The sequence below is a fragment of the Paraburkholderia lycopersici genome (assembly GCF_900096975.1).
Classification (GTDB): Bacteria; Pseudomonadota; Gammaproteobacteria; order Burkholderiales; family Burkholderiaceae; genus Paraburkholderia; species Paraburkholderia lycopersici.
Map to the genome: position 1 here is coordinate 1 of NZ_FMYQ01000004.1, position 56,695 is coordinate 56,695.

Below are 56,695 nucleotides of genomic sequence, written 5' to 3' on the forward strand. Positions count from 1 at the left end.
TGATGAGCGGGAACGCCACGAAGTCCCAGCGATTGGGCAACACGCGCCACGCCGAGGCGTTGGCCGTGCGGTTCAGGTTGAAGCTGAACTCCATTAGCGGCCTCCGTTAGCGGACACAAGCGTGGACACAGGCATGGGCGCGCGCGGCCAGGCCGGCGCAGGCGCGCGCTGCGCGGCGGGACGTTCGCAATGTGTGGTTGAACTGGTTCATATCGAAACACCGGCGATTAGTGATTGCGCGAGGCCCTCGCGCGGCGCATACGGCCCGCCGGGTCGGCTGGACGTACGCGCGGGGATCGTTGCATCGAGACTTGATCAGACCCGAAACACGCGCGCTCGCAGGTCTCGCCAGCGCGCGGCGAGTCGAGATTTCCGGCAGGGCGGCGGGACGGGGGCGCGCTCACGCGCGCCGAGCACATCGGGATGGAGGAAGTGCTGCGATTGCGGCAGGTGCGGCAAAAGAAGGCCGAAGTTCATACTGGTTCTCCTGGCGTCGCGAAGACGCGTTGGGGAGGAAAGCCAGCAGACCCGGCAGCGCGCGTTCAGCGCCAGTTCGGCGCACAGCGGCTCACGTCTGCCTGCTTTCCTCAGTGCAATTCGAAAGGAAGCGGCATAACGGGTAACTGTCACTGTCAGACATCGGAACTCCTTATCGTCACGGCGGCTGCCTGGCGGCCTCGATCGGGCACGCGGCTCGAACGCGAAGCGGCCGCAGGCGGCGCATGTGTCGATCCGCACGCCTCGCCGTCATGGCGAAACGAACGGACCGTGCCGCAAGCGCGCATCGATTGACGGCGAACTTACGGCGCGATGTCGGCCATCCGCGGCGCTTGAAAAGCTCAAGGCGCTGCGGCGTCGGTCGACGCTATTCAAGAGTGCACGAGGATTTACTGCTGGACGCGCACCATCTGCCTGGCTGGCAAGACGGCGGCTGAAAGAAAGGGAGCGCGGACGTCCTGCCGGTCAGGCAGCGAAACTGTTCGAAGATCGACTACTGCTACTGTCCAAGGCGTCAGCCCCTTTTGTTAAGACGGGCGAATTTTAGGCGCGCCACCTGTCCGAAGTCAACACGATTCGCACCCGGCGTCAAATCTCGTGCCAATGCCGCCACAACGCCGGCTGGCGGCCCCGTTTGCGGCTCGACGGACAGCATCGGCAAACCGTCTCTCAAAGAGGAACCGTTCACTGCTTCTCCGTACGGCGCGCCGCCCCGGCCGATTTGCGGCGACGGCTGCCAACAGGTAGGGCGCAACGCAATCCGCATACCCGGCGCGGCCCGCCTCATGCGCTCTTGCGCAACGCCTGCTGACTGGTTTCACCTGCGCCCATGCGCTCGAGCCGCTCGCTCGCCTCCGTGAGCGCCCACAGCGGCGCGCTTTGCAACTGACGGTCGTACACAGTCACGAGTCCGGCGAGCGCCTCGAAGCCGGCTTCGTCGAGTTGCCAGCCGCCGCCCGTGTTGCCGCGCTCGAAGCAGTCGATCAGCGCCACATCCGCTACGCGCACCTGCTCCGGTTCGAGCGCGCCATACCCCGCCTCTGCAATCGATTGCGCGAGCACATGAGCATGAAGCACGGCGCGCGCGTCGTCGCCGGTGCCGCCCCGCCGAAGCGCGGCTAGCGCGAGATGCACTTGCAGCGCGAGCTCGTTGGCGACGGCATGCGGAATCGGCAGCAACATCGACTTGCTGCGACGGGCGCGGCCGGCTGGCGAGCGGTGCGGAAAGGGGATCGTCCTGACCATGGAATCGGGCACGTAAGATTCTGTTCCGTGCAATAACGGCACGCCGCGCCGAAGATTGAGCGTCGTTTCTCAATTCAGGTGTAACGATCGGTGACATCGATGCGGGCCGCATCGCCCGTGCGGCCGTCGGAGAGCGGCGTCAGCGCGCTTCGCCCTCGCCGCGACGCGCGGCCACGAATGCCTCGATGTGACGGATGGCCTGCTCGCACTGTTCGAGCGAGAGGAGGTGGATCGACGGGTTGGGCAGGTCGAAGCCCAGTTCGCCCGCCAGCCAGCGTATTGCCTTGCCGCGCGCCTCGAAGGCGTTGACCTTGTCGCGCCGCATTTTCGCGGCGACCAGCGGTTCGAGCGCGTCGTGCAGGCGGCTCTTGGCGTCGCGCAAGGCGGCATTGGCGAGCCGGCCGAGCGGCACGTTGCGCGTGCTGCGCGCAGGCACGCCGATCCACGCTTCGCAAGGCGCGCAGATCCAGAGCGGGCCATGATCGTCGCGATACGGGTAAGCCTCGTCGGCAAAGCGCGCGAGCACGGCTTTCGCGCCGCAGTAGTCGCACAACGGCTGCGGTAGCGCCTTGACCGGGCGGCCTACGCGCATGCCGCGCTCCTCGGGGCAATGGTCGACTGATGCATGACGGGATGAGCAGGTGAGAAAAACGGTGATCCGTGGCGAGCCGCCGCGTGTCGGAAAGGATAACGGCAAAACCCGGCGGACAGCATCGGAGGACGCGGCCCCGCCGTCGGCATGCGTTTTTGTCGCACGATCCGCGCGCAGCTAACTGGCGCTCGCGGTGGCGCGCGCCTCTTCGCGCTCGAGCGAGCGCGTGTCTCGCAGCGCGGGGAAAAGCCGCATCCATAGCAGCGCGACACAGATCGTCGCCACGCCGCCCACCAGCACGGCGCGCTGCGCGCCCCACCAGCCGGCGGTCAGGCCCGACTCGAACTCGCCAAGCTGATTCGACGTGCCGATGAAGAGCGAATTGACCGCGCTCACGCGGCCGAGCGTCTCGTCGGGCGTGCGCAGCTGCACGAGCGAGGTGCGCACGACCACGCTCACCACGTCCGAGGCGCCGAGCACGGCCAGCGCAATGAGCGACACGACGATGTTGTGCGAGAGCCCGAACGCGATCGTCGCGCAGCCGAATACGATCACCCCGCCGAACATCGCAAGGCCCGGCCGTCGCCGCAGCGGAAAGTGCGCGAGCCAGATCGAGCCCGCCAGCGCGCCTGCGGCCGAGGCGGAACGCAAGAGCCCGAGCGCGACGGGACCCGCGTGGAGGATGTCGCGGGCGAACACGGGCAACAACGCCGTGGCGCCGCCGAACAGCACGGCAAAAAGATCGAGCGACAGCGCGCCGAGAATCACGGGCTGCGAGCGGATGAACGCGATGCCCGAGAACACGGATTCGAGTGTGACGGGCGCGCGCGCTGGCGGTTTCGCGCGCATGGGGATCGTGCCCGAGAGCACGCCCGCCGCCGCGAACGCAAGCGCGCAGGTGACGTAGGCTGGCGTTGCGCCGATGCCGTAGAGCAGGCCGCCCAGCGCAGGGCCGACGATGTTCGCAGTCTGGTTCGCCGAGGTCGCCCAGGCGGTGGCGTTCGGCAACTGCGCACGCGGCACGACGCCCGGCAGCAAGGACGAAATGGCCGGCGACTCGAACGCGCGCGCCGCGCCCACGCAGGCAGCGAGCGCATAGATGAGCGGCGCGCCCAGCCAGCCGCCGAGCGTGCCGGCGGCGAAGGTCAGCGCCGCGGCGCCTTCGACGAACTGGCAGGCGGAAGCGATGCGCCTGCGGTCGTAACGATCCGCCACGTGACCAACCACGAGCGTGAGGCAAAACATCGGCAGGAACTGCGCAAGGCCGACGAGACCGAGCGCGAAAGCGCTATGCGTGAGCGCATAGATGTGCCAGCCCATTGCGACGGCGAGCATCTGGAACGCAAGCGAAGACAGCACGCGCGCGCCATAGAAACGCTGGAAGCCGCGATTGCGCGAAAGACTGGGCGGGTCTTCGGACGCCGCTTCCGGGGCCGGGGAAGATGTGGTCATGAACAGCGGGCGAGCGCGAAAGGCGGGTGCGCGATAGGGCGTAAAAGCGGCAATTCTAGTTCATGCGGCGCAGCGTCACACGACTGCGGCGCGCTGCGCGACGGACGCGCCGCGTCTCCGACCCGTTATATCTTATAGAATACATCGAATGAGACATCCAATAGACGGAGGCTGAGATTGGCAAGCAGCCGGCCCCTCGTGAGCACAACATCGACGTCGCAGGCCACTGGCGCATCGGCGCGAAACGGCGTGGACGGCTTCGCGGCCACGCTCACCACGCTGCGTCCCGCGTCGGGACACGAGCGCGCGGAGCTGATCCGCGACGTGATCGACGCGTTCCGGCGGCTACGCAACAGCATCGAGCGTTTCAACCGCATGCTCGCGAACGGAAGCGGCGGCGGCGCAGCAGCAGCGCCGGTCGGCGCGTCGCTGCAGCCGCTGCTCGCCGCGCTCTCACGACATGTCGACGTTACCCGCTTCGACCGGCTGCGCGAACTCAAGCGCGCGGTTCGCGATGCACGCCGGCTCGACAAAACGCGCGACGCACTCTTCAGCGACGCGTTCAGTCTCGATACCGAAGCGCTGCGCCGGACCGTCGCCGAGCTGGAACGGCTCGACGCCACTTTCGTCGGGCTTGGCGTCGAGCACGTGCTCGAACAGCATGCGCATGCGATGGCCGCACGCTCGCGAAAATCGACCGATGCGCGCCCCATTGGCGCGGTCACCGTTGTCGCCGCCACGCTCGAGCGCGAACCCGCCGCCTGAACCGCGCTGCCGGCTGAGTTCCGGCTTTCGTTATATTCCATGGTATATTTCGATGTCGGCGCGCGGCCACCGCCTTGAGTCGCATATCGAGTCACCGCGCCAGCGACAGGCCGCGCCATGCGCATCGACGTCTGCCGACCGGAGCCGGCGCTTCAGCGCTGACTTCGGCCCATGCAGAGCCCGCGTTCCGCACCGGATCAGAGGTCACCATGCACGCACCGCCGTTCCGCCTCGCCCGCACGCCGGGCAACGCATCCCCGCAAGAATCCCCGCAGCGCGCCTTCGCGAGCGCCGACTGCTGCGGTCCCTCGCAAGCCGAGCTCGCCCGTGCGCGGCAGCGCACGCGGCTGTCGGAACTCGATGCGCATCTGCACTGCTCCATCATCGGCACTTGCCTGAGCACGCACGAGTTGCGCAAGCTGGTCCCGAAATACACTACGCTCGACGCCCAGCGCGCGAGCGACCTCCACATCCATCACGCCGCAGTGGAACTGGCGATCGAAGGCGGCGCGGGCGGCAAGGCATTGCAAAAGGCCCTCGACACGCGTTATGCAGGGGCGGTCCGCCGTTTCTCCGGCGCACGCGACACGCAAGCCGTGCTCGCGCTCTGGAATGAAGCGCTCGCGAACGGCGAGATCCCACCCGCTTACTGGGCGCTGATGACTCATCCGGCCACGACAATGGAGGTGCGTCAGGCCGCATTCGGCGAGCTGCACATGCTCTCGCACCTCGTTGGCGCGGCCAATCGCGCGGACCTGCGGCGCCTCGTGGCGCTGGAGGCGGAAAACGCCGGCTTGCAGGCCAAGGTCGAGCGCCAGCAGGCCCGCTTGCACGAGATGAGCCGGGAGCGCGACGCGGCCCGCGACGCGCTCGAGACACAGACCGCGCAGTCCGCGGCGCAGCGGGTGCCAGGCGAAGCCACGGCGCTTCACGCACGAGTCGAGGCGTTGCAGGAAGCGCTCGCGGCACGCGACGCGCGGCTCGCGCTGCAGACGAGCCGCCGCGAAGCCGCCGAGCAGCGCGCCAATGCCGACGCCGCCACGCTCCAGACGCTACGCGCGCAGCTCGACGAGGCCCACGCGCTGATCGACGCCCTGCGCGCCGAAGTGCACGCGATGGAACAAGCGGCGCAAGTCCACGTAGACGATGCGCCGACCCAGCGCGCGCTCCCTGCGGACGCGCTCAAAGGCCGCCGCATCGTCTACGTGGGCGGCCGACCGGGCTCGAATCACGCACTCAGGCGCTGGGTGGAATCGGCTGGGGGAGAACTGACCGTACACGACGGCGGCGTGGAGGATCGCAAGGGCCTGCTCGCAGTGGCGCTGGCAGGCGCGGATCTCGCGGTGTTCCCCGTGGACTGCATCGATCACGATTCGATGAACACGCTCAAGCGCGTATGCGAGCGGCAGCGGGTGACGTATCACCCGCTACGCACGGCCAGTCTTGCAAGCTTCGTGGAACTGATGGTGCGCCTGCACGCACCTGCGGCGCCCACGCTCGCGGCCGTGCCGGTTTCGCGTTTTTGTCTACGAAACGGCTGACCGACACCCGCTCTGCGTCACGGCGCTAAACCTTCACGAGCTTGACGAGCGCCTCGATCTCGGGCGCGCACACCGTTGCGGCGCGTGCCTCGATGCTGCGGTAGAGGCGAACGATTTCTTCACCGACCGGCGTGAGCATGCTGCCGCCGCCGCTCTGCCCGCCGTGCTCGGACACCGTGGCCGGCGACTCCAGCGCACGGTTCAGTTCGTCCATCAGCAGCCACGCGCGCCGGTACGACATGTTCATGCTGCGTGCCGCCGCCGAGATCGAGCCATGCTCGCGAACGGCTTCGAGCAGCGACACTTTGCCAGGTCCGAGCGCGATCGTGCCATCCTGGATGATACGCATGCGAAAACGCACCTCGGGCTGGGCCCGCTTTTGCGCTTGCGTGGGCACGGGAGCATCGACTCGTGGCCGATCGTCGGGAGGTCTGGTCATGCGCGCAAGCATACACGATGCGTGCTGCGCGCCGCACCCTGGCCGAACGGCTAGCGCCCGGCGGGAAAGCAGAAACCGAAGTCCTCGCAGCCAGGGCAGCCGGGTGCGGGACCGGGCGCGGCGCCTGTCGCCTGCGCGAGTTCGCGCGCGAGCAGTTTCTTCCAGCGCAGGCCTTCGGCGTTGCGCGCCACGACCTCGGGGAAGAAACGCTCCAGCATGCGCGTGACGTCGTCGCGTCCGCGCAGGCCAAGGTCGCGCCATAAATGATCGGGGCGCAGGCACGCGCGAGCGATGATCGCGGCGAGACAACGCACGTCGCCGGGATCGGCCTGCGGCGCGGCCAGGGAAACGAGGAAGCCGTGCATTGCAGCGGCGAACGCGGCATGTTCCGCATTCGCGACGAAGAGCGCGTGCTGCGCGCCCTCGCTCGGCGCGCCCACGAAGTGCCGCGCGCCCAGTGCCTCCAGCTGCGAGCGCGACAAACCGAGCAACGCCAGTTCGCCGCGTACCTCGCGCGCCGCGACGAGCCGCGCGAAGAGCCAGGCATCGGGCGTACGAGGCGCCGAGGGCACACCTGTCAGCGCATCGCAGCGCACGGCGGCAAGCCGCTCGAGATCGCCGGATTCCGGCTGCGAGGCGGTGTCCTGACTCATGGCGCGATCGCGAGTGACGCCAGCAGCCGTTCAGCCATCCACGCCAATAATCACGCTCGACGCCTTGAAAAGCGCCACAGCCTGCTTGCCCGCCGCGAGGCCGAGGCGATCGACGCTGTCGTTGGTCACGATGGCCGCGACCTGCGCGCCGCCCGGCACCGTGAGCACGACGTCGGCGTTGACCGCGCCCTTCGTGACCGACGAGATCGTGCCCGCGAGGGCATTGCGCGTGGACACCTTGCTCGCGTCGCCGTCGACCATGAGGATCACCGACGACGCCTTCACGAGCGCGAAGGCCGGCTTGCCGGCGGCAAGCCCCATCGACGCGACGCTGCCGTGCGTGATGATCGCGACGATCTCGAGGCCGCCGTCGGCCCGCAGCGTGACTTCGTCGTTGACGGCGCCAGCCTTGACTGCGCTGATCTGGCCGGAGAAATGGTTACGGGCGCTCGTACGCATGAAAGTCTCCTCGATCGAGAAAAATGTGCAGGGTGGAACAGGACTCCCAGTTTAGCCGTGTCGGTGTGACGCGCTGGCCATCCATGCACGAATTGGCCATCCGGATAAGTACATGGATACACCAGTCCATCGTAATATATGAGCCTTTATAACGGTACGGGGTGTCGAACATGTTTATCCGCAAACTGGCTGCCTCAGTCGTCGTAATGACCGGTGTGATCGGCGCGATGGGCGCAAGCGCCAGCGCCTTCGCCGACGAATCCGATGTCAACGTGCTCTACGCGGGCTCGCTCGTGAACCTCATGGAAAAGAGCGTGGGCCCCGCGTTCGAAAAGGAAACGGGCCTGCACTTCAAGGGCTATGCGGCGGGCTCCAACAAGATCGCCAATGAAGTAAAGGGCAAGCTGCGCCGCGGCGACGTGTTCATCAGCGCGAGCCCGAAAGTCAACACGAGCCTCATGGGCGAGGCCAACGGCAACCACGTCTCGTGGTACGTCGATTTCGCCGAATCGCCGCTCCTGATCGGCTACAACCCGAAGAGCCGCTTCGCCGGCGACTTCAAGACGAAAAAATGGGATCAGGTGCTGCAGGAGCCGGGCATCCGCCTTGGCCGCACCGATCCGAAGCTCGACCCCAAGGGCGCCTTCACCGTCGAGCTCATGACGAAGGCCGCGCAGGCGTACAACCAGCCTGACCTCGTCGAAAAAACGCTTGGCGCGCCGGAGAATCCCGAACAGGTGCTGCCCGAGGAAACGCTCGTCGGCCGCCTGCAGTCGGGCCAGCTAGACGCGGGCTTCTTCTATTCGACCGAGACTTCGGACCTGAAAATTCCGTCGATCCATCCCGCGCCCGAACTGAAGATCAAGGCGAACTACACGCTCACGATTCTCAACGATGCGCCCAACAGCGCCGGCGCCGTACGCTTCGTGAACTTCCTGCTCTCGGCCGAGGGCCGCAAGCTGCTCGCCGAGCACGGCGTGGACGTGACGAAGCCCGCCGTCAACGGCCAGACCCAGGCGATCCCGCCGTCGGTGCAGGCCGTGATCGACGCAGCGCAGCAATGACGCAACCCGCGCAGCGTGCCTCAAGGCCGCTCTGGTGGCTCGGCGCGCTGCTCGCGGTCTATCTGTGCGCGCCGTTCGTCGCGAGCGTCCCGCAGATCGGCCAGGCGGACTGGGCCAGCGTCGACTGGCACGCCACCTGGTCGGCGGTCGGGGTTTCGGTGGCGAGCGCGAGCGTGGCCTCGCTCGTCATCCTGGTGGGCGGCGTGCCGCTCGGTTACTGGCTCGCGCGTTCGCACGCGCGCGGCGTCGCGCTGCTCGGCTTCGTCGTGCAGTTGCCGCTCGCGCTGCCGCCGCTCACGAGTGGCGTACTGCTGCTCTTCCTGATCGGGCCTTATAGCGGCATCGGCCAGCTCTTTGGCGGCTCGCTGACCGACTCCTTCACAGGCATCGTGCTCGCGGAAACCTTCGTGGCCGCGCCGTTCCTGATCGTCGCGTCGCGCTCCGCCTTCAGCGCCGTCGACCCCGTTTACGACGACGTTGCCGCCACGCTCGGCCATCGCGCCGCGAGCCGCTTCTTTCGCGTCACGCTGCCCATTGCCTGGCCCGCCATCCGCGCGGGGCTCGCGCTCGCCTGGCTGCGCGCGTTCGGCGAGTTCGGCGCGACCGTGATGGTCGCGTATCACCCGTATTCGCTGCCCGTCTATACCTATGTGGTGTTCGGCGGCCAGGGCCTGCCCGCGATGATGCCGCTCCTGCTGCCCACGCTCGCCATCGCGATCGTCTGCGCGGTGCTTTCGGTGTACAGCCGCAGCGCGCGCTCGACGGTCGCAGTGAACCACGACAACGCCGACGAACTCACCGGTTTCACGCCGGCCGCGACGGCTGCGGAGAACGGCGGCCTGCACCTCGCCTTCGCGGCGCAGCGGCGTCTCGGCACGTTCACGCTCGACGTCGCGTGGCGGCCACAAACGCGGCGGCTCGCGATCATCGGGCCGTCGGGCTCGGGCAAATCGCTCGCGCTGCGCATCATCGCCGGGCTCGAGCCCAACGATGCGGGTTCGGTCACGCTCGGCGCGACCGATCTCGGCGCACTGCCGCCCGAGCGCCGCCAGATCGGCTACATGCCGCAAGACTATGGGCTCTTTCCGCACATGACGGTGGCGCAGCAACTCGCGTTTCCCGTCGATGCCGACGCCGCCAGCGCGCGCTATTGGCTGACGCACCTCGGCCTCGACACGCTCACCGAGCGCCTGCCGCAGCAGCTCTCGTTCGGTCAGCGCCAGCGCGTCGCGCTCGCGCGCGCGCTCACGCGCCACACGCAACTGCTGCTGTTCGACGAGCCGTTCGCCGCGCTCGACACGCCGCGCCGCCGCCGTTTGCAGCAGTCGCTGCGCTCGCTGCAACGCGAGATCGGCGCGGTGACGGTGATCGTCACGCACGATCCCGACGAAGCGGCCCTGCTCGCCGACGAAGTGCTCGTAATCGAACAGGGGCGCATGCTTCAGGCCGGCGCCGTGGCCGAGGTGTTCCGGCGGCCCGCCACGCTGCGTGTGGCCGACCTGCTCGGGCTGCACAACGTGGGCGAAGGCATTGTGAATGCCGGCGGCACGATCGAAACGCCGAACGGACTGCGCCTGCCGTGCGCCGACGCGTCGTTCAAGGTCGGCTCGCGCGTCATGTGGCGGGTGTCGCCGCGCGCGCTCGTCGCGACGCGGGACGGCGCGTGGCAGGGGCGCATCGCCGGCATGTCGCTGCGTCACGGCGACCGCTACGTCGCGGTCGAGATCGCTGGAGAAACGTTCGACATTGCAGCCGAAGACGCGCCGTCAACGCCTGCAGGAGACCTGCGCTTCGCGATCGATCCGAACGGCGTGCTCGCGTGGCCCGCGCACGGCTCCTGAAAACTCTCACCTTTCGCGCCGGGGCGCCCGCCCCTGCGTCATGTCTGTGTATGAAAAAGCTCCGTTTTGAGGGGCTTTTCGCGTAAGCGGTTAGCGCTTCGAAGCGCGCTTTCGCACCGTCGCGCATAGATCCCGAAAACGCTCACCTTTGAGCGCATCACGCCCGTACGCGCAAAGTTTTGATTGCTAACACCTGGCACAAGGCAATATTCGCATCCCTTAACCTAGGACTGCCAGGAAATTCTTGCGCGCCGAATTCCTGCTTTCCGCGACTTCCGGAGCACGAAGCATCGGGAAAAGACGGCGTCGACGGTGATTGCCGGACGGTGCCTCGACGAACCGCTACGATGCGCGTTCCCGCCTCCCGAATTTTCTCACCTTTGGCCACGCGGCCGCACTCAAATCATAAAGCGGCTGTCTTCGACGAGCACGCGCGGCAGCGGCTGGAGATCGGCGCGCGCAAAGCGCACCAGCGAGAAGGCGCGCAAACCCTGCGGACTTGCCGGCAAGCGCGCGAGCGGAAAGACGATCGATGCACTGTCGCATGGGCCGCCGCTTTCGAGCACGACATTCATCGGGCTCAAACAGATTTCGCGCATTTCGACGTTCGCGTATTGCGCGGGACTCGCGAGCACGTCGCAGATCACGGCAAGCTCATGCTCCAGCGCTTCGCTCTTGAGGCCGAGTTCGGCGATATCTCGCTCGTTCTCCGCGATCTGCGCCTCGACCTTCGCCACTTCGGCGGCGTTTTGCATTGCCTGCTCGCCCAGCATGCGCTGCGTACCCGCGCCGTGACGCGTAAGCAGTTGCAGACGCGTTCTGAGGAGTGCGCGCTCCTGTTCGAGCGCGTCGCGGCGCGATTCGTCGGCGCCGATCTGCTCGAGTCCGGCCAGCGCGATCTGCTCGACCACGCGCTGCACGATCTGCTCGCGCAAATCACCTTCGGTTTCGCCGCACACGCGCACCTGGTGGTCGTCGAAGCTCAGCGTGGTCTGCATGACGTCCGTATGGACCTCGTCGCCATGCTGCTCGACACCGAAGGCACGCCGCTCGTTCACCGCCATGCCGAGCACCCCATAAGTCTCACGCGCGAGCGGATGGTCATCGAACCAGGCATGCAGTTCGAGCGAGCGGCTCAACACATGCCCGACTTCGTCGGGCGCGGCAAAGAACGCGTGGATGTACGGGTCGCTCAGCCAGGTGGCAGCGCTCGCCTCGCGCGCGGAAGGCATGCGGTCCACCACGTCGCGCACGTACGCGACCGAATGCCCGAGCGCTGGCGCAAGCCGCCCGCGCCATTCGGGCACGAGCTTGAGTGTGGGGCTGAGCACGAGCAACCGCTCGATCAGCGTGGAGATTTGTGGCGATTCCGACGCCTGATTCTCGCGGGCGCGCGGCCGAATCCAGTCGAGGATACTCATGAAAAACTCCGTTGCAGCCCGCCGGAACGTGGCGAACCGCAAACGACTATACCGCGAATCGCGACGTGTCCTCACGGAGGCCGCCGCGGCGCAGCAATGCCGTACGCCATGTGCATGCCCCCGAAAACACTCACCTTTATACGACGTGACATGGGCTGCATGCGCAGGACGCGGGTGCCGGAAATGCGCTATGGTGCGCCGAAAAATCGCGCGTCACCCACCGGCAGTGAGACGACGGTCCCGCAAACGCTCACCTTTTGTTTTACGACGTGTGCCTTCCTGGCGTGGCTGAATCGTATCGCGCCCAGGCGGCGATTCGCCGTCACCCTTCCCGTAAGCACTCACCTTCGGGCCTTGCTGCGCAAGGTCGATCCCGAACATCCTCACCATAAAACGCTCGCGCCATTCACGGCTCGAGGATGAGCTTCATCACTCGAAATTGATACGCAATCCAAATTATCGTCTTCCGCAGATGGAGTCTGCCTGACCAGCTTTCCCCCGCTTTCAATTCGCGCGCAGGCGCAGACGGTTGCGCGCTTCATCGAAGCGCGGGGGCTCGAAGCGCCCGTGCTCGTGGGGCATTCGTTGGGCGGAGCAATCGCGCTGGCCGTGGCGCTCGACCATCCGCACACCGTTTCGCGGCTCGCGCTGATCGCGCCGCTCACCCATGTCCAGGCGGAGGTGCCCACGGCCTTCCGCGCGCTCCTGCTGCGATCGGCTACCGTACGACGCTTCGTGGCGCACACGTTCGCTACGCCAATCGGCCTCGCCACGAGTTCAACCGCCCTCAAGCGGGTATTCGCGCCCGAAGCCGTGCCGCACGATTTCCGCACGCGCGGCGGCGCGCTCCTGAGCCTGCGGCCCGGCGCCTTCTATAACGCATCGGCGGATCTCGTGGCGATCGAAGACGCCAGCGATCTCGCACAGATGGAACAACGCTACGCATTGCTAACCATTCCCGCGAACGTGCTCTTCGGACGACAGGACACTGTCCTCGACTGGCGCCGCCACGGCGACGCACTGTGCCACCGCTCGCCTCGGGCCACGCTCAAGGTGGTGGACGGCGGCCACATGCTGCCCGTCACGGCACCGTCCACGACTTACGACTGGCTGCGTTCCGCAATTGGCGGTACGGTGCGCGAGAGCAGCGCATGCGAGAGCGACTCCTGGAAGTCCTCACCTATGTTTGTATCGGTGAACTGACGACGCTGCGGACACCTCACCGCTGCAAGTGTTCACCGATAGCGTTGCAGTTCGGGGTCGGTGACAGGTTGCGCCGGCAGGTTCAGCATGCCCGGCAGCTGGCTCAGCTTCGGCAAGCCGCCCACATCGGCCCAGCGCCCGCCGGAGCCCTGATAGATGAGCGTAGGCGTGCCTTCGAAGCCGAGGTCCTGAAACAGCTTGATGTTGTTGTCGAGCGTGCTCTGGTCGGCAGCCGTGACGTGCGCCAGCGGCACGATGCCACCCGACTCGTCCTTCTCCGAGTAATGCGTTTCGAGTTGCTTGAGCAACGCGGCGCCATCTTTCGCCTCCAGCAAGGCGGCAGCCTTACCCGCCGAATCGGGCTTCAGAAAGCCCATAGGAATCCAGTGCACCTGCAAACCCGCCGCTTCATACGGTTGCAGCGCTTTCCACACCAGGTGACAGTAAATGCAGTTTGGGTCCATAAAGACATAAAGCGTCGACTTCACGTTCGCGCCGTTCGCACCTTCGACGATGGCGGTCGCATTCTGGAAGCTGGCGGCGGCAGTTGCCGGCAACCAGGTCGCTTCCGGGCTATCGGCGGCCATGGCGGACGTGGCTGCCATAGCCAGCGCGCCTGCGGCGATCAGCATGCATGTGAGCGTCTTCATACTCTTCCTCTGACTTGGTGTGGCGCGCAACGCCGCGCGCACGCCCGCTAACGCGAAGCCCCGTATCTTAGGGTCACGCAGTGGCGCGCCACTGACGCCAATATGGCAAAGCGGTCAGGTTTAGCGGTGAAAGGTGAGGGTTTGCGGGAAGCATGAGCGCTTGCGGACCCGCGCTTCACAGGAAGGGCGCGGTCCCGGTACTGCAGGAGCATGTTTTCGTCCTTTTCCGGAAAAGCGCCCGCGGGCGCTATGGCGGATTTATACAGAACAAAGCCGCGCTTTGGCCTGGCCTCTTCTACCATCGGCTCGGTAACAGTTGAAGCTGCATGATCCCGCAACAGCGGCGGGCTCATCCCGATTAGGTATCCCGACAATCGATTTCGGGTGTGTGTGACGCTCTCACGCCGCCGTCCTGTTGCCCGGAAAAGGCAATTCGGAACCATCGAATTCGATCTCATGCGTGGCCAGGTCGCCGCCGCGCTTCATCTGCTCCGTCCAAATCTGGCTATCGGGAAACCAGAAGGCATTTTCGCGTGGCGGCGCGACAAGTTTCACCGGCAGCGATGGATTGAAAATCTTCGACCAGGCCGAGAGATATGAAGGCGTCTTGATCAGATACCCGCAATTTGCGAGAAGCAGGCTAGCGACCAGTGCTTCGCGGCCGATTGCGAGTCCCGGATGTCCGCTGAAGTGCACAGGTTTTTCTCCCGTCGCGAGCAGTGTGGCGGGCGCGACGTTGACCGGCACGGCGAAGCCCCAGTTCACGAAGAAATCAAGGAAAGCCTGCTCGTCGCTGGAAACGAAGATGTTGGTGAGACGGGGTTCGTCGCGGAGCGTCCTCTCAACCGTACGGCAAAACGTATCCCGTTCGATCGTATGGGCCTCGAACCTCTTGTCGGTGCCGCGAAAATGGACGCCCAGTGTCGTTGCGCCGATACCAAGTCGTTGACGGATGCCGTCGACCTCCTCGCGGATCGATGCGGTTGGCTGGTAGTTCGACAGGAACAACGTACTCGCCCGATCGAGTTCAAGCCCCGATTCGTACCGGCGAAAACCCAGATCACCCAGATCGCTCACGACGGACGTTCGCAAACGCAGGCTCGCGGCTACCGGCGCTGGCGCGAGGTTTTCAAAGCATTCGGCAAGCCAGTCGATCTTGCCCTGCGCGTCACCATAACTGCCGCCGCGCGCGGAAACGACCGGCGTGAGATGCTTCTCATCGCAGTACAGCAAGATGCACAAGACGATTTGCATCACGGAGAAAAAGCCTGAACCTGCGCGGATCTCTATGACGAAGTAGCCACGGTTGAGGCGCTGCACAGCATGCACGGAAAGGCGGGATGGTGTATTAAGCGCATTCTTGAAGCCTTCGCTGCGCCGGACCTGTCTTGCGAACTCGATGAAATCTCCAAACATGAGAAGTCCCTCCTGTCGCCGGCAATATGCGATGGCAGGCCAGCATTAGTCTAAGGATTCAGTTGTCGCGCGCAAAAATTTCATTACCGCCTGCATCAGTTAATTAGTCAAACTTATTAAGAATAAATGGAGAAATTTGTCGAAACTTTCTTCATCCTAGCCGACATCGGCATGCGTTCTCGATCGGAAAAAAATAAGGTTATGTGGGGCACCGTACGAATCCGATGTTCTCTTTTACACACATCCCTATTCAAACCACATCCGGGGCTAATTTTCAAATGGGCTTCAGGTAGCCTGAACTGCCGCCGTCTGCTCCGGCGCAGCCACCGGGCGGGCCGCCAGGTCTGCGCCATCGAGGCGGAATACTTCGACCGCCGAACTCAACCGCTGCGCCTGCTCGTTCAACGACACGGCCGCGGCAGCAGCCTGCTCGACGAGCGCCGCATTCTGCTGCGTAACCTGATCCATCTGCGAGATCGCGAGATTGATCTGCTCGATGCCGACACGCTGCTCGGACGAGGCCATTTCGATATCGTGCATGATCGCACTCACGCGCGTAATCGATTCGACGATCTGCTTCATGGCATCGCCCGATCGTTTCACGATTTCGGCGCCGTTCCCAACTCGCGCTCCCGAATCCTGTATGACGTCCTTGATCTCGCGTGCAGCCGCCGCGCTGCGCTGCGAGAGCGAGCGAACCTCCCCGGCAACCACCGCGAAACCGCGGCCGTGTTCGCCCGCGCGCGCCGACTCCACGGCGGCGTTCAGTGCAAGGATGTTGGTCTGGAATGCGATGCCCTCGATCATCCCGACGATCTCGCCGATGCGACGCGAATCGCCGACGATGCCGTCCATCGCGCTGCTCACCTCGTCGGTCAGTTCGCCCCCCTGGCTTGCGAGCGACGAGGCATTCGCCGCGAGCGAACTCGCGACCTTCGCGTTGTCGGCGGTCTGCGATAGCGTGGTCGTCAGTTCCTCGATGCTCGCGACGGTTTCTTCGAGCGAGGCCGCCTGCTGCTCGGTGCGTTGCGAGAGGTCCGAGTTGCCGGCGGCGATCTCGGACACGCCCGTGTTGATCGTATCGACGCCGCCGCGCACGTCGCGCACGGTGGCGATCAGCGACGCCTGCATCTTCGAGAGCGCGCGCATCAGGCGGCCCATCTCGTTCGAGCTGTCCGCGACGATGTGCGCACCGAGGTCGCCGGCGGCGATACGCTCGAAGTGCTCGACGGCGGCGTCGGCCGGATGCACGATCGCGCGCACGAGCCACAGGCGCATCATCAACGCGACGAGCAAGGTGAACACGAGGCCGATCGCCACCGCGGTCGTCACGAAGGAGAAGCGCTTCTGGGCGTCGTCGTAGCGCTGCGCGCCGCGATCGAGTTGCACTTTCTCCACGGCGATCATGGCCTTCTCGTATGCGCCGTACAGCTTCGGCAACTGGTACGCCTGCAATTTGAGGAACGCGTCCCGGTTGTCGCTCTTCAGGGCCGCCAGCGCAGGCGCGACGCCGTCGTGCAGGAACACGTCGCGCTTCGCCTGCATGTCGCGCACCAGATCGCCTTTGTCGCCGTCGAGTGTCGCGAGAAATGCGGCGAGCTTGTCGTCCGAGATCTTCATATATTGATCAGAACGCCTAAGCACGCCTTGCGCGCCGTCCGCATCATGCAGGTCGTCGAGCGACGCATAGGTGGCAAGCGCAAGACGCAACCGGAGCAACTGGCCCGTACTGCTCTCCAGGTTCGCAACGGCGGGGGTGTCGACGGTGTAGGTTTGCCTGAGCGCTTCGTTGCTCTCACGCAGCGAAAGCAGCCCGACGGCGGCACCCGTTATCAGGGTTATCGCGAAGACAACGACCATCAGGGTAAGACAGGTTCGAATCGACAGATTTTTTGCCATGACTAACGATCAAGCAGGGTGAGCCGGACATGCGCAACGCGCCTTCTGGTTTGCGGCGCGGTGCGGAAGGACCTAAAGGAAATGGAGTGCTGCCAGCCGTCCGGGGCCGGTGGGGGACGCCCGCATCGCCATGCCAGGCGCCGGGCGACATTCGGTTGCGCGGGACGCCTCATCGCGATGCCCGCGATCGCGTCGTCCCGCCCGATGCCTGCACGAAGTGCGCTGGTCATTCGATTCCTTCGCGAACCGCAGACGGCTGCGAAACGCCATCGTCCGTCACGCCAGGCGCCGATCGCTGCGGTGTGCCGCCGAGGCCAGGCGCCGTGCCGTCGAGTCCGCGATCCGGACGCATCACGAACGTCAGCAGCATGCCGGCGGCCATGACGGCCATCGACACCATGAAGGGCAGATTCCAGTTGCCGGTCATGTCGATCAGCCAGCCGCCGACCACCGGACTCACGATCGCGGCTCCCGCGGAACCAGTGTTCATCAGCCCGCTCGCGGTGCCCGCATGTCTCGGCGCAATGTCCATCGGCACCGCCCACATCGGGCCGATCGTCATCTCGTTGAAGAAGAAGCCCGCGCTCAGGCACAGTGCGGCGAGCGTCACCGTCACGTTCTGCATGAGCAGGATCGGCATGAGCGACAACAGCGTGAGCAACATGCACACGCCGACCATGACGTTGCGCGCGAGCCGCAGATTACCGCTGCGCCGCAGAATGCGGTCGGTCAACAGACCCCCGAGCCAGTCGCCGAGCACGCCGGCGAAGAACACGCCCGATGCGAACAGCGCCGACTTGCTGAGCTGCATGTGATAGTTGTGCAGAAAGTATTGCGGAATCCAGCTGAGGAACAGCCACAACACCCACCCGTAGCAGAAGTACACGGCAGTCACCGGCGACATCCGCGCAATCAGCCGCCGCCACGGCACCGGGGTGCGCTCTTTGGCGCCGCTGTAGATTTCGAGGGTGGCACATTCGCTGCCGGTGATCTTCGGATGGTCCCGTGGATCGTCCCGGAAATACAGGACCCAGACAATCGCCCACAGGAAGCTCGCGATGCCGGTTGCAATGAACGCACCGCGCCAGCCGAACGTGAGCATCAGCCACACGATGAGCGGCGGCGCAACCGCGTTGCCGACTCTCGATGCCGCGTGCGTGATGCCCTGCGCGAGGCCGCGACGGTTCGCGGGCGTCCAGTTCGACATCGCGCGCGTTGCGGTCGGGAACGTTGCGCCTTCGCCAAGCCCGAGCAGCAGCCGCGCGACGATCAGCGACACGAAGCCGCCCGCAAGACCGGTAAGCACCGTTGCACCGGCCCAGATCACCGCGCAGGCCGTCAGCGTGCGACGCGGACCGAAGCGGTCGCCGACCCAGCCGCCGATGATCTGGAAGACGAGATACGGATACGCGAATGCGGAGAACACGAAACCCACCTGCGTATGCGACAGTTTCAGCTCGGCGCCAAACGCGCCGGCCGCCGTGCTGACGTTGACGCGATCAACGTAGGTGATCAGATACATCACGCACAGCAACAGCAACACGCGCGTGGTGGCTCGACTGAACATCATCATCTCCAGGAAGAGGATGCACGGACGCGACGATGTTTCCCGTACGCCCGGCAACGTGTACTTCGAAAGACGGCATGCCGCGGAACACGCGCTTTGGCTGGTCGGCCGGAATATCGCGACGCGAGAATGCTGAGTAGCCCGAATCGGTTCATGTTGGCACTGCAGTCTTGCGTGAGATTCGTTGCGTGGTCCGTTCCCATTTTTAACGGCAGTGTTTAGCGCTTCTTTAACGTTTGCGCGACGAAATATGAAGTGAGTATGGTAGGAATCCGAATTAATTGGCGAGCGTCGAACGTACGCTTCGGAGTGGCGTTGCTATCGCGTGCGTATTGCCTGCAATAGCAGCGGACCGGCCGTTGCGCGCTGGCTGATGAACCAGCGAAATCCGGAAAAAGCGAAGGGGGATGAGCGGGCCATCCGGTGCGACGGCGCGATGGAATTGCGCAGCCGTCGCATCAGGTCAGTGCCCGGTCGTTTGCGAGTGCGTCGTTGAGCGTTCGACTGCGCTGGCTCGTACCTGTGTCGCTTTCTCCGGGGGCACGCTCAGACGAGCGTGACCTCGATGGGCGGCAGGCCAGGGATCTCGCCGCGCGCGACACCCGCGGACGACGCGAAGAACAACCCCGTATAGGAACCCGTGGTCAGCACGGTGCCCGGCTCGATCGCGACGCCGCGCGACACCGCGTGATTGACCACCCACGCGAGCAGCCGGCGAGGGTCGCCGGCCGGGTTCGCGGGCGTACCGTCGAACGCGCTCGCGCCGTCGAACGCGAAGCGCATCGCGGGCGCGACGAACGGCCAGGCGGCGTCATAGGCCACCCCTTCGCCGACGACGAGCGCGCCATGATTCTGCAAATCGGCCAGTTGCCACAGCTTGTCGACGTCGGGCCATGCCCGGAAGCGGCTCGACACCACCTCGATCGCCGCGTGCACGGACGCGATGGCCGCGACCACGGTGGCGTCGTCGTACGGCCCGCTGTGCGGTTCGAAGCGGCGGCCGAACGTGAACGCGACTTCCAGCTCGAGGCCCACCTTCGCGAACGATGCACGCCGCAGCGTCACCGGTTGGCGGAACACGCCGGCGGACGGCAGCGGCGCGCCCTGGATCGGACCATCGGGCGACTTCGCGCCCACCTTCCAGCCGCCGATCTTGCCGCCGAGCGCGCGCACCGTTGCCTGCTGCACGTCGTAGGCCTCGTCCTCGGTCGAGGGGCGCAGTGCCGGCGCGATCGTATCGAGCGCGCTCGCGGTGCCATCCGCGGTGCGCGCGGCGACGAACTGCGCGGCAAGCGCCTCGGCCTTTTCCGCCATCGGCGTGCCGTAGTCTGCGGATGCGGCGCTCATGCGGCCACCTTCAGCGCGGGTTTTGCGACGTGGCTCGTCAGGTAGTCCATCGCGGCCGTCACGCCGCTGCCGCGCAGCGCGATGCCGGAGAGCTTCAGCCCCATCTCGCAGCCGCCGAGCGCGGCGAGCAGCGTGAGATCGTTGCAGTCGCCGAGGTGGCCGATGCGGAACATGCGCCCCTTCACCTTGCCGAGGCCGGTGCCGAGCGACAGGTCGAAGTGTTCGTAGATCGTCTTGCGCACGGCGTCGGCATCGACGCCTTCGGGCATCACCACGCCCGTGAGCACCGGCGAGTAGACCGCCGGATCGACGCACTGGATTTCGAGGCCCCAGGCGTTCACCGCCGCCCGGCAGGCTCCCGCGAGCCGCTGGTGACGCGCGAACACACGGTCGAGCCCCTCGCCGAGAATCATGTCGAGCGCTTCCGCGAGTCCGTACAGCAGGTTCGTGTTCGGCGTGTAGGGCCAGTAGCCCAGATGGTTCGCCTCGATGATCTCGGCCCAGCCCCAGAACGCGCGTGGCAGCTTCGCCTGGCGGCTCGCGTCCAGCGCCTTCTGCGACACCGCGTTGAAGCTGATGCCGGGCGGCAGCATCAGGCCCTTCTGCGAGCCGGATACGGTGACGTCGACGCCCCACTCGTCGTGCCGGTAGTCAGCCGACGCGAGGCCCGAGATCGTATCGACGAGCAGCAGCGCGGGATGCCCGGCGGCATCGATCGCGCGGCGCACTGCGGCGATGTCGGACGTGACGCCGGTGGACGTCTCGTTGTGCACGACGCACACGGCCTTGATCGCGTGCCCGCTGTCGGCGCGCAGACGCGCTTCGATCAGGTCCGGCTGCACACCGCGGCGCCACCCCTCCGTGCCGGGCAGGCCGAGAAACTCCGGCTTCAGCCCGAGGTTTTCAGCGAGCTTCTTCCACAACGTCGCGAAGTGGCCGGTTTCGTACATCAGCACGGTATCGCCGGGGCTCAGCGTGTTCGTGAGGGCCGCTTCCCACGCGCCGGTGCCCGACGCCGGATAGATCACCACGGGCTGCGCGGTCTTGAAGATCTTTTTGATGCCATCCAGCACCGTCAGACCGAGCGCGCCGAATTCGGGACCGCGATGGTCGATGGTTGGGTAGCTCATGGCCCGCAAGATGCGGTCGGGGACCGGGCTCGGCCCCGGAATCTGCAGGAAATGACGGCCCGCCGGATGAAAGTCCAGTTTCAGCATGAAGCGCTCCCGATTTTGGCTGAATTGAGCTGAATGGCATTTTGAATGCAAAATACTTTAATGCACGATTGATCAGATGAAAAGCGGAGAATCGTCGGGAGAGATAGGGGTAAACCCTTAAGGGTGTGTGACAATTGTGATGCGCTACCATTGCCGCAAACAGAATGATCGAGGTCCCCGATGCAAAATGCCGATGTTCCCGAGGCGCAACTCGCGCCTGCGTTGCCGAAGGTCGAGCGACAGCATCTGCACGAGACGGTGGTCGATCATCTGCGCAATTTCATCGTCGAAGGGCTGCTCGCGCCGGGCGTGAAGCTGAACGAGCGCAAGCTGTGCGAGATGCTCGGCATCTCGCGTACTCCGCTGCGCGAGGCGCTGAAGGTGCTCGCGGCGGAAGGGCTGATCGATATCTCGCCGAATCGCGGCGCCAGCGTCGCGCAACTGGACAAGGCCGAAATCGACGACATGTTCGAGTTGATGAGCGGCCTCGAAGCGTTCGCGGGCGAACTCGCGTGCGAGCGAATCACCGAGGCCGAGATCGCGGACATCAAGGCGTTGCACGCGGAGATGCTCGCTTGTCGCGAGCAGAACGACCTGTCCGGCTACTACGCGCGCAATCGGACGATCCACGACCTTATCAACATGGCCGCACGCAACGCGGCGCTGCGGCAGACCTATGTGACACTGAACCGGCGGCTGCAGGCGCTGCGATTCCGGTCTAACTTCCAGACCGCGAAGTGGGACAGCGCGATCCGCGACCATGACGCGATGATCCATGCGCTCGAAGCGCGCGACGGGCGACGGCTATCGGCGATCATGCGCTCGCATCTGCTGGCAAAGCGCGCTGCGGTGCTCGCTGAGCGCACGCTAATGACCGTTGATGCAGATTCGTTGGCCGATGTGGCCGTGGGGCGCAAAGGAACGTAGAGGTTGGCTAACGCTGAATGCATGTGCTGGGCGGGCCAGACGGGCTTCACGTTGGCGGAAAAAACAGCCCTTTCATGGCAGGGCGTCCGTCACAACATCGCGTTTCGCGAAAAGGTGGTGCTATGGGACCGGAACCTGATCTACTCATTCCAGACCACTTCCATCTTCGAAGACGACCAGCCTTACGAAAAGGGCCAAAAACCACCTCCTGCTGCTGACCGAGAGGTCACGATCCTGGAACTCGCCAGCGGTTTGGCAAAGATCGGTCAGGCCAACTTTGCGTGGGCTCGTGGACTGCAGAAGCATGTAGACCGTCTTGTCGGTGGATACAGCCCTGCTCACGTCCTCCTCCTGGAAATTCTCACCTGGCCGCAAAGCTTTTAATTTCGCATAGCGAATTAAATATTTCGCCACAGAGGGAAGAATCCGCGGAGTTGCTTGCGTTTGAACTGCGGACACCCAATCGCAGAGGTTCGTGCTGCTAATAAGGCAGAGCAGGCATTTTTCATATGTGAAAAGAGAGATCGCGACTATATTGCCCGTTTTTGGCGGATTCCTAAAAATCGCATCTTCTTTGTACGGCGACAGCGTTGCTAGAACTTCACGCGCAACTGAAACCCGATGGTAAACGGCAGATCGTCGGAAGGTATCGGCGGAATGACGATGAAATTCACGCCTACGCGCTTGTACGCGACCATCACGATCGGCGCAGCCACGGGCCCGATGGTATGGTCGTGTCCGAGACCCCAGTTGCCGTAGTTGTAGCCGGAGATGATGCCGCCCATCGCCGCCAGACGCACGAAGCCCCAATGCAGGAACTCGGGCGCCCACACCGCGCCGCCATAATACGAGGGCCGGCGCAGCGAATTGCGAAAGCCGCCTGCCGTGAGCGCCCATTGATCGCCCGGCCAGCATTCGATACCGAGGCCAGGGTTGAACTGTTCGAAGTCCTTGTCGGGATGGATGTGGTACGAGCCCACCATGGCGTCCACCCAGAGGCCCGAACCGCACCAGTTGGCCGCGTGCGCCGTCTGCGCCACGCCTGATAACAGCAGTGGGGAGAGCAGCAGTGCCGCCGCCGCGCCGCGCCTTGTTTTCTTCGCTTTCGCTTTCGCTTCCGATACCGTTGCCGCGCCACCTGGCATCTGCCAAAACCGCATGGGCTCTCCGTCTTTTATTGCACCGGTCCGCTTCGGGACCGTCTCCTTTCCGGTTGCTGGTTCGAGGTGAATGACGAACTGTACCGCAACCCGATGCGTCCGCAATGGAGGCCAGGCTCGGATCGGGCGACTCGCGCGTCATTGCTCGCTGCGGTAATCATGCCAGCGTAGTGAGTCGTCCCGATGAAAGCGAGTTGTCAAAGGCCGAGATCGGAGAGGCCGGGGTGGTCGTCTGGACGTCGTCCGAGGGGCCAGCGATAAAGGCGGTCCGACTCGCAAATGGGCAAGTCGTTGATGCATGCGTGACGGTGCGCCATGAGACCGTTCGTGTCGAATTCCCAGTTCTCGTTGCCGTACGAGCGGAACCAGTTGCCCGAGTCGTCGTGCCACTCGTAGGCAAAGCGCACGGCGATGCGATTGTCCGTGTACGCCCACAGTTCCTTGATCAGGCGATAGTCCAGTTCGCGTGCCCATTTGCGCGTGAGAAACGCGACGATCGCCTCGCGACCCGTGACGAATTCCGCGCGATTGCGCCACACGCTTTGCGGCGTGTAGGCGAGCGACACGCGCTGCGGATCGCGTGTGTTCCAGCCGTCTTCAGCGGCGCGCACTTTCTGCATGGCGCTTTCGCGCGTGAACGGCGGCAACGGCGGACGCACTTCGGTCGAATCACTCATGGTCTTGCTCCTTGCGTTGGGCGGCGCGCCGCAAGGGCGCGCGCAATGCGGATTCACTTCGGGACTGGCTTCGGGAACCGGAATCACTTCGCGGCGCGAGTGCGTCGAGCAACGCCCGGCCGGCGGCGCGTGCGTCGAGCGCCGCATCGGCGTCACCGCTCACGAGCGCCACGCCGATCGCGCCGTCGATCAGGATCAGCCATTGGCGCGCGAGCCGTGCGGCTACGCGGCGATCCGCACCGGATGCCGCGGCCCAGGCGTCGCTCTGCTCGCGCACGAAATCAAGCAGGCGCGCCTTGTGATCGCGCGCGACCACGCGCACGGGATCGTCGGACGATGCGGTCTCGCCGGCGGCATTGAGAAAGGCGCAGCCGTGAAAGCCTTCCGAGGCGAACCATTCGCGCAACACGTCGAACATGCCGACAAGCCGTGCCTGCGGGGTACGCCCGCACGCAAGCGTGCCGGCGACGAACCAGCGCATCCAGCGCTCGTCGCGCCGCGATAGCGCGGCCGCGACGAGCGCGTCTTTCGATTCGAAATACGTATAGAAACTCTTGCGTGCCGCGCCTGCCGCGCGAACGATCGCATCGACGCCCGTTGCATGGATCCCGCCTGCGTAGATCAGCGCCTCTGCGGCGTCGAGCAGGCGTTCGCGCGTGTCGGCCTGAGGTGCTTCGGGGTTCGGAATGGCGGGCGCGCTCATGGCTTGTCTCGATCCAACGGTATTGGGACGGGCGTCGGGAGAATGATCGTTCTCCAAGCCGCCAGAGTAGAACGTTCATTCTCCCAAGTCAAGGTAGATTGCCATTCCCGCGTTTCTTGTCGTGCAATGAGCAAGTGCGCGAGCGACGTGGCGATCCGGCCCCGGCGCGCTATTCTTTGTCTCGGCGATGGAAGAAACGCGGGCTTGATACGTACTGGAACGTATCAAGCTCCGTTAAAGGAAGAAATCAAGGAGGAGAAAATGAAAAATCAGCCATTCACTCGCCTCGTTCGAGCCTCTCGCCGCGCCTTCTGCATCGCGCTGGGTGCGGCGTGCCTTGCCGCATGCACGCCGCTGCGCGTCGTCACGCACAGCGTGAGCCGCACGGAAGCCGACGTACCACCGGGCCACTACGTGCTCGACGCGCATCACTGGAGCATCGTGTTCGACGTCGATCACTTCCATTACACGCGCTTCGTCATGCGCTTCGACCGCGCACAGGCACAGCTCGACTGGCCCGCGCCCGACGTCGAAGCGGCTTCGGTCTCGGCGACCATCGACGCAACGAGCCTCGACACCAACGTGAGCGCACTCGACGCCATGGTGAAAGGCACGCAGATGCTCGACGTCGAGCGCTATGCGCAGATCCGCTTCGCGAGCACGCATTTCGAGCGCACCGGCGAGGGGCGCGGCATGCTCACGGGCAATCTCACGATACGCGGCGTGACGCAGCCGGTCACGCTCGACGTCACCTTGAACGGCTACGCGCCGAATCCGCTCACGAAGCAGCCCACGCTCGGCTTCACCGCATCGGGGCATTTCAGCCGCGCCGCGTTCGGACTCACGACCTGGTATCCCGCGGTGGGCGATGAGATCGACGTGCGCATCGAGGCCGAATTCGAGCAGCCCGCGCCTGGCGCAGCGCCGTGAAAACGCAGCGCGCTCAGGCAGCCGACCAGTCGAGAATCACCTTGCCGCTCTCGCCCGAAAGCATCGCGGCGAAGCCTTTCTCGTAGTCGTCCACGTCGAACCGGTGCGTGATGATAGGTGAAAGATCGAGCCCGCTTTGCAGCATCGCGACCATCTTGTACCAGGTCTCGAACATTTCGCGGCCGTAAATGCCCTTGATTTCCAGCCCCTTGAAGATCACCTGGTTCCAGTCGATCGCGGTTTGCGCGGGCGGGATGCCGAGCAGCGCGACCTTGCCGCCGTGGTTCATCGACTCGAGCAGCGCCGTGAACGCGCTCGGCACGCCCGACATCTCGAGGCCCACATCGAAGCCTTCGGTCATGTGAAGATCGGCCATCACGTCGTGCAGCGATTCGCGCGAAACGTTCACTGCGCGGGTCGCACCCATCTTGCGCGCGAGTTCGAGGCGGTAGTCGTTGACGTCGGTGATCACGACGTTGCGCGCGCCCACATGCTTCGCAATCGCCACGGCCATGATGCCGATCGGCCCCGCGCCCGTGATGAGCACGTCCTCGCCGACAAGATTGAACGACAGCGCCGTGTGCGTGGCATTGCCGAACGGGTCGAAGATCGCGGCGAGATCGTCGGAAATCTCGGGCGGAATCCTGAACGCATTGAAGGCTGGAATCACGAGATATTCGGCAAACGCGCCTTCGCGGTTCACGCCTACGCCCGTCGTGTTGCGGCACAAATGGCGCCGCCCCGCGCGGCAGTTGCGGCAAAAGCCGCAGGTGATATGCCCTTCGCCCGACACGCGGTCGCCAATCTGAAAGCCGCGCACTTCCTGCCCCATCTCGACGATCTCGCCCACGTATTCGTGGCCCACGTGCATCGGCACCGGAATGGTCTTCTGCGCCCAGTCATCCCATTTCCAGATGTGGATGTCCGTGCCGCAGATCGCCGTCTTGCGGATCTTGATCATCACGTCGTTGTGGCCGACTTCGGGCTTCTTCACACGCGTGAGCGTGAGGCCGGGTGCACGCTCGAGTTTGGCGAGTGCTTTCATTTGATTCGCAATCCTTGTTAAATCACGCCGAGATTCTTGCCGACGCGCTCAAATGCGGCGACGGCGCGCCCGATCTGCTCGGGCGTGTGGGCGGCGCTCATCTGCGTGCGAATGCGCGCGCGACCCTTCGGCACCACCGGATACGAGAAGCCGATCACATAGACGCCGTCGTGGAGCAACGCGTCGGCCATCTTCGTGGCAACCTGCGCGTCGCCGAGCATCACGGGAATGATGGGGTGCTCGCCGGGCACGAGCGTAAAGCCGAGCGAGCTCATCTCTCGGCGGAATTGAACGCCGTTCTCGCGCACGCGGCCGCGCAGTTGCGCGCCTTCGTCGCTGGCAATCAGTGCGAGCACCGCAAGCGACGCGGCCGCAATGCTCGGCGTAAGCGTATTGGAGAACAGGTATGGGCGCGAGCGCTGGCGCAGCAAGTCGACCACTTCCTGCTTCGCCGCGACATAGCCGCCCGAAGCGCCGCCGAGCGCCTTGCCAAGCGTGCCTGTGATGATGTCCACACGACCGGCTACGCCGCAATGCTCGGGCGTACCGCGCCCGTGCTCGCCGATGAAGCCGACCGCATGCGAATCGTCGACCATCACGAGCGCGTCGTAACGGTCGGCGAGATCGCAAATGCCCTTGAGGTCGGCGATGATGCCGTCCATCGAAAACACGCCATCGGTGGCGATGAGCTTGTAGCGCGCGCCGGCTTCGTCGGCTTCCCGCAGCTTTGCTTCGAGGTCCGAAATATCATTGTTCTTGTAGCGGTAGCGGCGCGCCTTCGAAAGGCGCACGCCGTCGATGATGCTCGCGTGATTGAGTTCATCGCTGATGATGGCGTCTTCTTCGCCCAGCAGCGTTTCGAACAAGCCGCCGTTTGCGTCGAAGCAGCTCGAATAAAGTATGCAGTCCTCGGTTTGCAGGAACGCGGCGAGCGCACTTTCGAGCTGCTTGTGCACTGTTTGCGTGCCGCAGATGAAACGCACCGATGCCATGCCGAAACCGTCGCGCTCGAGGCCGTCTTTTGCTGCCGCGACGAGGCGTGCGTCGTTGGCAAGACCAAGGTAATTGTTGGCGCAGAAGTTGAGCACTTCGCTGCCGTCGGCCAGCCGGATCTCCGCCGACTGCGGCGTCGCGATCACGCGCTCGCTCTTGTAGAAGCCGTCGGCGCGGATCTGGTCGAGCGTTGCGCGCAGGTGATCGATATACGGGGTACGCATGAGTCGTGCTCCTGACATAGCCGCGGCCTGCTATAGTCGCCGTCAGCCGTTGGCGAAATTTTCCTTTATTTCGAACTCAAGTTCGATATGTCGAACGAACTCTAAACGATGAGGCCGTGAATGGCAAGCACTCGCAAACCACGCGCCACCCCGGTGGGCGCCCTTTCGGACGCGCCCGCGCCAGCGGCATCGAGCGCCCAGCCGGCATCTACCGTACCGGCTGCGGCCGCGCCGCCGCGCGTGGGCGAACAGATCCAGCGGCTGCGCACCGAGCGCAAGATGACGCTCGACGACCTCTCGCGCGCCGCGGGCGTCTCGAAATCCATGCTATCGGAAATCGAGCGCGACAAGGCGAACCCGACCATCGCCGTAGCCTGGCGGCTCACGAACGCATTGGGCGTCAAGCTCGATTCGCTGTTCGTCGCACCGAAAGCGCCCGAAGCAATCGCGGTCGCCGGGCCGCACGATATCCCAACGCTGCTCGGTCACGAGGCGGGGTACCAGTTGCGCGTGTGGGGTCCGATCGAGCTCGCCGGCCATTTCGAGTGGTACGAGCTGACGCTCAAGCCCGGCGGCGCGCTGGTTTCGGGCGCGCACGAACCCGGCACGCGCGAGCATCTGACGGTGCTGCAGGGAAGCGTGGAAATCGAGGCGGCGGGCGCGACGCAGCGACTTAAGGCTGCGGACACGGCGCGTTACATCGCCGATCAACCGCACGCCGTCCGCAACGCGGGCAAGGGCGAGGCGCGCGCGCTGCTGGTGGTGATCCACGGGTAAGCGCCCGTTTCACCGCTCACGCTGGCCGAACGGACGAGGCTGCGCAATCCGCTCTACTACTGTATATTCATACAGTAAAAGTCCGATCGGAGCCGCTGATGTCCCTCCCAACCGAACTGCCGCGCGAGCACGACTTGGCGGCCCTGCGCTTCCAGGCCGCCGCGCGCGACCTCGAACACATCGTCCGCAACATCGCGCAACGCTACATCGTGCGGCAGGTGCCGCTCACGTGGCGGCTGCTGCACGCGATCGAGGCGGAAGCGCTTGCAGACCTCGGCTTTGCCAGCCGCCACGATGCCCTCATGCTCGGCCTCTTTCAGCGGCCAGGCGACCTTGCCTGGCCCGAAACCGACGACGCCGTCGACTTCGGCCAATCCACCGCGCTGCCCGCCGTATTCGCTTTCGCCGTCTCGGCCTATGAGCGTGCCGCACAGTGCGCCGAAGAGACCCGCCGACAGACAGAACACACGCATGCAGCACGGCGCGCACGAGCTTGGGGTGGCTAACCCCCGGCCCAGCGACGCAATGCGCCGACCGGCCATGCAACGAAACAATCTCGCTATAATGGCCTCGTAACGCAACTAACGGAGTGATAGAGATGGCGCCTTCGACTCCTTCACGCGACCTCTTCGACCAGCAACGTCAAGACTGGCAACGCGATCCCGCTGCTGCGTTCGACGCCTGGCTTGCCTCCCAGGAACTACGGCGGTCTTCGGCCGAGATCTATCGCGTGCAATGGGGGCGTTTTCTCGAATGGCTCGCGCTCAAGCACAAGACGATCATGACCGTCGATACCGGCACGATTGCCGAATTCGTCGCCGGCCTCGATATCAAGAAACCGCAACGGCTTCGCTACCTGCGACTCATCGAGCGCGTACTCGATCACGTGCGCGAAATCGAACTCGCGTCCACGAATCCCGCACGCTTCATCGCCCAGGACGGAGAAGCCGCCTGGCGCAACGCGCGCGAAAACGAGCCGACCGGCTTTCTCACGTCGGCTGAACGCGCCGCGATCGTCGGTCAGCTGTTCTCGCCGCTCGTGGAATCGTCTGCCGCGAGGCGATGGCGGGAACGCCGCGACCGGGCGCTCGTCGCAATCTTTCTTGGCGGAGGACTGAAAACCGGCGACGCCATCGCGCTGACTCTCGACTGTGTGTCCATCGGCTCGGAGTGGGTCACGATCGAAGCAGCCAATCCGGTTTTCACGCGCGCCACGCGGCTCGCACCATTTGCCGTCGATGTACTCGGCGCCTGGCTCGAAGCACGCCGGCTTGCCGGTTTGCCCGGACAACTGGTATTCCCAGGGTCACCCCAAGGGCGCCCGATGCACAAGGCCACAGTGCTACGCGCCATCGACGCCTTGACGGAAGCGGCCGGCGTGGCCGAAACCCGCGCCGAGCGCGCAAGTCCGCAAACCTTGCGCAATACGTTCGCCGCCGACCTGTTCGAGCGCGGTGTGGATACCGATCAGATCGGGCAGTGGCTCGGTTTTTCGCAACCGATATCTGCCGGGCGTCTCTATCGGGCGTGGAAAACATGGGCCGAACGGGAAGCGTCGCAGCACGCCACGGCGGAACACGACAAGGCGTGAAACGCCCCTCTGGGCGGCGGCCGGTTGCAGTCACGCAAAAAGGAACGGCATGCGCCGTCCCCTGTAAAGGCTCACCTCAAGCCTGTTCATGCGAATGCTTGCCTGCCATGAAGCGCGCATACGCCTCCAGTTTCGAGGTTCCCGTTCCAGACGTGTACTCGCACTCGGGGCAAGTGAACTCGAAACCATTGTCCACCTTGGACAACTCCGGCTCGCCTTCGTGACAGTTCGGGCAACGCGCCGGCAACGCGACGTGACCGTCCGCCACCGTACCCAGGCGCGCCAGTTCGGCTTCGTTCAGCCGGCCGGATTCGGCCAGCGAGAAGAGTACGGCCGCCACTGACGCATCGAGTCCCTGTTGGTTGCGTAAGGCCGTCACCTGACGAGTCAGCGCGTCGACTTCGTCGGAACGTTCGCGCAGAAGGCTATCCAGCCGGTCAGCACGAGCCTTGGCGGTCGCGAGTTGCTGGATAAAGTCGAACTCCTTTTTGCCGGCGTCGCGCTGGGCCGCCTGCCAGGTAGAGGACATCGAGCGCAACGAATCGAGTTCGACCAGCATTGGCTTGACACGCCGTTCGGCTTCGGCAACCGCATCCTTGATTTGTTGCGCGTAATGCTCGGTGCTCTTGCGCATTTCCTCATGCAAGCCGTCAATGCGGTCGCGCAATCCTGAATTGATGGTCTGTTCGGACTCGACGCGGTTGCGTAGCGACTCGTTTTCGGTTTCAAGACGCTGCAATTGCACTTCGCGGTTGCCATGCGCTAACGCCTCCTGCGCAGACGCAGCCGCGAGCTGGCTTTCGAGTTCACGCACCCGGGCATAGGCCGCTTCGATGCGGGCTTCGCTACGCTGCAACATTTCTTCTACCGCGGCGCGGCGGCCTTCTGCGTCACGAGCAGCCTGCTCCGCAACGAGCCGGCCCGCCTCGAATTTGGCGCGTTCGGCCTGCAGCGTGTCTCCAGCGAAAGTCAGCGCTTCCTCGAACAGCGCGCCGAGCAGTTCGCCGGCACGTTCTTCCAGGGCTGGCGGAATAGCCCCGGCGCCCACGCGCGCTTTGGAGGTCGTGCGGATACGTTGCCAGAAGAGCTCGATATCCTTGGGGATATCGCTTGCGCTACCTGTCTGGGTCAGGTCCCGAACGGCAGCCATCGACGGTTTGATCTCGAAATCGAAGAACAAGCGTTTGCAGGCGTGAAGGGAAAGCTCCTGTCTTCGTGCCCCGTTTTTGCGCAAATGATCGAGTTCTTCGCGGATAGTCTGGCGGTCCTGGTCTCGCATGTCGTTTTCTCGGCAGGGGAGTGGACGAATCATAACAAATTACGTTCTGTTTGATACGTTTTTGAGAACGGGACGTGGTTGGTACGGTGAACGTGAGTTTGAGGGCAGTTTATATCGAGACCTGTAAGCCTTGATCTGGCTCGTTCGTGAAACAAATGGAAGTTTGTTCGATAAGCCTTTGTAAATGCGCACATTTTTTGCTCGCCTTTACAGGAGTTCTATGTTTCACGCCGACAGTCTGCAATGACTCGCTAAGGAGAGTAAGCGAAATTGTGGATATTTCAGAGAACTCTCGGGTGATTGTGCTTGAGAGTCATAAAAGTAAACACCCTTGATACCAGTTAAAAACGTTAACGCCACGGCAAATCGTTGCCTGGCGGGGCTTTCCGGCCGATCGGGTGAAACTTTACGGGATCTTGGGTGAGATCCTGCAGGAGAGTCGGGTGATTGGCTTCGGGAATGCCGGTGAGCCCATGCGGGAAGGGTCGTGAGCGGGTTCGGGATCAGGTGCATTCTTGACTTCCCGGCAAGGGTGAGAGAATTCGGGAGGCGGCACCCACACCGCTCAGGACTGGCGGACGCATGAGGCAGTGTTACGTGGAATGCAACGGTGAGCGGATTCGGGAGGCTAGATTCCCGTCGTTTTTCCGCTAAATCGAGGGGCTTCGGACCCAATGGTGAGAAGAATCGGGAAAATATACGGATCAAAGGTGAAGGTCTTCGGGAATCCACAGCGGAAATCGGCGAAATAGGTAATCTCAAAGGTCATAGGTGAGTGTTTTCGGGAGCCGCGGGGCTGAGCAGCGGCCCGGTGGCTGTCAGCCGGAGCCCGTCATTGCCCGATTTCATGGCAAAAGGTGAGGATTTTCAGGAGGTTTCCGCAGTACCGAGAAACCTTACGTGCGTTCCAAAGCATCCATACATGAGGTGAGCGTTTTCAGGAGGAGTTTTAGGCGGATTTCCGGCATAAAGTGAGGCAATGCGGGAGAAAGTTAGTCTTCACTGCGTTGGAACCGCCGAGACTACGGGGTGGAGAAGCGATTTTGGGGCGATCAGAATTTTGCTTAGGTGAGAATATTCGGGGGCGTTTAGCAGATGAATGCGCATTCACCCGGAGAGTCCCGCGCCGTTCGAGGTGAGACATTACGGGAGCACAAAGCGCCATTCTTCAACCGTAATACATGTGGATAAGTCCCGGAATCCATTGGTTTTTCTTGACTGGATCGGTGAATGGTGAGGATTTTCGGGAGTGACAGGACGGCGAGACTTAGACGACTAGAGAGCGCTAAAGGTGAGTGCTTTCGGGAGCAGGGACGCCTGCGTGGGCGTAGCGGTGGCGCTTGGGAGCCCTTCAAGTTAGTGGGCCAGTGTGGCGAGAGGTGAGGGTTTACGGGGGACTCGGCGCAGATTGCAAACAAGTCGACGATTAGACGTGGGTCGGTTTGCCGATGACTACGAGAAAGTCCCAAGTCTGAGAGCTCCCTCGAGGTAAAGGAGATTTTCCATCGGCGTGGCTCCCCGGATTGCCTCTTTTTCGAGGACCATCGAAGGCAGAATGCCGGTGCCCCAGTGAGTTTTTTTCGCTGGCCGCGCAAAAAATTTTAAGGTGAGTCGATACGGGAGCAAACGGCGACCGTTGGCGCACGCAGCACAACGCGCTATCGGGCCGGATCATGTGATCCGCAAAGCCGCCCGCCGGGCGGGCGTCCCGCGAAAGGTGAGCCGATACGGGAGGATTCCGTGGTGAGCGGCGTGCGCGATGCGCGCATCACCGGCAATGGTGAGTGAGGCCCTATAGACGCCTATCACCACAGGCGGTATCCTTTCGCAAAATTCTCTCCTCGATCCGACGCATGGCCACGAAGCGCGTGAAAAAGACCGATGTGGTAAGCCCCAGCTCGGCGGAATTGCGCAAGGCCGTCGAGGCGATCGCGATCCAGCCGAAAAGCGGCAAGATCACCCTGTTGACCCGCAAGCTCTTCAATGTGCTGCTGGCCGTCGCCCAGCAGGCCGACGAGTCCGGCGATACCTATCGCGCGTTGCTTTCCGACATCGTTGCCAATTCGGCGTTCGACTCGAACGATACAGCACTCGTGAAGGAGCATTTGCGCCGCATGGTTTCGGTGCAGGTCGAATGGAGCCAGGGGACGTCAAGCCAGAAGCCTGGTCGTAAGTGGGGTATTTCCACACTGATCGCGGATGCGGAAATTCTCGAGGATCCGGCGACCCGTCGGGTCTGGGTGGAATTTTCGTTCGCGCCGAAGATCAAGAAGAAACTGCTGGATCCCGTGCAGTACGCGCGTCTGAGCCTGCAGTTCCAGAGCCAGTTGCGCAGCAGCGCGGGTCTCGCGCTATACGAAATCTGCGTGCGCTATCTGACGAACCCCAGTCATCTGACGATGCGCGAAACTTGGGAATGGTGGCGCCCGATTCTCTCCGGTACCCCCGATACCGAAGCAGGCGACGAGGCCAAACGCGAGTACAAGTATTTCAAGCGCGATTATCTACGCCCTGCGATTGCCGAAGTCAACGCGGTCACAAACATTTTTGTCGAATTGATCGAGCATCGCGAAGGGCGTCGTGTTGCCGAAATCCAGTTTCGCGTGACCGAGCGCAAGCAGCCGATGCTCGCGCTCGACGAGCATCCGAATGTCTTCGACAGCACGCTCGTCGACCGGATGGTCAAGATCGGCATTCCGCTCAAGGAAGCGCAATCGCTTTACGCCGACAGCGAGGAAAACCGCATTCGCGCCGCATTGCAGCTGACTGAGCAGCGCATGCGCAGCACAAGTCTCCCGCCGGTGCGCAGCGCCGCTGCTCTGTTCAAGGACGCGTTGAAGAAGGGCTATGCGCCGCCGGTCGAAACGGCGGCAGGCGCTACCCCGGCTGTGGGTCGCGGGTCGTCGGCTGCTACTGCTGCCGACGATCCGAAGGCACGCCTGCTCGACGAATATGCGGCCTATCGGCGTAGGGAAGCTCGCTCGCTCTATGAGGAGCAGGACGAAATGGCGCGCGAGCTTGCGCGTCAGTCGTTCGAGGCGGATGAACTGCCGGGGCTCGGCGCACACTTGCGCGATGACTGGCGTCGTCGTGGGCTGGAATCGAAGCTTGGGGACTCGGCGTTTTTCGACTGGCTCGCGCGCAAGACTTGGGGTGAGCCGACTGACGGCGACCTGCTGACCTTCACGCTGAGCCATTCGCGCGCAGCCTGAGAGGCCGACCCGTCTCAGCCCGCGCGATGCATCGGCGATCGATCAATGGCAACCGCCGACGGATTTTCTGACACTATTTCGTCTTCAGGATCTGCTCGATCTGTTGAAGAATCGAATCGCGGCGATCTTTGGTGAGACCTTTCAGGCGCAACTCGAGCCGGTCGTCGCCATAAGACTTCAGATCGCCGACGGCCACGCCATCCAGTTTGATCTCCAGACGTTGCGCATAGCGTTGTCGTCCAGCTGTTTTCAGGCTTTCCTGTGCGCTTGCGCGACCCTTCACGATGTCTGCGACCTGGCGCGTGCTCAGATCGTCGGCGACGATGCGGTTGATGAGGCGCAGCGTGGCATCGGTGCCGCGCGCGCCATGGTAGCGCCCGACCTGATAAGCCATGTTCGAGCCGAACCGGTCCGGGCGCGCCACCATTTCCTGCATGACTGATTCCGGCAGCTTGCCGATCGATAGCGCAACTGCAACCGTCGATTCGTCAAGGCCGAGATGATCTGCAAGCTCGCGCTGACTCTGAAAATGCTTCTCATCGATAAACCGCTTCCACACTACCGCGTTATCGAAGACAGTTTGCGAATCGCGCTGAACGTTCAGGTCATAGCCGAGTTTGTAGCTCTGGATACCAATCGGCAGATCGACAACGATCGCTTTCACCCCTTCCTTGTTGGCCTCCTTCAGGGCGCGCACGCGACGGCCGCCATCGCTCACGTAGTAGGTGCCGGGCGAAGCATAATCGGGGATGACATGTATCGCCTGTTGCTGCCCTTGCTTTGCGAGATTGACTGCAAGCTCCGCGATCGATGCCTTCAGATAGAAGTGGCGCGGATTGAAGGGACTCGGCTTGATGTCCTTGAGAGGCAATTCGATGATCTGCCCCGGCTGATAACCGTGCGCGATGCGCCAGGCGCGGTATTCGGCAGACTCGTTTTCCTGACCCGAAGTGACATCCAGAGCAGGCTTGGCAGCAGGATCAAAAGCGGAATCGAGGGTCGGCTGACTCGCACGTCCTACGACCTCTCTCACTTTCGGCTGGTCCTGGACGAGTCCATCGATCGCGTTGAGGCGGTCGAGGGCAGTGCGCTTTTCGCTGCTTGTTGTATCAGGGCGTGCCTGAAAGCCTTTGGCGAATTGGGAGGGTTTCATTCAGGGTCCTTTATGCGCATAAAGTCAGGGGAGCATGGCGGCGATCTCGTCGGCGCATGCGCGCACTTCCACTGCTGCCAGTCGCGCGCCACGGTCGTTCATTTGCAGAACCGTCTGGCCAAGCGCCATGGCTTGCTTATATGCCTCACGGGTGGGGATCTGCGTTTTGAGCAACGGGAAACCAAGTTCTTCTAGCGCACGCTTCAGCTCGCGCGTGAGCATGCGTTTCTCTTCAGTCTTATTCAGCAGGAACACCGCGCGCAGATCTTCGTTCATGACCTGGGCCTGCTGGATCAGTTTGACGAGGCCAACACTGGACCAATAATCCGCCGGCGATGATGACGTGGGAATCACTGCGACAGTAGCGGCCAGCAGCACCACCCCGGAGACTTTCTCCGTGATTGACGGTGGGCAATCCACGACAATGACATCGTAGTCGTTGATGAATTTCTTTATCTCTCGATGGATCTGGCCACCCGCTTCGGAGAGGTTGACGACCGGGAAAGGAATACCGGTTTCGCCGTCGGCTGAAGCACTGGCCCAATGAACAAGCGTATTCTGACCATCAGCATCCACGACGAGAACACGCTTACCTTTCTCGTGAAATGCCGCGCCGAGATGCATCGCGATCGTGCTTTTGCCGACGCCGCCCTTTTGTTGCGTGACTGCGATTATCTCTGCTGCCAATTGGTATTCTCCTTGTCGCTATCAGGTTGGGATTTTACCTGGAATGTTTTTCGATTCAATGAATTTTGGCGAGATCCGAATCGAATTGGCCGTCCGGATAAGGTTTATGCGCATAAAGTACCTGGGCCGCAGGATGCTTAGAGCGAGCGTGTACTGGTAATGGCGTCGGCCCAGATGACTCCATTGATGGCAAGGCGCGGATCAACTGTGCGAAGGATCTGCGGTAAAGATGATGCCCCCGTCTTTGCGCGTATAAAGTCGATCCTTGGGTGGATCAAGTTGCATGTTCGCTAGCGAATTGCCGGTCGACATCACCCGACCTCTAACACTGGGCCTGATGCGCCCCCCATAGAGACGAAACGAGCCATGCTTGGCCTCATACGCCCACGTCATCCCCGGTAGAATCGCGGTCTTTCACCGGCCTCTTTCCATCCGCCTGCAATCGCCCATCGCACGAAAAATCATGATCACGATCTACCACAACCCCCGCTGCTCCAAATCACGTGCCGCTTGCGACCTGGTCTCGACCGTCAACGTGAACGAACCCGTCGAGGTGATCGAATACTTGAAGCAGCCGCTCACCGTCGAACAGCTCAAGGCGTTGCACGCGATGCTTGGCGGCCCGGTGCTCGACATGATCCGCACAGGCGAGTCCGAATACGAGGAACTCGGACTCAACGCACCCGGTGTCACGGACGATCAGCTATACGAAGCAATTGTGCGACACCCGATCCTGCTGCAGCGGCCCATCGTCGTGCGTCAGGGCCGCGCCATAATCGGCCGTCCGATCGAAAACGTGTCCGCGCTATTCGATTGAGGTGGAATCACCCGCTGGCAACGCGCGAGCGTGCGTGTCCGAATCACCAGGAGAAGTTCTGCGTGCTGACGTAGTTTGCGTAAGACCATACGTGCAGAAATTGTATCTTTGCTAACCAGCAGACGAATCCCACGCAAGACCTGTATCCATGGGGGCTTCACGAAAGTTGTCCACAAGTTTTTCAACCGAAATTGTGGATAAACTCGCGCTCTTATCGGTTATCCACAAGGTGACTATGAAGTCAGCGCGCTTATACGCCGCTGGAATTCATGCACGTCTATGATGAAGTCTCCATCTACCGTGCTTCGTGCGCATTTCCGGGGATACTGAAATGGCCTACAAAATTGCAGTTGCGGTCGGCAGTCTGCGCAAGGATTCCTTTAACCGGCAACTCGCGCACGCTGTGACGTCGCTAGCCCCACCCGATTTCACTTTCGAGCATCTCGACATCGGCGTGCTGCCGCTCTACAGCCAGGAATACGATGCCGACTACCCCGAAGTCGCCCGCCGCTTCAAGCAGCAGATCGAAGCCGCCGACGGGCTCCTGTTCGTCACGCCCGAGTACAACCGCTCGATCCCGGGCGTGCTGAAGAATGCAATCGATTGGGGTTCGCGGCCGTGGGGCACGAATTCGTGGCGCGGCAAGCCGGGCGCCGTGCTCGGCACATCGGTTGGGGCGGTCGGCACGGCGCTCGCGCAGCAGCATTTGCGCAACGTGCTCGCCTATCTCGACGTTGCGCTGCTTGGTCAGCCTGAAATGTTCATCAAACACGAAGCGAGCCGCATCAACGAGAAAGGCGAGATCGCCAATGAGGACACGCGCAAGTTCCTGCAAGCTTTCGTGGATACCTACGTCGCGTGGGTCAAGCGCCAGCTCGGCCGCTGACGCCTGATCGCCAGCACCGCCGCCCCCCGCGCCCCGGCTCAGTGCAGGGTGCGCGATTGCCCCGGCATGTCCTTGTGGTGCTCGGGCACGTCTTCCTCGTATTCGAGGAATTCGTCCGGAATTTGCGGCGCGACGCCCGCGGTGGGGCGCGTCGCCTCCGGTGCGGCGGGCACGTCCACGTGACGTGCGCCCATCACCGCGCCGGCGCCGGGCGCGCTTGCCGAAGCGAGCACAGTCGCGTCGGCCTCGGCGGCCGGCTGCGCGCGAGCGGGTGTCTGTACAGGCCCCGGCGCTGACTCCGGCTGCGCGCCGCGTCGGCGCAAGGCTTCGGCGAAGTCGGCGAGGCCCAGTTCATCGAGCGCCGAATGGTCGCGCGCCATCGGGCGGTCCGGACGATCCATCGCGGGCCAGGCCCATGGCGAGCCGCGCAAGGCGACGTCCGTTGCATGCTCCTCACGCAGCGTCTCGTATGCGAGATTGGCATGCGCCTCGTCGCTCACACGTACGCCGATACGCACCGCCTCGCCCGGCGGCGGCGTCATGCCGGTCTGGGCCTCCGCGGTTCGGCGCGCGTCCCCCGTCGCCGGGAAAAAACTGCCCACGAGACGCTCGATGCCGGCCAGCACACCTTCGGTATGCGCCGGCAGGTCGATGTCGCTTACCGCGAAGCCGCGTTGCAGCAACGCCTCCTGCGCTTGGCGCGCTTCATCGTAAGTCTTGAAAACGCCGGTCACGGTCTGTTTCATGGCACCCTCCTTCCTCAACTGGCGACGCCCGCTTACATGATGCGCCGAGTGAATGGCGCATGCCGTGCGCCGCGTCCGGCCGCTTGCTTCCGCATGCCGCGCTGCACGCGTCGCAAGCTTCGTGCCGTGCCTAGAGCGTCGCGTCGCGCTCGCGCTTCGCACGCGCCTGGCGTTCCTCGCGGATGGCTTCGAGCGTTTTCTCCAGCAGCGCGATGTCGAACGGTTTTGAGAGCACGCGCACGTCCACGTGGCGCGCGCGGTCGAGTTCTTCCGCGTAGCCTGTCACGAGGATCACGGGCAGCGCGGGTTCGAGTCCCTGCAGCGCCTCGGCCAGATCGATGCCGTTCATCGTCCCGGGCATGTGGATATCGGACAGCACGAGGTCGAAAGGCGAGGCATGGTCTCCGTCGGCGTGCGCCGACTCGACGAACTCCAGCGCGCTCGCTGCGTCGCTCGCGCAGGTCACGCGATGGCCCATCATCTGCAGAAGCGCCTCGGTGCCGGCGGCGACTTCCTCGTTGTCCTCGACGAGCAGCACGTTCAGCCCGTGCTGCATCCCGGCGCTTTCCTCGTGCGGCTCGGGACGCGGCACAGGCGGCTCGGCGAGCGAACGCGGCAGATACAGATGCACCGTCGTGCCCGCGCCGATCGCGCTGTCGATCGCGGCGAGGCCGCCGGTGCGCTCGCAGAACGCAAACACCTGCGGCAGCCCGAGGCCGGTGCCCGTGCCCTTCGGCTTGGTCGTGTAGAGCGGCTCGAACGCGCGCGCGAGCACGTCCGCCGGCATGCCGGCGCCCGTGTCCTCGAGCGTGATGTGCACGAAGTCGCCGTCGAGCGGGAAACCCTCGTCGGGCCGGAAGCTGGTGTTGCGCGCGCGCACGGTGAAGCGGCCTCCGTTGGGCATCGCGTCGCGCGCGTTTACGGCGAGATTGATGAGCGCGAGCTCGAATTCGGCGACATCGACGAGCACCGGCCACACGCCGTCGTCGACTTCGACGACGAGCGATACCTTCGCGCCCAGCGACGCGCGCAGCAGTTCGCGGCACGCGGGCAGCCAGCGTCCGACGTAAATCGTCTCGTTGCGAAGCGGCTGCTTGCGCGCCACGCCGAGCAACTGGCGCGTGAGCGACTGGCCGCTCTTGAGGGCGCGCTCGATCGCCGAAAGCTCGCGCTCCAGGTCAGCCGCGCCGCGCCGCCGCGCGATCTGCACGTTGGCCGAGACGATCATCAGCAGGTTGTTGAAGTCGTGCGCGACGCTGCCCACGAGGTTGCCGAGCGCCTCCATTTTGCGCGACTGCCGGTAAGCCGACTCGATCGAGCGGCGCATCGAGGCCTCTGCCTGCCAGCGTTCCCAGGCTGCCTCTTCGGCGGCGAGGCGCCGCAGCGAGAGCCAGATCACGCACCATAACGCGATCGACGGCGTGAACATCGAAATGATGAGCACGCTCAGGTGCCGGTACCAGGCGGCCCAGACCGCCGGCGTGCGATACGCGCAGGTCACGTAGACGGGGTACGAGCCCACGCGCCGGAACGCCACGATCACGTTGCTGTCGAGCAGCGCGGAATGCATGCGCACGACGCCGGACTCGCCGCCGCGCGCGAGCGCCGCGGCGAGCGGCGAGTTCGGCGTGATGGCGGAGCGGGTTGCGCGCGGTGGCGGGTCGAAGGCCAGGATCGCACCGTCGCTGCGCACGAGGCCGAGCGCCATCGGCGAGCTGGGGCCGAGCAGGTCGTGGTAGAACGAACTGAAATAACCGGGACGCAGTGCGACCGAGACGAGCCCCGCGAACACGTCGGCGTCGTCGCGGCGCGCCACGCCCATGTTGAACACCGTTTCCCCGCTCACCTGGCTTCGCATGACGCGCGAGACGTGGTCTATCACGCGGCCGTCGCGGATACCCGTGAAGTCGTCGCGTGCCACGATCGACGCCGGCGGCGGCGGCGAGAACCGGCTGCTCGCGAGCAGCTCACCGTCGTGCCCGAAGATCGACACGGCAGCCACCTGCGGGTAGCCGCCGCCGATGGCGTCGAGCTTCTGGTGGATCTGCGCCTCGTTCGCGCGTATGCCGTCGTCGTCGAGGCCGCGCACGAGGTCGACGATGCGCGCGTCGAGCGCCTCGTTCATGTCGAACACCTTGAGCGCGTGCTCTTCGGCCACGCGCACCGTGCGCAGCGTGGTATCGGTGGCGTCGGCTTCGCGCGCGCGCAGATCGTTGTACGCCATGGTGGCGACGTACACGCATGGCAGCACGATCGCCGCGATGAGCAGCGCGAGCAGCGTGCGCCGGCGCACCGTGAAGTCGTGGCCGGGCGCGGCCGGAAACGGCGCGTCGTCGGTGAGGGGCTGCTGGTGCGTGCGTTCGTCTGGCCGCTCGGGCCGGTCAGCAATCATCGTCGGGAAAAGCAGGGAAAAGACGGCGGGGCATTCGACATCATAAACGACCGCGTCGACGCGCCGCCGGCCAGCCGATGGTCCGCGCGCAGCAAGAATATTTTCGTAAGCAGCCCGACCAGGGGTTTTCTACTTCCTTTGCTCGAATGCGCGAAAATCGGCGAAGCGCAAACGTACCACAAAGGGATAATCGACGTTCTTTATTTAAGGGATGGATCATTTATTTCGATAAACCGCTGAGTGCGAGTCGATTTTGTTCGAGGATTGATTATCGACGAGTTGCATTTCATTGAATTTGATTCGAGAATCCTGGACACGATAAATACGCGTTCGCATGAAAGCCGCGCCGTTCAAAGCAAAACGCGCGGCCCCATGCTACGGGGTGGCTGCAGGCATGCAGGCGAGGACCTTCATTTACCGGCGCAAGCTTGCCGATATTCATTGCGCGACAGCGCGGTCGTTCGCCAATTCGGGGCGAGTCGCAGCGCTGGCTCGTCCATGCGTTATGCATTACGCAGCTCGTATGCGGTTTTTTTCCTAAAGTAATTGCCTGCGCCGCCGTTAATCCGTCGAAACGCACTCCGCCCAACGCACACTCATTCAGCATACCCATGTCCTTGCCCATCGTGATCGCCGACGACTCGCTGCTAGCCCGCAAGGTGCTCACGAAGGCGCTGCCCGAGGACTGGGACGTCGAGATTTCGTACGCGTCGAACGGACTCGAAGCGCTCGCGCATTACCGCGCCGGTCGTGCGGCAGTCATGTTCCTTGACCTCACGATGCCCGACATGACGGGCTTCCAGGTCCTCGAAGCTTTGCAGCACGAGGACCTGAATACATTCGTGATCGTCGTATCAGCGGACATCCAGCCTCGTGCCCGCGAGCGCGTGCAGGCGCTCGGCGCGGCGGCGTTCGTCGCAAAGCCGGTAACCCAGGAGGCGCTGCTACCCATCCTGAAGGAGTACGGGTTGTATGCCTGATCGAGTGTTCACGGAACTCCAGCGCGACGCGCTGCAGGAGATCGCCAATCTCGGCATGGGGCAGGCGGCCACGCGGCTGTCGGGGCTGCTCAACGCCTTCATCGAGCTTTCGGTGCCGCGCGTGCGGGTGGTCGCGGTGTCGGAGGCCGCGGCGGCGCTGCGCGAGATGACCGGCATCGACGGGCCGGTCGCGGCCGTGCGCCAGGGCTTTCGCTCGGAGATCAAGGGCGAGGCGCTGGTGATCTGCCGCAGCGGCGAGATCGCCGAACTCGGCAGCCTGGTCGGCGGTCCCTACGCGCCGGGCTCCGCCGACGCGTTCAGCGAGGAAGAGCTGATGTTCGACGTCGCCAACGCGCTCACGGGCGCGTGCGTGTCGTCGATGCTCGACCAGCTCGGGCGCATGCCGGTATTTTCGCAGCCGGGCCTGCTCGGCGAGGCGATCATGCTCGACGAGGTGTTCCAGCGAGGGCTGCTCGCCTGGGATGTCGCCCTGCTTGTCGAGGTCAATTTCGCGCTGGAGGACCAGCGCTTTCGCGCCCACCTCGTCATGCTGATGGCCGAGGAGTCGATCCATGTCGTGAGCCGGGCCATCGACGCGCTGTTGCATAGCCTATGAACGCGCCAGCCGGGTTGCCATCGCTGTCGGATCTCGTCGTCGAACGGGTGGGGTTCGGTATCTTCGTCGTCGATCGCGACATGAACGTGCTGATGTGGAACCGGTTCATGCAGGACCACAGCGGCGTGCCGGCCGAGGACGTGATCGGCCGCTCGATCTTCGAGCGCTTTCCCGACCTGCCGCGCGCGTGGCTCACGCGCAAGGTGGAGAGCGTGTTCCAGCTCGGCAGCTTCGCGTTCAGCTCGTGGGAGCAGCGGCCGTATCTGTTCCAGTTCGACCATGACCGGCCGATCACGGGCGGCGTCGACTACATGCAGCAGGACTGCACCTTCATGCCGCTCATGCGCGAGCGCGACGTGATCGCCGTGTGCGTGACCGTCTCGGACGTCACGCACGTGAGCGTCATGCAGCGCGAGCGCGAGGAAGCCGTGGCCAGGCTGCGCGAATACGCCGACCGCGACGGCCTCACCGGCATCGCCAACCGGCGCTATTTCGAGTCGCGTCTCGCCGACGAGTTTTCGCGCTGGCAGCGCTACGGCGGCGAACTTTCGATGCTGTTGTTCGATCTCGACCACTTCAAGCGCATCAACGACGAATTCGGCCACGTGGCCGGCGATACCGTGCTGCGCTCGATGGCGCAGCGCGTCTCCGGCGTGGTGCGCAAGCAGGACGTGTTCGGCCGCTTCGGCGGCGAGGAATTCGCGCTGCTGCTGCCGTGCACGCCGCTCGACGACGCCTTGTACGTGGCGGAGAAGATCCGCCGCACGATCGGCGACGAGCCGATCGAGGTGCATGGCGTGGTCGTGCCGGTCACGGCCAGCGTGGGCGCCGCCACGGCGCGCACGGGCGCGCCCGATTACGAGGGCATGATCAACGAGGCGGACGCCGCCCTCTATACCGCGAAGCGCCAGGGGCGCAACCGCTCGGTCGCGCTCGCCTGAAGCGCGGGCGGTCCGGGGCGGCCCGCGCGGGCAACGCGCCCGCCCCACCGCTGCACGCCCCTGCCGACTGCGCCGCACCCCAAAGGTTGCTATACTTTTGCCCGTTTCCGGCTTGCGCGCCTCCTTGGCGGGCAATTCCATGGCCGGTGCCTCGCGCGTGTCCGCGCGCGCGGGCGACCCGCTGCAATGCGGGCCCGAATAGTCGAAAGCCCGTCGAGGGCGCCCCCAGCGGAGATCGTCTTGGCCGTTTCCAACCTCGTCGTGGACGATACACAACAAACCGACGCCGCCGCCGCTTCGTCGGGCAGCTCGTTTTATCTGGCGATGCGGATCCTGCCTCCCGCGCAGCGCGACGCCATGTATCAGGTCTACGCCTTTTGCCGCGCTGTCGACGACATCGCGGACAGCGACCTGCCGCGCGCCGAGCGCGCGGCGGGGCTCGACCAATGGCGCGCCGACATCGACGCGTGCTATGCCGGCACGCCGCGCGCCTCGCTGGCGGCGCTCACGCGCCATATCCATACGTTCGGGCTCAAGCGCGAGGACTTCCACGCGATGATCGACGGCATGGCCATGGACGCAGCCGAAGACATCTGCGCCCCCGACGAAGCCACGCTCGACCTGTACTGCGACCGCGTGGCGAGTGCGGCGGGCCGCCTCTCGGTGAGAATTTTCGGGATGGAGGAGGAGCCGGGCCGCGCGCTGTCGCACCATCTGGGACGCGCGCTGCAGCTCACCAACATCCTGCGCGACATCGACGAAGACGCGGACATCAACCGTTGCTACCTGCCTCGCGAACTGCTCGCGCGCGAGGGCATCGCGGCGGGCAATCCGCACACGATCGCCGCCGACCCGTCGCTGCCGCGCGTGTGCGCCACGCTCGTCGATCGCGCGCTCGCGCACTTCGCGCAGGCGGACGCGATCATGGACGCCGCGCCGCGTGCGTACGTGAAGGCGCCGCGCATCATGTCGGGCGTCTACCGCGTGCTGCTCGAGCGCACCGTGGATCGCGGCTTTGACCTGCCACGCACGAAAGTCAGCAAGCCGCGCGCGCGGCTGATGTGGATCGTCGCGCGTTACGCGCTGTTCTGATGCCTCGGCTAGTCCACGTCATCGGCGCGGGGCTTGCGGGCCTCGCGACGGCCGTGCGGCTTCAGCGGCGCGGCGTGCAGGTGGCGCTCTACGAGGCCGCCGGCCAGGCAGGCGGACGCTGCCGTTCGTACTACGATCACACGCTCGCGGCAACGCTCGACACCGGCAGCCATCTCGTGCTGGCCGGCCATGCGCGCACGCTCGAATACGTGCGCACGATCGGCGCCGGCGAGGCGCTCACGGGGCCGGCCGAGCCGGGTTTTGCGTTCATGGACCTCGCCGCGCGCTCGCGCTGGACCGTGCGCTTCTCGCGCTCGCGCATGCCGTTCTGGATCGGCGACTCCCGCTCCCGCGTGCCGGGCACGCGCGCCGCGGACTACCTGGGGCTGCTGCCGCTGCTGTTCGCCAAGCCGGGCCGCACGGTGGCGCAGACCATGCGCTGCGAAGGCGTGCTCTGGGACCGGCTGCTGCAGCCGTTCTTTCTCACGGCGCTCAATGTCGAGCCGCGCGTGGGTAGCGCCGAGCTGGCGGGCGCCATGTTGCGCGAGTCGCTGACGGCGGGCGGCGAGGCGTTCCGGCCGCTGGCGGCGCGCGGCGGCCTTTCCAGCGCTTTCGTCGATCCGGCGTTGCGCATGCTCCAGCACGGCGGTGCGGCGATCCGCCTCGACTCGCCGCTCAGGGAGATCGTGTACGACGACGCGGCGGCCCGCGTCGTCGCCCTCGATTTTCCGGACGGGCGTGTAGCGCTCGCCTCCGGCGAAGCGGTGGTGCTGGCCGTGCCCGGCGCCGCCGCCGCGGCGCTCGTGCCGGCGCTGCAGGCGCCGCGGCGCCACACCGCGATCGTCACGGTGCACTACGCGGCAGAGGCGCCACCGGGCCTCGTCACGCCGATGGCGCTCGTCAACGGCACGGCCCACTGGCTGAGCGCGGCGGAGGGTCGCCTCGCGGCGACGATCCACGACGCGCGCGGCGTGCTCGACCTCGACCCCGAAGACCTCGCTCGCCGGGTTTGGGCCGACGTGGCCGCGGCGACCTCGCTGCCGCTCGAGCCGCTGCCCGCCTGGCGGGTCTGCGCCGACGCGCGCGCGACGTTCTCGGCGGTGCCCGACGAGGAATGGCGCCGCCCCGCAACGCGCACGCGCTGGAACAATCTGATGCTTGCAGGCGACTGGACGGCGACCGGTCTGCCCGCGACGATCGAAGGGGCGATCCGCTCGGGCCGCAAGGCCGCGGAGCTCCTTCTGACCGAAAATCTGGAACGTAGATGAACGATTTATCCCAAGCCATGCCGACACAAGACTACGCCAGCCGCCGCGCCGGGACTGACGTTGCCGACGCGACGGCCGTGGCGATGCCCACCCCCACGTTTGCCGACGAAGCGACCCTGGCGGCGCCTTGCGCCCCGGTTGCCGCGGTCAGCGCCACGCTCGACGCGGCCATCGGGCGCGCCACCGACGCGATCCTCGCCGACCAGCGCGCCGACGGCCACTGGGTCTACGAACTCGAAGCAGACGCCACGATTCCGGCCGAATACGTGCTGCTCGTGCACTATCTCGGCGAGACTCCGAACCTCGAACTCGAACAGAAGATCGCGCGCTACCTGCGCCGCACCCAGCTGCCGGGCGGCGGCTGGCCGCTCTTCACCGACGGCGACATGGACGTGAGCGCGAGCGTGAAGGCTTACTTCGCGCTCAAGATGATCGGCGACGCCGAAGATGCGGAGCACATGGCGCGCGCCCGCGAGGCGATTCTCGCGGCGGGCGGCGCGGAGCACGTCAATGTGTTCACGCGCATCCTGCTCGCGCTGTTCGGCGTGGTGACGTGGTACGCAGTGCCGGTGATGCCCGTCGAGATCATGCTGCTGCCGCAGTGGTTCCCGTTCCATCTTTCGAAAGTGTCGTACTGGGCGCGCACCGTGATCGTGCCGTTGCTGGTGCTCAACGCGAAGCGCCCGCTGGCGCGCAATCCGCGCGGCGTGCGCATCGACGAGCTGTTTCGCGGCGCGCCGGTGAGCGTTGGCCTCAACACGCGCGCGCCGCACCAGAGCCAGGGCTGGTTCGGCTTCTTCCGCGCCGTGGACGGCGTGCTGCGCGTGGCCGATCCGCTCTTCCCGGCCTACCTGCGCCAGCGCGCGATCGACGCCGCCGTGGCCTTCGTCGACGAGCGCCTGAACGGCGAGGACGGCCTCGGCGCGATCTTCCCGGCCATGGCCAATGCCGTGATGATGTACGACGTGCTGGGCTATCCCGCCGACCATCCGCATCGCGCGATCGCGCGGCAATCGCTCGAAAAGCTGGTGACGGTCCACGCGGAGGAAGCCTACGTGCAGCCGTGCCTCTCGCCGGTATGGGACACGTCGCTGGCCGCGCACGCGCTGCTGGAGACGGGCGACGCGCGCGCCGGGGAAGCCGCGCGCCGCGGCCTCGAATGGCTGCGCCCGCTGCAGATCCTCGACGTGCGCGGCGACTGGATTTCGCGCCGTGCGGACGTGCGTCCGGGCGGCTGGGCGTTCCAGTACGCGAACCCGCACTATCCCGACGTCGACGACACGGCCGTGGTGGTGGCCGCGATGGATCGCGTGGACAAGCTCGACCAGACGACGGCCTACGACGAGCCGATCGCGCGCGCGCGCGAATGGGTGGTCGGCATGCAGAGCAGCAATGGCGGCTGGGGCGCGTTCGAGCCGGAGAACACGCAGTACTACCTGAACAACATTCCGTTCTCGGACCACGGCGCATTGCTCGATCCGCCGACTGCCGACGTCTCGGGCCGCTGCCTCTCGATGCTCGCGCAGCTCGGCGAGCTGCCGGCCGCGAGCGAGCCGGCGCGGCGCGCGTACCACTATCTGCTCGAGGAGCAGGAGGCCGACGGTAGCTGGTATGGCCGCTGGGGCATGAACTACATCTACGGCACGTGGACGGCGCTGTGCGCGCTCAACGCGGCCGGCCTCGAACATGACGACCCGCGCATGAAGCGCGCGGTGCAATGGCTCGTGCAGATCCAGAACGACGACGGCGGCTGGGGCGAAGACGGCACGAGCTACAAGCTCGAATACCGCGGCTACGAGCGCGCCGCGAGCACGGCGTCGCAGACGGCCTGGGCGCTGCTCGGCCTGATGGCTGCGGGCGCGGTCGATCATCCGGCGGTCGCGCGCGGCATCGAGTATCTGCAGAACACCCAGCGCGAGCACGGCCTGTGGGACGAAGCGCGTTTCACGGCGACGGGTTTTCCGCGTGTCTTCTATCTGCGTTATCACGGCTATCGCAAGTTCTTCCCGCTGTGGGCGCTCGCGCGCTATCGCAACCTCAAGCGCACGGGCTCGAAGCGCGTCGCGGTTGGGCTGTGAAGCAGATTGGGAAGCAGGCCGTGAACCGGACTATGAGCATGGCGGCTGGCGCAAAGGCGCGCGGTTTGCCGGTGATCGCGGTAACGGGTATGGCTTTCGAGGCGAGCATCGCGGCGGGCAAGGGCCGCGATGGCGTGCGCGCCGTCTACGCCGCACGCGCCGATCTGCTGCAAAGCGCGCTCGCGGCGGCGCTTGAGGATGGCGCGGCGGGTATCGTCAGCTTCGGCACGGCGGGCGGTCTCGCGCCCGATCTCGAACCGGGCACCGTGGTGATCGCCGAAGCCGTCGACGGTCCGTTTGGCCGCGTCGCTACGCATTCCGCCTGGAGCGCGCGCATGGCCGAGGCGCTCATGGACTCGCCGCTCGCCGCGCAGACTCGCCGCGGCGTACAGGCGGCCGTGGCCGCGCCGCTCACCGGCGCGGCGGACAAGGCGGCGCTGTTCCGCGCGCGCGGGGCGCTCGCCGTCGACATGGAGTCGCATCTGGCAGCAGCGGCGGCGGCTGCGCACGGCGTGCCGTTCGTGGTGTGCCGCGCGATCGTCGATCCGGCCTGGCGCAGCCTGCCGAAGGCGGCAATGGCGGGCCTGCGCGACGACGGCACGACGGCCATACTGCCCATCCTGAGGGAACTCGCGCGCGACCCGGCGCAATTGGGCGGCCTGCTGCGCGTGGCCGCGGACGCGAAAGCGGCGCGCCAGTCGTTGAGCGCCGCGCGGCAGATACTGGCGACCACCGGCGCCTTTTTCCCGGCGTGACCCGACCGGAATATTGAAATACTAGGGAAAACCCTTATCTCTGGTAACATCCGGATGTTAACCCCAAGCTCGTCCTGCGAGCTGGGGACAAATTACATTCCACGGGGAGTTGCCAGTCATGAATTTTCATACCCGCAAGTGGGTCAAGCCTGAAGACCTGAATCCGAACGGCACGCTTTTCGGCGGCAGTCTGCTGCGCTGGATCGACGAGGAAGCGGCGATCTATGCGATCTGCCAGCTCGACAACCAGCGTGTAGTGACCAAATTCATATCGGAGATCAATTTCGTCAGTTCGGCGCGCCAGGGCGACATCATCGAGCTCGGCATGAAGGCTACGCATTTCGGCCGCACGTCGATCACGTTGCGCGCCGAGGTGCGCAACAAGATCACGCGCAAGAGCATCCTGACAATCGAAAAGATGGTGTTCGTGAACCTCGGCGCCGACGGCGTGCCGGCTCCGCACGGCCGCGAATGCATCCGTTACGCCGACGAGGCCTACGAGCGCTATCGCCAGACCGTTCAGACGTCCGCGGACGCCACGGCGGTCGCGGCGGCGAACGAAGCGCAGCGCCAGGCCGACAATGAGGACACTTCGGTGCATTGAGCCGCACGGCTGGCGTAAATAAAAAAACCCGGCAACCTGGAAAGGTTGCCGGGTTTTTGCGTTCTGGCAATGCCGGCGTCGAGCCGCGTCGCCGGCGAGTGGCTCAGGGTGCCGATGCCGGCTTGGCCGGCGCGGCCTTGGCAGCCGAAGCCGCCACGGGCGCCGATGCCATAGCGGGCACAGATGCCGCCACGGGCGCAGATGCCGTAGCGGGCGCCGATGCCGTAGCCGACGCAGAAGCCGTAGCCGACGCAGAAGCCGCCACGGGCGCCGATGCCGTAGCCGACGCAGAAGCCGCCGACGCTGCCACCGCCGCGCCCGCCGTACCGGCAGCCGCCGCAGCGCCCGGACCCGCGCCGCCCGCTGCCGCGCCCGTTGCCGCCGCGCCGCTCGCCGCCGCACCGGCCGCACCCGGTTCGCCCGGGTCCTTGTAATCCGGCAGACCCTTGTTCGGGGCACCGCCGGCGCCGCCCGACTCGCCCGGGTCCTCGTAGTTGGGCACGCCGTTCTCGTTCGAGTTGCCGGGTTCGCCCGTGGCGCCCGGATCACCGTAATCGGGCAGCGGCGCGTTGTTGTTCTGCGAGCCCCGGATCAGCGATTCGCGCTGCTGGCGGTACGCGTCGCGCACGAACGAATACTTGTCGAGCGCCGCCTGCTGAAGCAGATCGGTTGCGCCGAGCAGGTCCGCGCGCGTACTGATGAACTGAGCGATGTACATCGGGTTGCGCACGGCTGGCTCGATGTAATTGATGATGTTGAACTTCACGTCCACGCCCATGCCGATGCCGTCGCGCACCGAACTCGGCCCGAACAGCGGCAGCACGAGATACGGACCGGCCGGCACGCCGTAATGGCCCATCGTGAGGCCGAAGTCCTGGTGATGCTTGGGCAGTCCCGCCGCTGTCGCGAAGTCGATCAGGCCGCCCAGGCCGAAGGTCGTGTTCATGGCGATGCGCATGAGGTCTTCGGTGGCGTCGGTGATCTTCAGCTGCAGCAGGTTGTTCGCGAGATTGCTGACGTCGCCGAGGTTCGAGAAGAAGTTCGTGATCGCCTGCCGCAGCGGCTGCGGCGTCACCTTCTGATAGCCCTTCGCGATCGGCTGGGCGATGTAGGTGTCGAGCCCGTCGTTGAACTTGAAGATTGCACGATTCGCGGGCTCGAACGGGTCGCCCGGCTTGCGCTCGGGTCCCGTGGCGCAACCCGACGTCACGAGGAGCGCCAGGCTCGCCGCCGCCATGGTGAGCGCGGCTTGTTTTTTCTTCATTGGTCGATCCCTTGAATTTCCGATCTTGCGCGCTTCGCACGCGGCTTGCCCATCAGCACCGGCTGGAACACCACAGCGCCGATCAGCGTACAGAACAAGGACAGCGCGAGCAGCTTGCCCATGCTCGACGTGCCCGGATGATGCGAAAGCCACAGGCTGCCGAACGCCGTGGCCGTGGTGGCGGCCGAAAAGAGCACCGCGTGTGTGAGGCTCGAATGCAGCAGGCCCGTCTGTCCCGCGCGCCAGGCCATCACGAAATAGATTTTGAACGCGACGCCAACCCCGAGCATCAGGGGAAGCGCGATGATGTTCGCGAAATTGAGCTGGATTCCGAACACGACGGACAGCTCGAGCGTCACGAGCGCCGATACCAGCAGAGGAATGAGCGTGCGCAGCACGTCGCCGAAATTGCGCAGCGTGATCCACAGGAGCGCCGTGATGAGCAGCACCGACCACGCGGCCGCTTCGAAGAACGCGAGGATGATCACGTTGGCCGAATGCAGGATCGAGATCGGCCCGCCGATCGCGTTGGGCTCCGCCGCCTTCACGGCGTGCGCGAAGCGCGCGAGCATCACGTCGTCGTTGGGATCGACGCCCGGCGGCACGCGCGGCGCGATGTCCACGATCGCCTGGCCGCTCGGCGCCACCCAGTCGTGCACCATCTCCGGCGGCAGGTTTTCACGCGTGATTTGCGAGGGTTGCAGAAGGCGCGTGAGCTGCGCGAAGGCGAGCTTGAGCGGCAGACTGAACGCGGTTTCCGCGCGGTCGCGCGTGGCGGGGCTTGCGTTGGCGAGCTTCGTGAGCGCGGCGGAAAGATGCTTCGCCTCGGCCGCTCCCGGGCCCGGATGGTCGCTTGCGGCGAGCGAAAGCTGGTCGGCCGCGCGCTTGAGCGTTTGCACGCGCACTTCGTCGGTGACGGGCGCGGCCGGCTGCTGCGTGAGCGCGGGCAGAAGCTGCTGCGCGGCGCTCGAGATCAGCATGAGCTTTTGCTGTTGGTCGTCGGGAATGAGCGAGCTGAGCGTCGTTGCGCGCGACACCTCCGGCAGCTTCGAGAGCCGCGCGGCGATCTTGTCGGCCTCTTCGAGCGAAGGCGCGAGCACGCTCACGTCGTTGATCGAGATGACGGGCGAGTTCTTGAGCGCGAGCAGCGTCGCCATCGACTCGGTATGCGGATCCTTCAGGTGCAGCGGGTTGAAGTCGAAGCGCAGGTGCAGCAACAGCGGCGTCGCGCCGACCACCACGACGAGCGTGCTGATGAGCACCGGCTTGCGATGTTCGGCGAGCCATTTGTCGACGGGCGCGAGGAACGCGAAGCCCGGCGCGGCGCGCTCGCCCCCCGGCCTGAACACGCGGATGAGCGCCGGCAGCACGGTCATGTTGGCGAAGTACGCGACGAACATGCCCACGCCCGCGATCTGCCCGAGTTCCGAGAGGCCCTTGTAGGCGGTCGGCAGGAACGAAAAGAAACTTTCGGCCACGGCGATCGCCGCGAGCGTGAGCGGCACGCCAATGAGGCGCGCGGTCTTGAGCAGCGCCGCGTCGAGCCGCTCGTCCTGAAAGCGCTCCTCGCGATACTTCACGCCGAACTGCACGCCGAAATCGACGCCCAGCCCGACGAACAGCACCATGAACGCGACCGAGAGCATGTTGAACGAGCCGATCATCATGAGGCCGAGCGCGGCCGTGATGAGCAGGCCGACCACGAGCGTGACGAGCACCGCGCCGATCAGCTTGCCCGAGCGCAGCGCGAGCCACAGGATGGCGAGCACGACGACGATCGTGATCGCGCCGTTGAGCGCGGCGCCGTCCTGGACCGAAGCGAACTCGTCGTCGGCGAGCGGCTGCTCGCCCGTGAGGCGCACGCGCGCGCCGAATTCGGTGTCGAGATGAAGCGAGGCGGCCGTCGAGCGGATCGCCTCCGAGGCGTTCGCGGCCGCCTTGAGCGCGGCGAAGTTGAGCACCGGCTGCACGGTGATGAACGCGAACGCGGGCTTCGTGGCCGAGTCCTTGTCGACGAGCGCGCGCCACGAGAACGCGGCGGGCTTGCCCGCGAGCACCTGATCGACGACGTTGGCGGCGCTGCCGAGCAGGTTCGCCATTTGCGGCAGCTTCACCTGTCCGATCGTCAGTGGCAGTTGCAGCGTGGTGGTGAGCGTACCGGCGAGGCCGGCGAGGCTCGGGTCTTTGGCGAGCTGGTTCACCAGCGGGCGCGCCTGGACGAGCTGGCCCGTGGTCGAGAGCACGGTGGCCGTGGACGGAAAGAGCAGGCCGTTGTGCTGGAAGAACGGGCCGCCCGCAGGCTGCGAAACGGCGCTGAATTCGCGCGAATCCGCCGCGAGCGCCTGCGCGAGCTTGTCGGCGGCGGCGTCGGCGAGTTCGGGCGCGTCGGCTTCGACGACCACGAGCAGCGAACTCGCGCGCTGCGGGAAGGCCTGGTCCTTGGCGTCGCTGAGCGCGGCCCATTGCGCATTGTTTTCGACGAGGCCGCTGACGTCCGTGTTGATCTTGAAATGTTTCGCGACGTACACGCCGGAGAGCACGGCAAGCACGATCGCAAATGTGATGACCCACGCCGCGCGGCGCACCGACCAGGCGACGAGGTGGAGGATGAATGGCTTCAGCATACAGGCGAGGGGGCCCTGTCAATTAAAGTTTTTTGACGCGAAGCGCTCAAGTATACCGGCCCTGCACGTCCCGGCGCGGCTTATGCACACGCAGCGGCGAGGCGGCGCCCGGGCAGCCCGTGCGCCAAAGCCGTTATACTGGCTCAGCCGGGGCGCGATCTGTTGTACCGCACATTGCCGGCGCCTGAATTTCACTGTTCCAGAAGAGCGTATGAAACGTTACTTGACCGCATTTCTCGTCGCCGCCTGTTTTACGGGCATTTCGGGCGCCGCCGTTGCGCAGGCTTCGCCGGACGCCGGCGTCAGGGCCGCCGTGGAAGGCACCGTGAAGGCCATGCAGGCCGACCCGCAAGCGCGCGGCGGCGACATGAACAAGATCACCCAGGTGGTCGAAACCCATTTCGTTCCCTCCACCGACTTCAAGCGAACCACGCGCATCGCCGTCGGCAAACCTTGGGCGACCGCCACGCCCGAGCAGCAGCAGAAGCTCTATGAGCAATTTCAACTCCTGCTCGTGAAAACTTATGCATCGTCGCTCGCGCAGCTTCGCGATACCCAGGTGACCTTCAAGTTCCTGCCCTCGAACACCCCCGCGGGCGCGAAGGACACCGTGGTGCAGTCGCACGTCCTCAGCAACGGCGGCGACGACGCGATCGACTACCGGCTCGAAAATACGCCCAACGGCTGGAAGATCTACGACATCAACATGATGGGCGCCTGGCTGATTCAGGTCTACCAGACGCAATTCGCCGACCAGATCGCCAAGGGCGGCATTGACGGGCTCATCAAGTTCCTCATCGAGCACAACGCTCACAGCTGATCGCCGATCGCTGTTTGCGCACGCATTATGCCTGTGTGCGCCCCGGCCGGAGCCGGCGCGTTGACGCTTGCTCCGGTTCTGGCCCCCTCACTTCCGGCGGTGTTCTACCGCGAACTTGATCAGTTCCGCCTGACCTTCGATCTCCAGCTTGCGCTTCAGATTGAGCCGGTGCGTTTCCACCGTGCGCACCGAAAGCCCTTCGCGCTGCGCGATCTGCTTGCTCGATAGCCCTTCGGCGAGCGCGTCGAGAATGTCGCGCTCGCGTGGCGTGAGCCGCTCGATGGGCGTACTGCGCGCCGACGCCTGGAACATGCGCGCGCTCAGGCCCGCGCTGAAATACGTCCGCCCGGCCAGCACCGCCTCGATCGCACGGATGATCTCGGTGGCCGGCGAATCCTTGAGCACGTAGCCGCTCGCGCCCGCGCGCACGGCCTCGGTCACGTATTCGACGTTGTCGTGCATCGAGAGCATGAGCACGCGGATACCCGGAAAGCGCCCGTGGAAAATACCCGCGAGCGCGATGCCGTTCACGCCCGCCATGCCGACGTCCATCAGCACGAGATCGGGTTCGAGCGAAGCGGCGAGCGTAATGGCCTCGTCGGCGTTGCCGGCTTCGCCCGCGACCTCGAAGCCCGGTACGGCTTCGAGCCGCGCGCGCAAACCGTCGCGAACGAGCGGGTGGTCGTCGACGAGCACGAGGCGCGCGGGCCTCGCGGATTCGTTTACGTTTGCATTCGTCATGTCGACGTTCCTGATACGGCTGCAGCTCCTGGTGCCGCACTGGCCGTTCCGCTTGGCGAAACCGGCACCCAGGCGGTGACGAGCGTATGGCCGGGCTGCGAGCCGATGTCGAGGCGGCCGCCCAGCGACTCGAGCCGCTCGCGCATGTTGCGCAGGCCCAGGCCCGCGCGCGGATCGGCCAGCGCGTGGGCCACGTCGAAGCCGCGGCCGTTGTCGGCGATGCCGAGCGTCACGCCGTCGGCCGCGACTTCCAGCGTGAGCGCGGCGCGCGCGGCCCCTGCATGGCGCACGATATTGGTCAGCGCTTCCTGGGCGATGCGAAAGAGCACGGTGTTCACGGCGTCGGACAGCGCGGGCGCTTGCGACTTTGTGCTCGCCGGTTTCGGAGCGCCTTGCGTAAAGGCGATTTCGATACCCGATTGATCCGCGAGTTCGCGCGTGAGCTGCTCCAGTGCGGCGGCGAGACCGAGGTCGTCGAGCATCGAGGGGCGCAGCGCGTGCGAGATGCCGCGCACTTCGCGCAGCGTGTCGGAAAGGCGCGAGAGGCCGGTCGCCAGCGAGGCTTCGGCGGCGGGCATGCGCGTTTCGCCGTGCTCCAGGCGCGCGAGCGCCGATTCGAGCAGCAATTTCACCGAAACGAGCATCTGGCTGATGCCGTCGTGCAGTTCGCGCGAGAGCCGCGCGCGCTCCTGCTCCTGCGACTCGACCACCTGTTGCGCGAGGCGCTTGAGCTTGGCGTCGGTGCTGCGGTGCTCGCTCACGTTGAGCACGAGTGCGCCGAGCGCGATGACGAGCACGCCCGCAATCGCGATGACGCCGAGCCACTGGATCGTATGCTCGATATTCGCCGAGGCGCGTTCGTCGATGCGCGCGAGCGTCGAATCGACATCATCCAGATAGATGCCGGTGCCGATCATCCAGCCCCAGCGCGGCAGCGGCACGACATAGCCGAGTTTGGGAGCGAGTTTGCCCGTGGACGGCCGGTGCCACATGTAGCGCACGTAGCCGCCGCCGCGCCGGGCGGCGGCGATCAACTGCTGGATCGTGAGCGAGCCCTGCGGATCGCGCAGATTCCACAGGTCCTGGCCGACGAGACCCGGCTCGCGCGGGTGCATGAGCGAGCGCCCGTGCATGTCGTAGACGAAGAAGTAGCCGTCGGGGCCGAAGTCCATCTTTTGCAGCACGGCGAGCGCGGCGAGCTGGCGGTCGGCTTCGTCTGCGGGCGCGGGCAAGGCGGCGCTGGCGTTCTCGCCGGGCGCGTAGAGCGGCGCGATGGCGCTCGTGGCCAGTTCCACGTAGTGACGCAGCTCGATTTCCTTGCTCGTCAGATAGGCGCTTTGCATGGTCGCGTGCTGCGTTTGCGCGAGCTGCGTGGCTTGCTGGCGCACGCCGATTCCGATACCCGCAATGGCGGCGAGGAACGGCACGACCGCGAGCAGGAAGA

At 64.9% G+C, this 56,695-nt stretch carries 50 protein-coding genes and 2 pseudogenes (1 of these 52 cut by a window edge); 23 read left to right on the forward strand and 29 right to left on the reverse strand.

The features are described 5' to 3' along the window. Positions 1-315: 315 nt before the first annotated feature. From BLU17_RS33030 to BLU17_RS06080, 4 genes are all read right to left on the reverse strand, one after another. Positions 316-477 (reverse strand): hypothetical protein, encoded by a 162-nt coding sequence (locus BLU17_RS33030; protein WP_176928942.1) that lies wholly within the window; start codon positions 475-477, stop codon positions 316-318. 804 nt (positions 478-1,281) lie between these two features. Continuing rightward, the gene (locus BLU17_RS06070) at positions 1,282-1,755 is read right to left on the reverse strand and encodes a hypothetical protein (RefSeq protein WP_245746740.1); all 474 of its coding nucleotides are present in this window, start codon (positions 1,753-1,755) and stop codon (positions 1,282-1,284) included. Between the two features lie 127 nt (positions 1,756-1,882). After that, positions 1,883-2,335 (reverse strand): zinc-finger-containing protein, encoded by a 453-nt coding sequence (locus BLU17_RS06075; RefSeq protein ID WP_091995815.1) that lies wholly within the window; start codon positions 2,333-2,335, stop codon positions 1,883-1,885. Between the two features lie 177 nt (positions 2,336-2,512). After that, on the reverse strand, positions 2,513-3,787 hold the full coding sequence (locus BLU17_RS06080; protein ID WP_091995817.1) for an MFS transporter: 1,275 nt from the start codon (positions 3,785-3,787) through the stop codon (positions 2,513-2,515). Positions 3,788-3,985: 198 nt separating this feature from the next. Here BLU17_RS06080 and BLU17_RS06085 point away from each other — a divergent pair, with 198 nt between their 5' ends. Both BLU17_RS06085 and BLU17_RS06090 read left to right on the forward strand, forming a co-directional pair. Next, the gene (locus tag BLU17_RS06085; RefSeq protein ID WP_091995819.1) at positions 3,986-4,552 is read left to right on the forward strand and encodes a hypothetical protein; all 567 of its coding nucleotides are present in this window, start codon (positions 3,986-3,988) and stop codon (positions 4,550-4,552) included. A gap of 209 nt (positions 4,553-4,761) precedes the next feature. Next, positions 4,762-6,093: a DUF2325 domain-containing protein gene (locus BLU17_RS06090; RefSeq protein ID WP_091995822.1), complete on the forward strand. Its 1,332-nt coding sequence runs from the start codon at positions 4,762-4,764 to the stop codon at positions 6,091-6,093. Between the two features lie 25 nt (positions 6,094-6,118). Here the strand turns inward: BLU17_RS06090 and BLU17_RS06095 are convergent, their stop codons facing one another. From BLU17_RS06095 to BLU17_RS06105, 3 genes are all read right to left on the reverse strand, one after another. Beyond that, positions 6,119-6,442 (reverse strand): winged helix-turn-helix domain-containing protein, encoded by a 324-nt coding sequence (locus BLU17_RS06095; protein WP_091996055.1) that lies wholly within the window; start codon positions 6,440-6,442, stop codon positions 6,119-6,121. Between the two features lie 140 nt (positions 6,443-6,582). Beyond that, positions 6,583-7,185 (reverse strand): nitrogen fixation protein NifQ, encoded by a 603-nt coding sequence (locus BLU17_RS06100; protein WP_091995824.1) that lies wholly within the window; start codon positions 7,183-7,185, stop codon positions 6,583-6,585. A 30-nt stretch (positions 7,186-7,215) separates the two neighbouring features. Beyond that, on the reverse strand, positions 7,216-7,644 hold the full coding sequence (locus BLU17_RS06105; RefSeq protein WP_091995826.1) for a TOBE domain-containing protein: 429 nt from the start codon (positions 7,642-7,644) through the stop codon (positions 7,216-7,218). Positions 7,645-7,814: 170 nt separating this feature from the next. Here BLU17_RS06105 and BLU17_RS06110 point away from each other — a divergent pair, with 170 nt between their 5' ends. Together BLU17_RS06110 and BLU17_RS06115 are read left to right on the forward strand one after the other, a co-directional pair. After that, positions 7,815-8,708 carry an extracellular solute-binding protein gene (locus BLU17_RS06110; protein ID WP_091995828.1) on the forward strand — a complete coding sequence of 298 codons (894 nt, stop codon included), beginning with the start codon at positions 7,815-7,817 and terminating at the stop codon, positions 8,706-8,708. Next, positions 8,705-10,549, forward strand: a complete 1,845-nt coding sequence (locus BLU17_RS06115; protein ID WP_091995830.1) for an ABC transporter ATP-binding protein/permease — start codon at positions 8,705-8,707, stop codon at positions 10,547-10,549. Before BLU17_RS06110 ends, BLU17_RS06115 begins: the two co-directional genes overlap by 4 nt. A 398-nt stretch (positions 10,550-10,947) precedes the next feature. Here the strand turns inward: BLU17_RS06115 and BLU17_RS06120 are convergent, their stop codons facing one another. Further along, positions 10,948-11,970 (reverse strand): hypothetical protein, encoded by a 1,023-nt coding sequence (locus tag BLU17_RS06120; protein WP_091995832.1) that lies wholly within the window; start codon positions 11,968-11,970, stop codon positions 10,948-10,950. Positions 11,971-12,453: 483 nt separating this feature from the next. Here BLU17_RS06120 and BLU17_RS06125 point away from each other — a divergent pair, with 483 nt between their 5' ends. Beyond that, complete coding sequence (locus BLU17_RS06125) at positions 12,454-13,173, forward strand: alpha/beta fold hydrolase (protein WP_281247803.1); 720 nt, start codon at positions 12,454-12,456, stop codon at positions 13,171-13,173. 32 nt (positions 13,174-13,205) lie between these two features. Here BLU17_RS06125 and BLU17_RS06130 read toward each other — a convergent pair whose 3' ends face one another. From BLU17_RS06130 to BLU17_RS06155, 6 genes are all read right to left on the reverse strand, one after another. Next, positions 13,206-13,823 carry a thioredoxin fold domain-containing protein gene (locus BLU17_RS06130; RefSeq protein WP_091995835.1) on the reverse strand — a complete coding sequence of 206 codons (618 nt, stop codon included), beginning with the start codon at positions 13,821-13,823 and terminating at the stop codon, positions 13,206-13,208. Between the two features lie 399 nt (positions 13,824-14,222). Beyond that, positions 14,223-15,239, reverse strand: a complete 1,017-nt coding sequence (locus tag BLU17_RS06135) for an O-fucosyltransferase family protein (protein ID WP_245746741.1) — start codon at positions 15,237-15,239, stop codon at positions 14,223-14,225. 285 nt (positions 15,240-15,524) lie between these two features. Beyond that, positions 15,525-17,138 (reverse strand): methyl-accepting chemotaxis protein, encoded by a 1,614-nt coding sequence (locus tag BLU17_RS06140; protein ID WP_091995837.1) that lies wholly within the window; start codon positions 17,136-17,138, stop codon positions 15,525-15,527. Positions 17,139-17,364: 226 nt separating this feature from the next. Then, complete coding sequence (locus tag BLU17_RS06145; RefSeq protein WP_091996056.1) at positions 17,365-18,708, reverse strand: MFS transporter; 1,344 nt, start codon at positions 18,706-18,708, stop codon at positions 17,365-17,367. Between the two features lie 543 nt (positions 18,709-19,251). After that, the gene (locus BLU17_RS06150; RefSeq protein WP_245746742.1) at positions 19,252-20,052 is read right to left on the reverse strand and encodes a 2-keto-4-pentenoate hydratase; all 801 of its coding nucleotides are present in this window, start codon (positions 20,050-20,052) and stop codon (positions 19,252-19,254) included. Then, positions 20,049-21,269, reverse strand: coding sequence for a pyridoxal-phosphate-dependent aminotransferase family protein (locus BLU17_RS06155; RefSeq protein ID WP_091995839.1), 1,221 nt, complete (start codon positions 21,267-21,269; stop codon positions 20,049-20,051). The genes BLU17_RS06150 and BLU17_RS06155 overlap by 4 nt, the downstream gene beginning before the upstream one ends. Before the next feature lie 180 nt (positions 21,270-21,449). Between BLU17_RS06155 and BLU17_RS06160 the strand changes: the two genes are divergently transcribed. Beyond that, positions 21,450-22,196 (forward strand): GntR family transcriptional regulator, encoded by a 747-nt coding sequence (locus tag BLU17_RS06160; RefSeq protein ID WP_091995842.1) that lies wholly within the window; start codon positions 21,450-21,452, stop codon positions 22,194-22,196. Positions 22,197-22,199: 3 nt separating this feature from the next. Then, on the forward strand, positions 22,200-22,580 hold the full coding sequence (locus tag BLU17_RS06165) for a hypothetical protein (RefSeq protein ID WP_176928944.1): 381 nt from the start codon (positions 22,200-22,202) through the stop codon (positions 22,578-22,580). Between the two features lie 209 nt (positions 22,581-22,789). On the opposite strand, the gene BLU17_RS06170 is transcribed toward BLU17_RS06165, so the two are convergent. The 3 genes from BLU17_RS06170 to BLU17_RS06180 form a co-directional block, all read right to left on the reverse strand. Further along, a complete protein-coding gene (locus tag BLU17_RS06170) occupies positions 22,790-23,341 on the reverse strand; it encodes a hypothetical protein (protein ID WP_091996058.1) in 552 nt (183 codons plus the stop codon). A 212-nt stretch (positions 23,342-23,553) separates the two neighbouring features. Further along, complete coding sequence (locus tag BLU17_RS06175; protein WP_091995843.1) at positions 23,554-24,033, reverse strand: nuclear transport factor 2 family protein; 480 nt, start codon at positions 24,031-24,033, stop codon at positions 23,554-23,556. Next, positions 24,026-24,736, reverse strand: coding sequence for a TetR/AcrR family transcriptional regulator (locus BLU17_RS06180; RefSeq protein ID WP_091995844.1), 711 nt, complete (start codon positions 24,734-24,736; stop codon positions 24,026-24,028). Before BLU17_RS06180 ends, BLU17_RS06175 begins: the two co-directional genes overlap by 8 nt. 261 nt (positions 24,737-24,997) lie before the next feature. On the opposite strand from BLU17_RS06180, the gene BLU17_RS06185 reads away from it, so the two are divergent. After that, a complete protein-coding gene (locus BLU17_RS06185; RefSeq protein ID WP_091995845.1) occupies positions 24,998-25,666 on the forward strand; it encodes a YceI family protein in 669 nt (222 codons plus the stop codon). A 13-nt stretch (positions 25,667-25,679) separates the two neighbouring features. Here the strand turns inward: BLU17_RS06185 and tdh are convergent, their stop codons facing one another. Then, positions 25,680-26,711, reverse strand: coding sequence for an L-threonine 3-dehydrogenase (gene tdh / locus BLU17_RS06190; RefSeq protein ID WP_091995846.1), 1,032 nt, complete (start codon positions 26,709-26,711; stop codon positions 25,680-25,682). Between the two features lie 17 nt (positions 26,712-26,728). Beyond that, a complete protein-coding gene (locus BLU17_RS06195; RefSeq protein ID WP_091995847.1) occupies positions 26,729-27,928 on the reverse strand; it encodes a glycine C-acetyltransferase in 1,200 nt (399 codons plus the stop codon). A gap of 120 nt (positions 27,929-28,048) precedes the next feature. Between BLU17_RS06195 and BLU17_RS06200 the strand changes: the two genes are divergently transcribed. The 3 genes from BLU17_RS06200 to BLU17_RS06210 all read left to right on the forward strand — a co-directional run bounded on the left by BLU17_RS06200 (position 28,049) and on the right by BLU17_RS06210 (position 30,296). Beyond that, the gene (locus BLU17_RS06200) at positions 28,049-28,705 is read left to right on the forward strand and encodes a helix-turn-helix domain-containing protein (protein ID WP_091995848.1); all 657 of its coding nucleotides are present in this window, start codon (positions 28,049-28,051) and stop codon (positions 28,703-28,705) included. A gap of 98 nt (positions 28,706-28,803) precedes the next feature. Next, positions 28,804-29,211, forward strand: coding sequence for a DUF2471 family protein (locus BLU17_RS06205; protein WP_091995849.1), 408 nt, complete (start codon positions 28,804-28,806; stop codon positions 29,209-29,211). Between the two features lie 92 nt (positions 29,212-29,303). Beyond that, on the forward strand, positions 29,304-30,296 hold the full coding sequence (locus BLU17_RS06210) for a tyrosine-type recombinase/integrase (RefSeq protein WP_091995850.1): 993 nt from the start codon (positions 29,304-29,306) through the stop codon (positions 30,294-30,296). A gap of 76 nt (positions 30,297-30,372) precedes the next feature. On the opposite strand, the gene BLU17_RS06215 is transcribed toward BLU17_RS06210, so the two are convergent. Further along, on the reverse strand, positions 30,373-31,575 hold the full coding sequence (locus tag BLU17_RS06215; RefSeq protein WP_091995851.1) for a DNA-binding protein: 1,203 nt from the start codon (positions 31,573-31,575) through the stop codon (positions 30,373-30,375). 1,853 nt (positions 31,576-33,428) lie between these two features. Here BLU17_RS06215 and BLU17_RS06220 point away from each other — a divergent pair. Continuing rightward, complete coding sequence (locus tag BLU17_RS06220) at positions 33,429-34,787, forward strand: replication initiation protein (RefSeq protein WP_091995852.1); 1,359 nt, start codon at positions 33,429-33,431, stop codon at positions 34,785-34,787. A gap of 73 nt (positions 34,788-34,860) precedes the next feature. Here the strand turns inward: BLU17_RS06220 and BLU17_RS06225 are convergent. From BLU17_RS06225 to parA, 3 genes and pseudogenes are all read right to left on the reverse strand, one after another. Further along, a pseudogene (locus tag BLU17_RS06225) lies at positions 34,861-35,721 on the reverse strand (ParB/RepB/Spo0J family partition protein); the annotation flags it as partial. Positions 35,722-35,831: 110 nt separating this feature from the next. Beyond that, positions 35,832-35,940: pseudogene (locus BLU17_RS34505) on the reverse strand (ParB/RepB/Spo0J family partition protein); the annotation flags it as partial. 24 nt (positions 35,941-35,964) lie between these two features. Further along, a complete protein-coding gene (parA, locus tag BLU17_RS06230) occupies positions 35,965-36,627 on the reverse strand; it encodes a ParA family partition ATPase (protein ID WP_091995854.1) in 663 nt (220 codons plus the stop codon). Between the two features lie 463 nt (positions 36,628-37,090). On the opposite strand from parA, the gene arsC reads away from it, so the two are divergent. Together arsC and BLU17_RS06240 are read left to right on the forward strand one after the other, a co-directional pair. Next, positions 37,091-37,444: an arsenate reductase (glutaredoxin) gene (gene arsC / locus BLU17_RS06235; RefSeq protein WP_091995855.1), complete on the forward strand. Its 354-nt coding sequence runs from the start codon at positions 37,091-37,093 to the stop codon at positions 37,442-37,444. Positions 37,445-37,775: 331 nt separating this feature from the next. After that, positions 37,776-38,330, forward strand: a complete 555-nt coding sequence (locus BLU17_RS06240) for an NADPH-dependent FMN reductase (RefSeq protein ID WP_091995856.1) — start codon at positions 37,776-37,778, stop codon at positions 38,328-38,330. A 38-nt stretch (positions 38,331-38,368) separates the two neighbouring features. Here BLU17_RS06240 and BLU17_RS06245 read toward each other — a convergent pair whose 3' ends face one another. Both BLU17_RS06245 and BLU17_RS06250 read right to left on the reverse strand, forming a co-directional pair. Continuing rightward, positions 38,369-39,076, reverse strand: a complete 708-nt coding sequence (locus tag BLU17_RS06245; protein ID WP_091995857.1) for a hypothetical protein — start codon at positions 39,074-39,076, stop codon at positions 38,369-38,371. Between the two features lie 130 nt (positions 39,077-39,206). Continuing rightward, positions 39,207-41,468 (reverse strand): hybrid sensor histidine kinase/response regulator, encoded by a 2,262-nt coding sequence (locus tag BLU17_RS06250; RefSeq protein WP_091995858.1) that lies wholly within the window; start codon positions 41,466-41,468, stop codon positions 39,207-39,209. Between the two features lie 611 nt (positions 41,469-42,079). Here BLU17_RS06250 and BLU17_RS06255 point away from each other — a divergent pair. The 8 genes from BLU17_RS06255 to BLU17_RS06290 all read left to right on the forward strand — a co-directional run bounded on the left by BLU17_RS06255 (position 42,080) and on the right by BLU17_RS06290 (position 49,802). Further along, a complete protein-coding gene (locus tag BLU17_RS06255; RefSeq protein ID WP_091995859.1) occupies positions 42,080-42,448 on the forward strand; it encodes a response regulator in 369 nt (122 codons plus the stop codon). Continuing rightward, positions 42,441-43,064 (forward strand): chemotaxis protein CheC, encoded by a 624-nt coding sequence (locus tag BLU17_RS06260; protein WP_091995860.1) that lies wholly within the window; start codon positions 42,441-42,443, stop codon positions 43,062-43,064. The genes BLU17_RS06255 and BLU17_RS06260 overlap by 8 nt, the downstream gene beginning before the upstream one ends. Then, a complete protein-coding gene (locus BLU17_RS06265) occupies positions 43,061-44,005 on the forward strand; it encodes a sensor domain-containing diguanylate cyclase (protein ID WP_091995861.1) in 945 nt (314 codons plus the stop codon). The genes BLU17_RS06260 and BLU17_RS06265 overlap by 4 nt, the downstream gene beginning before the upstream one ends. A gap of 240 nt (positions 44,006-44,245) precedes the next feature. Continuing rightward, positions 44,246-45,097 (forward strand): presqualene diphosphate synthase HpnD, encoded by an 852-nt coding sequence (gene hpnD, locus BLU17_RS06270; protein WP_091995862.1) that lies wholly within the window; start codon positions 44,246-44,248, stop codon positions 45,095-45,097. Continuing rightward, positions 45,097-46,365 carry a hydroxysqualene dehydroxylase HpnE gene (gene hpnE, locus BLU17_RS06275; RefSeq protein ID WP_091995863.1) on the forward strand — a complete coding sequence of 423 codons (1,269 nt, stop codon included), beginning with the start codon at positions 45,097-45,099 and terminating at the stop codon, positions 46,363-46,365. The genes hpnD and hpnE overlap by 1 nt, the downstream gene beginning before the upstream one ends. Then, positions 46,362-48,443 carry a squalene--hopene cyclase gene (gene shc / locus BLU17_RS06280; protein WP_425434070.1) on the forward strand — a complete coding sequence of 694 codons (2,082 nt, stop codon included), beginning with the start codon at positions 46,362-46,364 and terminating at the stop codon, positions 48,441-48,443. Before hpnE ends, shc begins: the two co-directional genes overlap by 4 nt. A gap of 38 nt (positions 48,444-48,481) precedes the next feature. Continuing rightward, the gene (locus BLU17_RS06285; protein ID WP_091996060.1) at positions 48,482-49,198 is read left to right on the forward strand and encodes a phosphorylase; all 717 of its coding nucleotides are present in this window, start codon (positions 48,482-48,484) and stop codon (positions 49,196-49,198) included. A gap of 118 nt (positions 49,199-49,316) precedes the next feature. After that, positions 49,317-49,802 carry an acyl-CoA thioesterase gene (locus tag BLU17_RS06290; RefSeq protein ID WP_091995864.1) on the forward strand — a complete coding sequence of 162 codons (486 nt, stop codon included), beginning with the start codon at positions 49,317-49,319 and terminating at the stop codon, positions 49,800-49,802. Positions 49,803-49,905: 103 nt separating this feature from the next. Here the strand turns inward: BLU17_RS06290 and BLU17_RS06295 are convergent, their stop codons facing one another. Next, entirely contained in the window at positions 49,906-51,066 is a 1,161-nt protein-coding gene (locus BLU17_RS06295) for an MlaA family lipoprotein (RefSeq protein WP_091995865.1), read from the reverse strand. Beyond that, on the reverse strand, positions 51,063-53,690 hold the full coding sequence (hpnN, locus tag BLU17_RS06300) for a hopanoid transporter HpnN (protein ID WP_091995866.1): 2,628 nt from the start codon (positions 53,688-53,690) through the stop codon (positions 51,063-51,065). Before hpnN ends, BLU17_RS06295 begins: the two co-directional genes overlap by 4 nt. A 211-nt stretch (positions 53,691-53,901) precedes the next feature. On the opposite strand from hpnN, the gene BLU17_RS06305 reads away from it, so the two are divergent. Beyond that, on the forward strand, positions 53,902-54,510 hold the full coding sequence (locus BLU17_RS06305; protein WP_091995867.1) for an MlaC/ttg2D family ABC transporter substrate-binding protein: 609 nt from the start codon (positions 53,902-53,904) through the stop codon (positions 54,508-54,510). Between the two features lie 87 nt (positions 54,511-54,597). Here BLU17_RS06305 and BLU17_RS06310 read toward each other — a convergent pair whose 3' ends face one another. Continuing rightward, positions 54,598-55,251 carry a response regulator gene (locus tag BLU17_RS06310; RefSeq protein WP_091995868.1) on the reverse strand — a complete coding sequence of 218 codons (654 nt, stop codon included), beginning with the start codon at positions 55,249-55,251 and terminating at the stop codon, positions 54,598-54,600. Further along, positions 55,248-56,695 carry the 3' portion of a cache domain-containing protein gene (locus BLU17_RS06315; RefSeq protein ID WP_091996061.1) on the reverse strand. Its footprint extends 46 nt past the window's final position, so the window shows 1,448 of its 1,494 coding nt (coding positions 47-1,494); its start codon lies off the right edge, out of view; it ends in the stop codon at positions 55,248-55,250. The genes BLU17_RS06310 and BLU17_RS06315 overlap by 4 nt, the downstream gene beginning before the upstream one ends.

What these genes read in the sequence shown, in the direction of transcription:
- BLU17_RS33030 (WP_176928942.1), bottom strand. Translation starts at nt 477, where the DNA reads ATGAACTTCGGCCTTCTTTTGCCGCACCTGCCGCAATCGCAGCACTTC.
- BLU17_RS06075 (WP_091995815.1), bottom strand. Translation starts at nt 2,335, where the DNA reads ATGCGCGTAGGCCGCCCGGTCAAGGCGCTACCGCAGCCGTTGTGCGAC.
- BLU17_RS06080 (WP_091995817.1), bottom strand. Translation starts at nt 3,787, where the DNA reads ATGACCACATCTTCCCCGGCCCCGGAAGCGGCGTCCGAAGACCCGCCC.
- BLU17_RS06090 (WP_091995822.1), top strand. Translation starts at nt 4,762, where the DNA reads ATGCACGCACCGCCGTTCCGCCTCGCCCGCACGCCGGGCAACGCATCC.
- BLU17_RS06095 (WP_091996055.1), bottom strand. Translation starts at nt 6,442, where the DNA reads ATGCGTATCATCCAGGATGGCACGATCGCGCTCGGACCTGGCAAAGTG.
- BLU17_RS06100 (WP_091995824.1), bottom strand. Translation starts at nt 7,185, where the DNA reads ATGAGTCAGGACACCGCCTCGCAGCCGGAATCCGGCGATCTCGAGCGG.
- BLU17_RS06105 (WP_091995826.1), bottom strand. Translation starts at nt 7,644, where the DNA reads ATGCGTACGAGCGCCCGTAACCATTTCTCCGGCCAGATCAGCGCAGTC.
- BLU17_RS06110 (WP_091995828.1), top strand. Translation starts at nt 7,815, where the DNA reads ATGTTTATCCGCAAACTGGCTGCCTCAGTCGTCGTAATGACCGGTGTG.
- BLU17_RS06115 (WP_091995830.1), top strand. Translation starts at nt 8,705, where the DNA reads ATGACGCAACCCGCGCAGCGTGCCTCAAGGCCGCTCTGGTGGCTCGGC.
- BLU17_RS06120 (WP_091995832.1), bottom strand. Translation starts at nt 11,970, where the DNA reads ATGAGTATCCTCGACTGGATTCGGCCGCGCGCCCGCGAGAATCAGGCG.
- BLU17_RS06130 (WP_091995835.1), bottom strand. Translation starts at nt 13,823, where the DNA reads ATGAAGACGCTCACATGCATGCTGATCGCCGCAGGCGCGCTGGCTATG.
- BLU17_RS06135 (WP_245746741.1), bottom strand. Translation starts at nt 15,239, where the DNA reads ATGTTTGGAGATTTCATCGAGTTCGCAAGACAGGTCCGGCGCAGCGAA.
- BLU17_RS06140 (WP_091995837.1), bottom strand. Translation starts at nt 17,138, where the DNA reads ATGGCAAAAAATCTGTCGATTCGAACCTGTCTTACCCTGATGGTCGTT.
- BLU17_RS06145 (WP_091996056.1), bottom strand. Translation starts at nt 18,708, where the DNA reads ATGATGTTCAGTCGAGCCACCACGCGCGTGTTGCTGTTGCTGTGCGTG.
- BLU17_RS06150 (WP_245746742.1), bottom strand. Translation starts at nt 20,052, where the DNA reads ATGAGCGCCGCATCCGCAGACTACGGCACGCCGATGGCGGAAAAGGCC.
- BLU17_RS06155 (WP_091995839.1), bottom strand. Translation starts at nt 21,269, where the DNA reads ATGCTGAAACTGGACTTTCATCCGGCGGGCCGTCATTTCCTGCAGATT.
- BLU17_RS06160 (WP_091995842.1), top strand. Translation starts at nt 21,450, where the DNA reads ATGCAAAATGCCGATGTTCCCGAGGCGCAACTCGCGCCTGCGTTGCCG.
- BLU17_RS06170 (WP_091996058.1), bottom strand. Translation starts at nt 23,341, where the DNA reads ATGCCAGGTGGCGCGGCAACGGTATCGGAAGCGAAAGCGAAAGCGAAG.
- BLU17_RS06175 (WP_091995843.1), bottom strand. Translation starts at nt 24,033, where the DNA reads ATGAGTGATTCGACCGAAGTGCGTCCGCCGTTGCCGCCGTTCACGCGC.
- BLU17_RS06180 (WP_091995844.1), bottom strand. Translation starts at nt 24,736, where the DNA reads ATGAGCGCGCCCGCCATTCCGAACCCCGAAGCACCTCAGGCCGACACG.
- BLU17_RS06185 (WP_091995845.1), top strand. Translation starts at nt 24,998, where the DNA reads ATGAAAAATCAGCCATTCACTCGCCTCGTTCGAGCCTCTCGCCGCGCC.
- tdh (WP_091995846.1), bottom strand. Translation starts at nt 26,711, where the DNA reads ATGAAAGCACTCGCCAAACTCGAGCGTGCACCCGGCCTCACGCTCACG.
- BLU17_RS06195 (WP_091995847.1), bottom strand. Translation starts at nt 27,928, where the DNA reads ATGCGTACCCCGTATATCGATCACCTGCGCGCAACGCTCGACCAGATC.
- BLU17_RS06200 (WP_091995848.1), top strand. Translation starts at nt 28,049, where the DNA reads ATGGCAAGCACTCGCAAACCACGCGCCACCCCGGTGGGCGCCCTTTCG.
- BLU17_RS06205 (WP_091995849.1), top strand. Translation starts at nt 28,804, where the DNA reads ATGTCCCTCCCAACCGAACTGCCGCGCGAGCACGACTTGGCGGCCCTG.
- BLU17_RS06210 (WP_091995850.1), top strand. Translation starts at nt 29,304, where the DNA reads ATGGCGCCTTCGACTCCTTCACGCGACCTCTTCGACCAGCAACGTCAA.
- BLU17_RS06215 (WP_091995851.1), bottom strand. Translation starts at nt 31,575, where the DNA reads ATGCGAGACCAGGACCGCCAGACTATCCGCGAAGAACTCGATCATTTG.
- BLU17_RS06220 (WP_091995852.1), top strand. Translation starts at nt 33,429, where the DNA reads ATGGCCACGAAGCGCGTGAAAAAGACCGATGTGGTAAGCCCCAGCTCG.
- arsC (WP_091995855.1), top strand. Translation starts at nt 37,091, where the DNA reads ATGATCACGATCTACCACAACCCCCGCTGCTCCAAATCACGTGCCGCT.
- BLU17_RS06240 (WP_091995856.1), top strand. Translation starts at nt 37,776, where the DNA reads ATGGCCTACAAAATTGCAGTTGCGGTCGGCAGTCTGCGCAAGGATTCC.
- BLU17_RS06245 (WP_091995857.1), bottom strand. Translation starts at nt 39,076, where the DNA reads ATGAAACAGACCGTGACCGGCGTTTTCAAGACTTACGATGAAGCGCGC.
- BLU17_RS06250 (WP_091995858.1), bottom strand. Translation starts at nt 41,468, where the DNA reads ATGATTGCTGACCGGCCCGAGCGGCCAGACGAACGCACGCACCAGCAG.
- BLU17_RS06255 (WP_091995859.1), top strand. Translation starts at nt 42,080, where the DNA reads ATGTCCTTGCCCATCGTGATCGCCGACGACTCGCTGCTAGCCCGCAAG.
- BLU17_RS06260 (WP_091995860.1), top strand. Translation starts at nt 42,441, where the DNA reads ATGCCTGATCGAGTGTTCACGGAACTCCAGCGCGACGCGCTGCAGGAG.
- BLU17_RS06265 (WP_091995861.1), top strand. Translation starts at nt 43,061, where the DNA reads ATGAACGCGCCAGCCGGGTTGCCATCGCTGTCGGATCTCGTCGTCGAA.
- hpnE (WP_091995863.1), top strand. Translation starts at nt 45,097, where the DNA reads ATGCCTCGGCTAGTCCACGTCATCGGCGCGGGGCTTGCGGGCCTCGCG.
- shc (WP_425434070.1), top strand. Translation starts at nt 46,362, where the DNA reads ATGAACGATTTATCCCAAGCCATGCCGACACAAGACTACGCCAGCCGC.
- BLU17_RS06285 (WP_091996060.1), top strand. Translation starts at nt 48,482, where the DNA reads ATGGCGGCTGGCGCAAAGGCGCGCGGTTTGCCGGTGATCGCGGTAACG.
- BLU17_RS06290 (WP_091995864.1), top strand. Translation starts at nt 49,317, where the DNA reads ATGAATTTTCATACCCGCAAGTGGGTCAAGCCTGAAGACCTGAATCCG.
- BLU17_RS06295 (WP_091995865.1), bottom strand. Translation starts at nt 51,066, where the DNA reads ATGAAGAAAAAACAAGCCGCGCTCACCATGGCGGCGGCGAGCCTGGCG.
- hpnN (WP_091995866.1), bottom strand. Translation starts at nt 53,690, where the DNA reads ATGCTGAAGCCATTCATCCTCCACCTCGTCGCCTGGTCGGTGCGCCGC.
- BLU17_RS06305 (WP_091995867.1), top strand. Translation starts at nt 53,902, where the DNA reads ATGAAACGTTACTTGACCGCATTTCTCGTCGCCGCCTGTTTTACGGGC.
- BLU17_RS06310 (WP_091995868.1), bottom strand. Translation starts at nt 55,251, where the DNA reads ATGACGAATGCAAACGTAAACGAATCCGCGAGGCCCGCGCGCCTCGTG.